Raw genomic sequence first — 57,671 nt, 5'->3', positions numbered from 1 at the left:
GAATCGGGAATGGAAGGATATACTTTCCCAGAAATCAATGAAAGTGATCTCGATTCTACTCATGCTGTTGAGGCCATGCGAGATGTTTTACTCAAAAGCGAAACGCCTATCACGCTTATTCCTATTGGCCCACTAACGAATATTGCATAATTATTAATGACTTATCCTGAAGTGAAAGCATACATTAAAGAAATTGTATTAATGGGTGGCTCAGCATCTCGAGGTAATGTAACACCATTAGCTGAATTTAATATTTATTGTGATCCTGAAGCTGCTCAAATCGTATTTAATTCTGGACTACCTATAACTATGATAGGATTAGATGTTGCTAGAAGTTCTAGTTTGACGCATGAAACAATAAATGAACTAAAATCAATCAACGAGACTGGTAAGATGTTGCATCAGTTATTCAAACATTATAGAGGAGACGATTTTGAAAAAGGTATTAATGTATACGATGCTTATACATTGCTTTATCTACTGCATCCAGAACACTTTGTTGTACGAGAAGCTGATGTGCAAATTGAAACAGATGGCAAATTAACCAAGGGTGCTTCAGTAGTTGACTTCAAATCTCAATTTCCTAATACAACCGTAGTAATGTCAGTACAAGCAAATATCTTTAAGCAGATGTTTATCGATGCTTTAAAGTATTGTAAGTAAAATTTTAATACACAAATCGCTTGACTCATCTTTTATTATTTACAATTTTTGATCATATGTATGAACTCAGATTCGTAATTAATCATATCTACGACAATCCAGTCTGCATCTTACAAAACAAAAAAGTATTTATTTTGCAGAAAAACTAACACACCTTTTCTAAGGAAATCCATGGACAAACTAATTTAGCGAGATATATCATGCATGTATTTATCTCTAATTAACATTACCGTATAAAAAGCATGCATTTTGCGAAACATGAACTATAATTTGTCCTCAAAACATAAACAACTTATTATAAAAGAAAAACCGTCAATTTCTATCGTGGTTTGATAGAAATTGACGGTTATGTTTTAATCAGTGATATTAAACACCTATCACTATTCCCTTTCAATACAACTGTTTTACTCTATTATAATGACCATCTTGATGTAATAACTTAAAGTAAATATGTTTCATTTTATATTCATTATTCATTTTGCCGTTGTCATAATTCGTTGCTAGTACAATAACATAATTATCATTAAAATATACTGTGAATATATTGCCGAAAAAAATGCCATTAATTCTATTTTTATCAGCAAAAGAATAAAAACCATATCGGTATGGTCTAGGATATTGTGTAGTCAAACTTTCATGAATAAAAGGCATGGTCGTTGTTTCGTCAAAAATTCTATTGTCTTGTAAATTTAATACCACTTTCCCCATATCATAAGGAGACATGTAAAGGTTACCTGCCCCATCATATTGATTTAATATATTAGGTTTTTGACGAATACGTCTTCCAGTTAATTTATCATTTTTATAACCAACAGCCATATATTTTTGAAAATTTAAATTACTATAACGTGCCGTATATTCTAAATTATATGGTTTCACTAATCTTTCATTTAAATTCTGCATATAAGACTTATGTGTCACCGTCTCTATTACTTTCGATAATATTAAATAATTAGCATCGTTATATTGATATTTATTATATTCTAAAGGGTTGATACCTCTCTGTTGTATTGCATGTGTTGCATCATTTAAATCTTTAAATTTTGGATTAGCTTTATATTTATATAACCCACTTTGATGTAACATTAGTTGCTTAATCGAAAGTGGATAAATTGAATCAAACCATTCTAAATAATGCTTTACTGGCGTCATCATATGAATCTCGTCTTCAATTTCTAATTGTTTTAACATGATACCTGTCAAAAATTTTTGTGCTGAGCCAATTAAAAACATCGTATTAGCATTATTTTCTTCACTCTTTTCAAAATCTTGATAACCATAGCCTTTATTCAATTTAAGTTTACCTTTTTCAAAAAGCGCAATGGTACCATTAAAATGAGTTTGTTCCAAATATTCATCTATTTTATTAATTTGTGGATGTTTGTGATCAACGACTGTTTTTAACTTTTTTTGTTTCTTAGATGATTGTTTTTCATTTTCCTTGGTTGAAATCTTTGAAGGACTAATATAATCTTTCATTTGTTTATAGTGTCTATAACCAGTAAAACTTAAAACCAAAAATATGAAAATGATTAAAACAATGATTATTTTATATTTGTTGACTTTCATGTTGTTGCCTCTTTGTTGTTATTTTATATGATTGATATATTCCTCTTTAAATTGATTTGTTAAAGCATCAATATCTTCTATATTTAATGAGAAATACAACTTGATTTTAGGTTCAGTACCAGAAGGTCTCAATGCAATGAAACCTTCATCAAAAATAAAGCGAATTAAATTGGTTTCAGGTAATGATAATGCCTCAGTACTACCCTCTCTTAAATTTTTAATGGTACCTAATTGGTAATCCTCAACTTGTGTTACTTCAAGACCACAAATCGTTGAAACATCTTTATTTCTAAATTGATCCATTATTTTAGTGATTTTTTCAATGCCTTCTGCGCCTTCAAATGTCGGTGATAGAGTTTTATCTTTATATGCACCGATATGCGCATAAATATCTTCTATTGTATCTTTAAATGTCATTCCGTTATTCGCTAATAAATTTTTATATTTGATTAATAAAGGAACCATTTGTATTGCATCTTTGTCTCTTGAAAATGGCTTTGCTAAATAGCCATGGCTTTCTTCAAAAGCAATTAGTAATTGCTTATCTTGATGAGCACTTTCTGTTTCCAATAAATTTGAAATGTATTTAAATCCTGTTAATACATTATTCACTTCTACATCTAATGCTAAGGCTAATCTTTCCGCAAGTTCACTTGTGACTATAGATTTAATCATGTATAGTTGCTTACCTTCTTCTACTAAATCTTGGAATCTTAATTTAGTAAGCAAAATACCAATTTCATTTCCATTAAAATATCTGTACGTTTGGTCATTATAACGTTCAATTATACCCAATCTATCAGCATCAGGATCAGTCGCTATAATTAATTGTGCATCTGTATCGTTTGCGAGCTTAATACCGCGTTCAAAAACAGCCTCATCTTCAGGATTAGCTATCGCTACAGTTGGAAAATTACCATCTGGGGTTGACTGTTCTTTTTCAATAACAAAGTTATCATAGTTTAATTCTGATAATATATCAGAAGCCAAAGGTAAACTCGTACCATGTAAACTCGTAAGTACGACTTTAGCTTGTTTCTCAGGAATATCCCCTACTAAATCTTTCACTTCATTTTTATAAGCTTCAGTGACTTCATTTGACATATATGTGATTTTATTATCTTCGAGTAATAAATTAAAATCATCTCTATCAATCTGTAGTGGATGCTCAATAGCGTTAATATATTGACTTAAATGTTCTGATTCATCGGGTAATAATTGTCCACCGTTTTGATCGTATATTTTAATCCCATTATAGTTTTTGGGATTATGACTAGCAGTAATCATCACACCTGCACTTGTTTTTAAATATCTCACCGCAAATGATAATTCAGGTGTGGATTTGTAATTTTCTGATAAAATCGTAGTAATATTATTTTGAGCTAAAACAGACGCCATTTCTTCTGAAAATGCTTTCGATAACAATCTTGTGTCAAAATGGATTACGATGGATGGATTATCAAATTTTGCTTTCAAATATTGCGATAAACCCAATGCAACTTTGCGGACTGTAAATGCATTCAATCGACCCGGTCCTAAACCGAAAGTACTACGTATTCCAGCAGTCCCAAATGTTAGGTTTCCGCTAAACCCTTCTTCTATTTCTTTTTCTGTTTGTGCTTCATAAAATTTTTTTACTAAACTTTCATCTAATTTATCCAACCATTCTGATTTCATGGTTATATCCTCCTTGAAACTTCAATATATTAACAATTTATTCATACGGTATTATCTTTGATTTAATTTAATAAATACCAAAAATCGCTATGACTTTAAAATCTCTGCTTAAAAACTTGCTGAAGTAAAAATATTAATATTATCAATCATTGATAACATTTAACATATGCTAATTATATCGTAAGTTTATAAATAAATCATTTTAGCCATGTCGTTTTTCTTAATAATTATTTCTTTTATTTTCATTAAGAATATTTTAATGGTCAACTGTACGCCAATTTATAATTCAAACTTTAGTAGGATAAATTCTTAGTTGATATTTTTTAATGTTAGTTATAAAATTATAAGTTATAGTACAAATTTCTCTTTACAATAATTTAATGAAATAATCAAAAACTTAACATTAGATCAATATTGTAATATATACAAAATCACATACGATGGGGAGCTTCATACATGAATAAATTTTTAAAATACCTTTTAATATTTCTATCTTTAATTCTTGTAGTTGTTCCAGTTATATTTGCCGTTTTATTACTTAAATCGTCACAAGGTGCATTTGAGCATTCATTGAATACGAGCGATACTTCTAGAGAATCAAGTATTCGTGAATCTAAAGTAAACCCGTCTAAAGATCCAATCTCTATTTTATTTTTAGGTATCGATGATAATAGTGGTCGTGAAAAGAATGGGCAAAGTGCTGAACAATCAAGAACTGATGCAATGATATTATCTACTTTTAACGCAGATAAAGAACAAATTCGAATGTTAAGTATCCCACGCGATACAATCAGTTACATTCCAGAAGTCGGCTATTATGATAAAATTACACACGCACATGCATACAACGGCCCTACAGCTTCTATGGATTCAGTAGAAGCTACATTAAATGTGCCCGTTGATTATTATGTAAGAATTAACATGGAAGCATTCGTGGATGCCGTTGATGAACTCGGTGGCATTGAATACGATGTTCCATATAATATTTCTGAACCAAATACAAACGATACAGGAAAAATAAAAGTGAAAAAAGGTCACCAAAAACTAAATGGAGATGAAGCTTTAGCAGTCGCTAGAACACGTCATCAAGATTCAGATTTAAAACGTGGCCAAAGACAGATGGATTTAATTAAAAAGCTATTTATTAAAGCTCAAAAAGCAGATTCATTCAGTAAATTAGATGATGTAATTGAAATAGTAGGTAAAAACGCGAAGCATAATTTAAGTTACAAAGAAGTAAAAGCACTAGCTACATCTTACTTAAAAGATGATGTTAAAATTAAAAGTAAACAGCTAGAAGGTCAAGATGATTATTTAAATGGTGTTTATTACTATAATCCTAATATTAAAAATATACAAGATACTGCAAATCTTTTGCGCAGCGATTTAAATTTACCTAAAATTAAAGATACAGACGATTTCTTAAATAAACGTGTCATCGACTTTTATGGTACACTCGTACCACAAACAGAAATTGATAGTAGTTTATTACGTAAAAATCAAAAAGATAGCTCTGAGGAAGATGAAGACGATTCAAATTCACAATCGGAACAAAATAATTCAAATTCACAAGATCCAAATTCTACAAATGAAAATCAACAAAATAATATGAATCAAACAGATAATAACCAAACGACAGAGCAACCGAACGATTCAAATCAACAATCTGATTACAACCAACAAATAGATCCTAACCAACAGCAGCAGGATCCAAATCAACAACAAAACACACAAGAATTACAAACAAATCTATATTAAGCTGTAGAGAGGAGATCGCGACATGTCACGAAAAACATATGAAAAATTAGCGAATATAAACGGTATGTTTAACGTTTTAGAACAACAATTAATCCATAGTAAGGATATGGCACTTTTTAGAAATGAATTTTTCTATGTTAATCACGCACATCGTGAAAACTATGAAGCTTTACGAATCTACTACAAGGATAGTGAAACCAACCCTGTTGTAGACGGTGCATGTTATATCGTAGCACTACCCGAAATTTTTGATAAAGTTGATGTTTTTGAATCAGAACTGCCTTTTTCTTGGGTTTATGACCAAAATGGTATAACGGAAACAATGAAAGAACTTAGTGTACCACTACAATATTTAATTGCAGCAGCCCTTGAAGTAACAGACGTCAATTTATTTAGGCCGTCAGGTTTTACTATGGGGATGAACAATTGGAATATTGCACAAATGAGAATTTTTTGGCAATATACTGCATTAGTACGTCAAGAAGCTCAATAATACATTAAATAACTACCCTATTACATTATAAATGTGATAGGGTAGTTTTATTATATTCAAAAGAAATGAGGTTTTATCATGTTCGAAGTGGTTACTACATCTAAAATGTTGGATGATGCATACGAAATTAGAAAAGCAGTTTTTGTTCATGAACAAGGAGTCCCGCTTGAAAATGAAATAGATCAATTTGAATCTACCGCTACTCATGTCATAGGTTATGATGAACTACACTCCCCTTTTGCAACTGGAAGGTTTAGACCCTATCAAAATGGAGCAAAAATTGAGCGCGTAGCAATTTTACCAACACATAGAAAATCAGGTCATGGCAAAGCTTTAATGCTTTTTATTGAAACAGTAGCAAAAGAACAAGGGTATAATATGTTAACGCTTAATGCCCAATGCCATGCACAACGCTTTTATGAATCTTTAGGTTATAAAGCTTCAGGTGATATTTTCTTAGAAGAAAATATTGAACATATTTTAATGAATAAAACAATTTGAACTAAATAATTTAATAAAGTTGCAGTTAATGTACATCTTTATTATGTAATATTCCAAAGAGTGTAATATTTTAATATATTTAAAATTAGGCGTATTTCCGCCTTTTCTTAAATTATTTCTACTTTTTTAGTGTCTTAATAAGATTAATTTTATATTACAAATCTATGAAATCAATTCAATTAAACTATCTTCGTATTATAATGGTATTAAATATTAATAATAAAAGGGGCAGTTAAATGACTAATAAAAAGTTGAATTATAAGGTACCTTCAATAGTTGCATTGACGTTAGCTGGTACAGCTTTGACAACCCATTATGCACATGCAGCTGATAATACACAAGATCAGAAATCAAATAAAAATGTGTTGAATGATGAAAATACCTTAAAGCAAAGCGAAGAAATAAAATCTGAAGTTAGTAATCCAACGACAAATATTTCAGGGACACAAACATACAATGATCCAAGTCAAGTGCATGAACTCAAGTCAGATGAACCTGAAAATTATGATGCACAATTAGACGAACTAAACAAAGACACATCAAGTCAAAATACATATTCTACACAAAATCAAGAAAATCAAAATAATTCTGACAGCAATAAAAATACAGATGCCCAAGCAGTAAATAATGATGTTTCTATTAGTACTGATGTGAAAACCGACAGCACTAACGTAGCAGATCAGAATGATGATAACGCTAATGTCGCTCAAGATGATGATGCTTCTAATGTTGCTGACTCTGAGGTCACTTCTGACGAATCAACTTCTGATTCTGCAAACGATAACAGTACGGCTTCCAACACTAATGAAAGTAAAGACGACAGCACTAACGTAGCAGATCAGAATGATGATAACGCTAATGTTGCTCAAGATGATAATGCTTCTGATGTTGCTGACTCTGAGGTCGCTTCTGATGAATCAATTTCTGATTCTGCAAACGATAATAGTACTACTTCCAACACTAATGAAAGTAAAGACGACAGTACTAACGTAGCAGATCAGAATGATGATAACGCTAATGTCTCTCAAAATGATAATGCTTCTGATGTTGCTGACTCTGAGGTCGCTTCTGATGAATCAACTTCTGATTCTGCAAACGATAATAGTACGGCTTCCAACACTAATGAAAGTAAAGACGACAGCACTAACGTAGCAGATCAGAATGATGATAACGCTAATGTCTCTCAAGATGATGATGATTCTAATGTTGCTGACTCTGAGGTCGCTTCTGATGAATCAACTTCTGATTCTGCAAACGATAATAGTACGGCTTCCAACACTAATGAAAGTAAAGACGACAGTACTAACGTAGCAGATCAGAATGATGATAACGCTAATGTCTCTCAAGATGATGATGCTTCTGATGTTGCTGACTCTGAGGTAACTTCTGGTGAGACAACTACAACAACTCAATCTGACAATGAAGCTCAAACTGAAAAAGTGAATACTTTAGATTCAGATATAAATACGTCACCAAAAACAGTTCAAGTCTATAAAAGTGAGGCAACACCAAAATTAAGAATGGCTAGATCAGTTAGTACACCAACTATAGCTACAAGATCAGCTGTCAGTACTAAATCTACATCTAAAAGTTCATTACCTAAATATACGCCAAAAGTAAATTCGTCAATAAATAATTATATTCGTAAAAATAACTTCAAAGCACCTAACTATGAACAAGATATCGCAAGTTATTTACCAAAATATCAGTATCGTTATGGTAAACCTGAAGGTATCGTTATGCATGATACTGCAAACGATAATTCAACAATAACTGGTGAAATAAATTACATGAAAAATAATTATAATAGCGCATTTGTACATGCTTATGTAGATGGTAATCGTATTATTGAAACAGCTAATACAGATTATTTAGCATGGGGTGCTGGTCCAGCTGCAAACGAACGCTTTATTCATGTAGAATTAGTCCATACTCATGACTATGATTCATTTGCTCGTTCTATCAATAACTATGCAGACTATGCAGCTACAAACCTACAATATTATGGACTTGCTCCTGATAGCGCTGAGTATGATGGTGTTGGGACTGTTTGGACGCATAAAGCTGTAAGTAATTATTTAGGTGGATCAGATCATATCGATCCACATGGTTATTTAGCTAATCATAATTATAGTTATGATGAACTTTATGATTTAATTTATGAAAAATATTTAATTAAAACAGGTAAAGCTGCCGCTTGGGGTTCTACGTCATCTGGAAGTACAAGTGGAAGCAAAAATGAGTCAAGTGGTTCTACTACAAAACCGTCTACTAATACTGGTAAATTAACAGTATCAACGAACAACGGTGTTGGGCGCATAAACACAAATAATGATGGATTATATACCACTGTTTATGATCAAAATGGTAGAAAAACAAGTAAAACGAATCAAACGTTAAAAGTTACAAAATCGGCGACTTTAGGAAACAAAAACTTTTACTTAGTTTCTGATTATAATAAAGGTAATTTAATTGGATGGGTACATCAAAGTGATGTAAGTTATAACTCTGCTAAGCCAGTTGCTAAAAATAATCAATCTTATAAAATCAAACCTGGTGAAGTGATTTATACTGTACCTTGGGGCACTAGTTCTCAGAAAGCAGGCACAGTTTCAGGCAGCTCTAGTCAAACATTCAAAGCATCAAAACAGCAGCAAATTGGCAAAACAAATTATATTTATGGCACAGTAAATAATTTATCCGGTTGGGTAAGCTTAAGTAAATTAACTTCAACAAGAAAAACAGCTACCTCCCCTAGTACAAGTAATAATTTAACTGTCAATACGCTTATCAATCAACAAGGTACAGTCGCTAAAACAAATCATGGTGTTTATACATCTGTATATGATCAAAAAGGTATTCAAAAATCATATGTGAATGGTAAAACTTACAAATTAAGTAAAAAAGCTACATTAGGTAAAAATTCATTTTATTTAATTACAGATAACAAAACAAATACTAACCTAGGTTGGATGCAAACAGGTGACATCACTGTTAAAGAAGCAGTTACAAAAGCTACTGCTACTCCTACAACATCTGTTAGTAAAATCGGACAATTAAACACAAATAATTCTGGTATTAAAGCAACTGTTTATGATAAAAAAGGTAAAAATGCTTCTAAATTTGCTGGTCGTACGTATACTGTAACTAAGCAACGTACTCAAGGTAATAACACTTATGTGTTAATCCAAAATACAAAACAAAATACACCAATTGATTGGGTTAATACTAAAGATATAAATACGCGTAACTTAAGCAAAACAAAAGCTAAAAATGGACAATATACTGTAAAAGCTACTAACAATGGCTTATATGCAATTCCATGGGGTACAAAAAATCAGCAATTAGATACCCAAAATAATATTAAAAACAGTAAATTTAACGCATCAAAATCTGTGTTTGTTGATAAAGACGAGTACCTATACGGAAACGTCAATAATAAAACTGGTTGGATTGCAGCTAAAGATTTGAATAAAACTCCAACACAATCAAAAATCACACCACAAAAATTCGACTATGTTATTTACAATGCCAATGGTAACTATTACCTTGATCCTAATGCTACAAAATCAGCTGGATCATTAAAAGGTTTCCATGAAAGCATATTTACTGTTTTTGAAAAACAAATCATTAATGGGGTAACTTGGTATCATGGTAAATTATCGAACGGTAAAATTGTTTGGATAAAAGAAAGCGACTTACGAAAAGAGCTTGTAAAATACTATAAATCTAATCTTACTTTAGATCAGGCAGTAGCGTTACAACATGGTTTGAAATTCAAACCTCAAATTCAACGTACACCTGGAAAATGGGAAGATGCAACAAAAAGTGAGATTAAAAATGCTATGGATAGTAGTAAGCTTGCTAAAGATCCAACTCAAAAATACCAATTCTTACGCTTAGATAAATCACAAAATATTTCTGGTACTGATTTAGATAAACTATTAGTTGGCAAAGGCATATTAGAAGGACAAGGTGAGGCATTTAGTGAAGCTGCTAAAACTTATAACATTAATGAAGTTTATTTAGTTTCTCATGCCCTACTTGAAACTGGAAATGGAACTTCTAAGCTTGCTAATGGTGGTGACGTAGTAAATAATAAAGTTGTCACTAATGGCGCTAAAAAATATTACAATATGTTTGGTATTGGAGCCGTTGATAAAGATCCTGTAAAACAAGGTTTTGCTACCGCTAAAAATAATGGCTGGGATACTGTTAAAAAAGCAATTGTTGGTGGCGCTAAATACATTGCTAATTCATACATTAACCAAGGACAAAATACTTTGTATAAAATGCGTTGGAATCCTGATAATCCAGGCGTTCATCAATATGCAACTGATGTTGCATGGGCATCTCATAATGCTACACGTATTAAAGGTTTCTATGATTCAATGAATAAATTGGGCAAATATTTTGATGTAAACACATATAAATAGCATGAAATCATAATGTGTAAGTTTTAAAACACAAATAAACCTTAGGTGAAAATTCACCTAAGGTTTATTTGTTTATATAGTGCTAACATATTAAGTATCATTATACTAAACAGTTTTGTAAACGTCATAGAAGCTTTTTAAATCTCTGTTATGACATATTGTTCTTTTCCAACATGAAAGCTTTTCCAATCATTGGATAGCTATTTATTGTTTCTATGCATTTTTGGTTCATTTGAACCCTATCATAAATTTGTATCATATCGCTGTGTTACATAATAAAATGATGCTGAAAATTTTAGCCTCCATTTATCATTTACTTGATATAATGATGATGCGTATTTAATTTATTTAATAAATAATTTAGATTTTCAATATCATTTGAAGTTAAATTTTGACACCTTGCTTCTATCAAAGCCACCCTAACTTCGTTAATTTGTTGAACAAGTGCTTTTGTTTTTTCTGTAATCATTAAATCTTTACATCTTAAGTCTTTGTTTGACTGTTTACTAGTTATATAGCCCATTTGACATAATTTTTTGATCCATCTAGACACAATAGACTGTTCTTTATTAATTTTCATTGTTAAATCATATTGTGATAACACATTATAATGATATAAAATCCTTAACATTTCTAACTGTTCTGAAGTTAAATCTGTGCGTTGGCCAAACCTTCTACTGACTAAATTTAAATCATTACTTGTAAGTGTAATTAATTGTTCTAGTTGTTTATACATGTTGTTTCATCTCCACTACTTTAATTAAAATGTTCAATAGCATTTAAATTTATTATTTTATTTTCTAATATTATAATGTTATTCCTCATAATATACAATAATAATCTACAAATCAGTCGGTTTTGTTGCATTTGTCATATGTTTTATAATAAATTAGTAACAGTGATTATAAATTTTACCTGCATATAAAAGGAGCAACCCTATGACACAGTTAAAAGAAAGAGATTATTTCTTCGACAATGCGAGAATGATATTAATTTTTCTTGTTGTATTTGGTCATTTATTACAACCATATACTGAAGAAAGTAAATATCTTTCTTCACTTTATTTAACTATATATAGTTTCCATATGCCCTGTTTTTTATTCATCTCAGGTTATTTTGCTAAAAAAGCAGGCAAAGCTGGTTATCTAGAGAAAGTTTCAAAAAAATTGTTAGTACCTTATTTTATTTTCTTTGGATTTTTCACCTTTTACTATTATTTCACAGGAAAAGAGGACAGTGTTAAATTCGATCCATTTGATCCTGTTTTTGCATTATGGTTTTTACTTACATTATTCTTTTTTCATGTCATATTAGTAATAGTAAAAGACTATAAACCTTATTTTGTATTACCAATATCTATTATTATTTCTTTATTTGCAGGTTACTCAGATAATATTGACAATTATTTAAGTTTTTCAAGAACAATCATGTTCTTCCCTATTTTTTATTTAGGTTATTTATTTACGAGTGAACATACACGTGTGTTAAGAAATAAGAAATTCATACCGGTCGCTGTTAGCATTTTACTCCTTTTTTATATCATTTATACCTTGCATCCTATAAATGCTGATTGGTTATTAGGTGATTCACCTTATATGTCACTGGAAGGTAAACAAGATTTATATAGTCCAATTAAACGTTTGCTATTATACTTTATTATTTTAATTACAATGTTTTCTTTCCTTAATTTAATACCTGAAAAAGAAAGATTTTTCACATACATTGGGCGTCGAACTATGTATGTCTATTTACTACATGGCATTGTAATTGGTATTATACGTGGTTTTAATATTTATCCATTTAAAGACCACATCTCTATACTGACTTATATATATCTACTCTTATTTACTAGTATAATTGTATATGTATTATCAACTAGATTTATATCTAAGTGGACCAATCCAATTATTAACTTGCAATCCCCTTCGAATTTTAAAGATTAAAATAATTTCCAACCGATTTGTAGTTGGTTCAAATATGTTATGATGGTAGTAATTTGATATTTTAAGCTAGTCATACTTATTTAACTACAAATCGGTATTTTTATTTTGAGGTGAAAAACAATGAAGCTATCATTAAACGACAATTCTAAATTTTTAACAGCACCAAGTATTAGGCAATTTTCAAATAAAATTAAAGATATTGATGATTGTATCAATTTAACAATCGGTCAACCAGATTTTCCTATGCCTGATGTCGTAAAAAATGCATATATTACTGCAATAAAAGAAAATCAAACAAAGTATTCTCATAACAAAGGGTTACTTGAAACACGAAATGCAGTCAGTCATTATTTTAAACAGCGCTATGGTTTCCATTATAGCTCTGATGAAATTATTATTACAAATGGCGCTAGTGAAGCGTTAGACACAGCTTTGAGAAGCATTATTAACCCAGGTGATGAAATATTAATCCCCAGCCCTATTTATGCAGGTTATATCCCTTTAATTAAAACACTTGGTGGCGTTCCTGTATATATCGACACTACAAAAACAGATTTCAAAATAACACCTGAAGCAATCAAGCAAAATATATCGTCAAAAACAAAAGCAATTCTTTTAAATTATCCGACAAATCCCACTGGTGTTATTTTGACTTATGATGAAATTCATGCACTTACAGAAATGTTAAAAAATGAAGAGATTTTTATCATTAGTGATGAAATTTATGCAGAAAATACCTTTAATCATCAACACACTTCTTTTGCTGAATTTAAATCCATCCGTGATCAGTTATTGCTCGTCAATGGATTAAGTAAATCTCACTCTGCTACTGGGATTCGCATTGGTTTTCTAATAGGTCCTGAATATTTAATTGAAAAGTTAACATTTATGCATGCCTATAATTGTATATGTGCTAATGTACCTGCTCAAATAGCTTGTATAGCAGCATTAAACGAAGGATTAGATGCACCTCACTATATGAACAAAGCATATATTGAAAGACGAGATTTTTTAATCACAAAACTACAATCTTTAGGATTTAAACTCGACGCTAAACCAGAAGGTGCTTTTTATATCTTCCCAAGTATTGAAAATTTCACAGAAAATGATTTTGATTTTTGCGTTGATGTACTCGAAAAAGCACACGTTGCAATGGTACCAGGTTCTTCATTTACAGACATTGGTAAAGGCCATGTGCGTATTTCTTATGCCTATGAACTCGATGCCTTAAAAGAGGCAATGAGAAGATTAGAACTTTATATAAAAGAACATTATGAATAACGCCTTGTTATTTTGTATTTAAAATTTATTTACCAATGATTACTACGCTAACTTCCATATTCTATGTAGGCAGTCAAAAAACTCAATTGAATATAATCAAAAAATTTTAGTGTGATTAATATCCGACATTCGATTAGTCGGTATAATGATTTAATAAATCGAGAAACTATATCAAATTGTTAATAATAGTAGGATTAATAAAGTGAATTTTTTAATGTGATTATTATGCTGAGGATTATGTGGAAAACTTACTTAGAGATAACTACGCACTTAAGCAGAGGTAATTTTCTTAAAAATATATCTGTTAAGAAGTATGACATAAAAGAGGCTCGTAAATGAATTTCTAAAAATTCATTTACGGGCTTCTTTTATATTACGCTTTATATTTCAAATATGTGCATTTTATTGATAAATATTTTTTTCAGCAAATTTTTTCATTAATTTATAATATATATCTATATCTTCTGAACTCATATTGAACTGAGTTAACACTTCATCTGAAATTTGCTCAAATTTCTCTTTTAACACACTTCCCTTTTGTGTCAATTGTACTTTAACTCTTCGTTCATCCTCTTCTGTTCTCATACGTTCAATTAGTCCTTTTTTTTCGAGTCTCTTAATAATTGGGCTTATTGTACCAGAATCTAAATATAATTGATCGCATAATGTCTTGATAAATACAGGATTTGAGTTTTCAATATATAACATCACTACATAATTTGGAAAGCTAATATCATACTGCTTTAGGTGTTTGTTAAATTTATTTACTATCTCTTTACTAGAAACATAAAACAGAAAACACATATCTTTCATAAGTTCTTTATTTTTATATTGTGTCATTCATTACTCTCCTCTGCCCTTTTTTATTATATTAATAGAAATTTTATTTTTGGTCAAATATAATAACAAAATGTTTAAAAGTTTTAACATTACTAGTATTAGTCAATAGAATATTCTGAAAACTAATTTTATCCAACTTACATGTTTTTCATTTAATTTTTAATAATAAATTTAAAACCTGGATTTTCATTTTATATTCTCATTTTTATCATTGATGAAAATGAATTTTTTAACTTTAGATTCATTCATATAACCAGTCATTATGTATCATTTTGGTAATAAGGTGTATTCGTTCGAACCATGCATTGGTCAATTTGTCACTCAGCATCAAATAATCACTAGACAACTTTAAAACAATAAAAAAACCGTTAATTTCTAAATATTCACTAGAAATTAACGGTTGTCGTTTTAGTTTTAATACCATGACTTTCATTCAAAAGCCTCTATATTTATTGACGCGTTGTTACTAAATATCTTTACTTATGGAAATTTAGGGAATTGATCAAAATCAGGATTACGTTTTTCTTTAAACGCATCTCTGCCTTCTTTAGCTTCGTCTGTTGTGTAATACAACAGCGTAGCATCGCCCGCCATTTGTTGTAATCCTGCTAATCCATCAGTGTCAGCGTTCATCGCTGCTTTTAAGAATCTTAATGCTGTCGGAGAATGTTGCATCATTTCTTCACACCATTTCACCGTTTCATCCTCTATATCAGCTAAAGGTACAACAGTATTTACTAAGCCCATGTCTAAAGCTTCTTGTGCATTGTATTGACGGCATAAATACCATATTTCACGTGCTTTTTTATGTCCTACAATGCGCGCTAAATATCCTGAACCATAACCTGCATCAAATGATCCTACTTTTGGACCTGTTTGACCAAATATTGCATTATCTGCAGCGATTGTTAAGTCACAAACAACATTTAATACATTTCCGCCACCAATTGCATATCCTCTAACCATCGCGATGACAGGTTTTGGAATAATACGTATCAATCTTTGTAAATCCAACACATTAAGACGCGGAATTTGATCTTCACCTACATAGCCACCATGGCCACGTACTTTTTGGTCTCCACCTGAACAGAATGCTTTATCACCTTCACCTGTAAGGACAATAACCGAAATACGTTGATCATCTCTAGCTCTTGTAAATGCATCTATCATTTCTTGTACCGTATTCGGCGTAAACGCATTACGAACTTCAGGTCTATTAATAGTTACTTTGGCTATGCCGTTATAAAATTCGTACTTAATCTCTTTATATTCTTTAATTGTTTCCCATTGTCTAGTCATTTTGCTCCTCCTTAAAAATAAAACCTAACACTATTTTATCAAATTCTGTCATTTCTTCCACATGTACAGTATGACCACTACCACTAACTTCATATAGACTCGTCTCTGGTATTAAGTCGCACATGTGATAACCAATTTTTATAAATTTTTCGTCGAAACTTCCTACAATTATACAAGTTGGAACTGCAATATCTGATATTTTTGGCCATAAGTTAGGCATTTGTCCAGTACCATACTCTCGTAAAGCTTTTGCTAATCTCACAGGATTTTGTTGTAATCGCATTTGACGAATCTTTCGTTTTGTTTCTGTATTTAAATTATACTGACTTTGAAATAAAGGTAATTTTTCCCAATCATTTACAAAAATTTCTAATCCAGCGATTTCTAAAACTTTTGCACGTGCTTGATCAATTTGAATTCTTTCGATGCGGTCGTCTTCATCTGCAATACCTGGTGAACTGCTTTCTAATATCAATCCATTTAAGTGGCACGTTCCATAAAGCGCATAATATAAAGCGATTCTACCACCCATAGAATAACCGTGTAAAAAAATACGATACGCCTTAAACAAAGCTAATGTATCGTCTAATAATTGGCAGATAAATTCAAAATTCCAAGTACTCGTTTCACTTGATTGATCAAAACCATGACCTGGCAAGTCAATGGTTAATACATTGATTTCATCTGTGAAGGTTTTGATATGTTCATCGAATGTCGATTGATCACTTATAAATCCATGTAATAATACGATCAAATCATTTGAGTTCTTTGTAGATTGATGAAATTTATAATGTAACATCTATAATATCACTCAATTTCAAATAAAGATTTTGGTGTTGGCTTAAGTTTTCATCACGATTTGTAATGATTTCATATATATGTGCACCAAGTTTTGATAGTTCTGCATACTTAAAAGTTTCAATTGTTTCAAAACGTCTGTAAGAAAAATCATAAAGTAATGCAGCATGTTCAAAGTTTAATCCTGTCGGTGTACCAAATAGTCTTTCAAAATAAATATCAGCAGACGACTTTTGTGGTAAAAAGGAGAAAATTCCGCCGCCATCATTATTTAAAAGTATGATATTTAAGTTAATATCATTTAATTTTGACATAAGTAAACCATTCATATCATGGTAAAATGCTAAATCACCTATTAATAATGTGACACGTTTATGTGCTGCCATTCCTATCGCTGTAGAAATAACACCATCTATGCCATTTGCACCTCTATTAGCATAAATCTCTGCTTCACAATCTATAAATAAGTTATCGACATCACGGATTGGCATACTATTGCTAACAAATAATGCATCCTCTTTCGTCAATTTATCTAATAGATTTGCTACAAAAGCTGACTCATCCGTAGCAGTTCTCAAATAATCTTTGATTTTAATATGTGCTTGCTTTTCTAGTGATTGCCATTTTTCTAACCAATTTTTTCGCTCTACAGTTGGAATTTCAGAAAGCTGTCTAAAGAAATCATTGGCCGACATTTCGTAAGATACATGCGGTACCTTTGGAAATGCATCTGGTTGATCATTATTTTGCACTAATATTTGAAAAGCTTCTGTAGCTTTTAACCATTGATTTACTTTTTTAGAAATCACTGGTTTACCTACGCGAATAATAAAATCAGCATTTATAGATAACCCCGATCTATACAGTAAATCATAAGTTGTCACTACATTAGGATGATGTTCTTTACGTAATTGACTCAAAGGGTCTGCCAAAATAGGCATGTCATGTATGGTTGCATAAGTAAGTATTTGATCTACATCTTGATGTTGCATATCACCCACAACAATGAGGCCTTTGCGTTTTTGCATAATCGTTTTGATTTCATTCAAACTTGCTGTTTTTTGATAATGAGGCAAGATCTTATTATCTGAATTTAACCATTCTACTTTTTCTAGGTTCGGTGTTAATGGCTCTCTAAATGGCAAATTCAAATGTATGGGTCCACGATGCGGACCGTAGAAATATTGGCTTGCTTTTTGTATTTGAAATTTGATAGTGTTTAACAAATAATCTTGTGATTCATCGGCATCTGCTATTGGAAAATCAAATTGGTATTGAACATAATTCTCGAACATATTTGTTTGATTTATCGCTTGAGGTGCACCTATTCCTCTTAATTCATGCGGTCTATCACTCGTCAATACGACTAATGGTAAATGACTTAAATCACTTTCTGCAATTGCAGGCGTATAATTGGCAGCTGCAGTACCAGATGTACATAAAATTGCAACTGGTCTTTCACTACCTTTCATTAACCCCATCGCAAAAAAAGCAGCGCTACGTTCATCTGGATGAATCCAAGATTTCAGTTTTGGATGTGCCTCTATAGCAATAGCTAGTGGCGTTGAACGAGAACCAGGGCTTATTACCACTTCTCTTATGCCATATGCATATAGTTCTGAGACTAATGTAAAAACTTGTTTTGTTAAAGCGTCTGTGTGATTACTCATATTTCTCTACTCCTAAAGCTTTCATCATCGGATTGAATTTAACCGCAGTTTCTTCTACTTCACTATCAGCATCAGAATTTTGTACAATACCGCAACCAGCAAATAAAGTAGCTTGATTCTTTTTAATTAACATCGATCTAATAGCTACGATGAACTCACAGTTATCATACATATCAATATATCCTACTGGTGCGCCATATAGACCTCGTGTACCAAATTCATTATTTTCAATATAAGAAATTGCTTCTTCCTTAGGATAACCACCTAATGCTGGTGTAGGATGAAGATTATCTAATAATCCAATATATGAATTTTGTAACAACCGTCCTTCAATTTTGGTATATAAATGATATAAATGATCATTTGTTAAAATTTGAGGTTTTTTATTAAATGTAATTTCTTCTACATAAGGTTTGATATCATTTAATATACTTTTAACAACAAAATGATGCTCATTTAAATTCTTGTCATCGTTTAAAAATGCATCAATATTTGCCTTATCTATGTCATCTCGATGTGTTCTTTTAATTGTACCAGCAACAGCTTTCGTCGATAACACGTCATCTTTGACTTCCATTAATTGCTCAGGGGTTTGGGAGAAAAACACACTATCTTGTGATTCAAGCACAAATAAGTAGCTATTATGTTCACCCTGCATTGCCCTATTGAGTATATATGGAATGTTAATGTTTTTATCAAACATAATAAGCCTTTTTCTTGCAAGGACAATTTTTTTATTTTCATCTAAAATATCAATTGTATCTTTAACTAACTCACGCCATTCGTCTTTATAAATATCGTCAATTCTTTTAATATCCCCTATTTCATCACTAGGTTGAACGTCCTTTTGTGTAAGTCTATCAATGATTGCTAAGAAAGTATCTATCTCAAACTTATCGGCTTCTACTGTATACGTTATAAATGATTGTCCCTGCTCCATCGTAACGAGTACTTCAGGTAAGACAAAATGATTAATACCAAACTCACGCCATTCATCACCTGATTTATGCGTTGAAAATTGGAAACCACCACAAATTTTCAAATGATGTCTTTCTGAATTTGGATGTATTAACTCAATATCATTTTTATACTTTTCCCACTCACGAAAAATAGATTGTTTATTTTCAAAATCGTTTTTAAATCTCGTGATAGCATGATAGCCAAAGAATGAAGTTTCGTTGTCATTTTTCTTGAAATAAAAACGGTCTCCCGCACAATCTTCGGTTAAATGAAATAATAATGTAGGCTCTAATTCATAATCTAATTTTGCTTCTACAGAAACCCAAGTATGGTTACTTTCGTATACCGCTTCGACAATTTCACTTTCCTTGACATCTAAAGTCATCTATTTCACTTCTTTCATTTCAATATCAGTTTACACTCATTATAATATTGTACCACTTTTCACAATCTGTGTACGTTTTTCAGCTTATTTCATGTAGACAATTTTTCCGTAAGTTGACCTTTACAACTTCTTCTATTAAAATTAATTTGATAAAAATTAATTATATTAAAAGAATTCGAGGTAAATCATTATGGCATCTCAATACCAACAATATTCAACAGTCAGAAAATACTGGCACTTAATGCGGCCACACACATTGACTGCTGCAGTAGTTCCAGTTTTAGTAGGTACTGCAACTGCAAAAATATTCCTTCTAGGTAGTGAAGATCATCTAAAGCTTAGCTTATTCATTGCTATGCTAGTGGCATGTTTACTTATCCAAGCAGCTACAAACATGTTTAATGAATACTATGATTTTAAAAAAGGCTTAGATGACCATACTTCAGTAGGTATCGGTGGCGCAATTGTACGAAATGGCATGAGTCCAAAATTAGTCATGAACTTAGCCATAACATTTTATATTATCGCAGCGATTTTAGGTATATTTATCGCTTCCCAAAGTTCATTCTGGTTACTTCCTATTGGGTTAGTATGCATGGCAGTAGGTTACCTATATACAGGTGGACCATTCCCGATTTCATGGACACCTTTTGGAGAACTATTTTCAGGAATATTTATGGGTATGATAATTATTTTAATTGCCTTCTTTATCCAAACTGGTAACATACAAAGTTTAGCGGTATGGATTAGCATTCCAATCGTAATCACAATTGGTCTTATCAACATGGGCAATAATATCAGGGATTGGGTTAAAGATAAGGCAAGTGGTCGAAAAACATTACCCATTTTATTAGGGAAAAATAATGCTGTTCGCTTTTTAGCATTGATGTATATCGTTGCTTATTTGCTCGTTATCTATATCACTTTCTTTAAACCTGGTGGTTCGATTTTCTTCTTGCTAGCTTTATTATCTTTCCCAATGCCAATCAAAGCAGTTAGAAGATTTAAAAAGAACGACACACCTGAAACAATGATGCCTGCAATGGCTGCTACTGGAAAAACAAATACATTCTTTGGTTTCCTTTATGCATTAGGTATCTATATCAGTGCTTTATTAGGTGGGATTTAATAACACTCTGTATTTAATTTATTATATATACAAAATCGTTCTTCATTCATTTGATGAACGATTTTGTATTTTTACTAGTATATGCTAAACATGTACTAAGTGATAATGCATATGTCCATATAAATCAAATTCACTTTTAATTTCAAAACCTAATTTTTCATAGACACGTAATGCTGCAGTATTATCAACATCACAATTTAAACTCCATTTTTCATCTGGGTAGTTTGAAATGACATGTTTAATCAATTTCGTTGCTACACCATTTCCACGAAAATGAGGAAATGTTGCTACAGTTTCAATGTACCATTCATCATTAGCAGCCTCTTTCATCGGCATTGGTGTGCCATAAGATTTTATATCTTCCTCTAAATCCATGTCTAGCCATGCTTGTTCAAGTTCTAATTCTTTACTGCCAGGATATGCGATCAAACAGCCTGCAACGTTACCATCAATTTCATACACCCATACATTACTAATGTGCCCTCTATATTTTACATCTACCATGCTTTGTTCCATTATATTTAGCAAACGAAATTTTTCGACTTCCTTTACCATATCGATATCTAATTGACTCCAAATGATATAACATAATTCTGCAATATCTTTTTTGTCACTAGGCTTAGCTTTTCTAATCATTTTATTTCTCCTTTATTTATTACGATTATTAATTCCATTATATCTGAATCAATTTAAAATTTCGATGTAATAACAACCATATAATTCAAATTTTGTCACATTGTTTTATTTGTTCAATTTCACTATTTAAGAGATAATTAATACAATAATCTAGAAAATGAAAGGACATTATACACATGAAAGTAAACAAAGTTATATACGTCGTACTTGCATTTCTTTTGGGTTGGTGTGGCATACATAAATTTTACTCAAACCAATTACTACAAGGTATTATACATTTAATATTTTTTTGGACTGGCATCCCTTATATTATTGCTATCATTAGCGGGATATTAACAATTTTCTTTAACAAAGCAGATGAAAATGGTCTCATTACCCTCGAAAAATAGTTTTATACTAACTTGCTAAAAAATCCCTTACATTTTCATTACACTTATAAAAAATGGGTAAAGGTATGTAAGTAGCATGTATGAGTTTCGTTTAGGAGGTAAAATTTTATGAATATTATAAAACGTGTTTTTAGAACACTGATTGTCGGTTATATTGTAAGAGGAATTAGAAACTTAATAAGTAAAAAAACAAAATAAATTAAAGCCCCACTTCTCAATTTATTGAGTTAGTGGGGCTTATGCATGAGCTAGATCAGGCAATCCCTAATACCACTTCTCTATTTATTGAATTAGCGAGCTTATGTATGAGCAATGATGCTCTAGTCACATTGCAATAACGGAAAACAAATCCATATAATAATAAATCTCTCTCTTTTCTGCACCCATCCACATCTAAATTATTCATTTAAACTTACTTTTATGTTTTACTGAAAAGCAATTACTATTTGCTAATGTTGTCGCATAATTTTTATTACGTATTTATCGAAAATTAACCGGACGTAACAAAAAAAGTTAAATCAACGTATTATTTACGTCAACTTAACGGGAATTCGGCATTACCTTTACCGTCTTTTAAATCTTCCATTTTGTTACGTTATAATGCTGCACCGACTTTGCCAGCTTCTTCATAGAATTTTAATGTTCGTCTATCTGAATTACCATTATGTAATTTTTTATCTATACTCCATTGTTCTACTTGTATTAATAATTGATCTAGTGTGTTCGTAATTTAAATATTCTTCCTTATCTATCAATATTGTTAGATTTTATATATTGCTTCAAATTTATTTTGTTAAGTGTTTTAATTGCTTTGGAGGTGATTATATTGAATCAATCTAATAAAAATCAAAATATTTTATCATCACTAAGTTATTTCAGTGTGTTTTTCGCACCAATTATATTTCCAATATTCGTTTGGATATTTGCTGAAAAACCAACTTCTACTCATGGTAGAAAAGCATTATTTAATCACATTTGGGTATATATTTTCTTATTCTTTGCAAATCTAGGTTTCATCTTTTCTCGAGAAGTTTTCGATAAACCTTTTGACAATCAAGAAGTAATATCTAATGTTTCATTCGGTATAGGCATTTTTTTATTACTCATTGCTGGCATTATATTTCTTTTCAACATCATTCGTGGTATCAAATTGCTTACGGATAAATAATATTGTCCCATCCTTAACTGGATGGCTTTTTCCATCTTTATATTCTCTCCCTTTCATCGTCTACATGCTACAATCTATCAATACTGCCGTGACATTAATTACAAATAAAGCAGCTATAAAGACTTTAAAAAAGTTCTTGTTAGAAACAATGTTGATAATTTTACATCACTTTTGATAAGACATACCCATGCATCAATATATTAAAGTAAAGAATTTTCAATGCCATATATTAGTAAAAGATTAGGTCATGCAAATATTAAAATTACTTGGTGAGTATATAATCATTTGCTTGAATAATTGAAATCACAGGAAGATGATAAGCTACTTAAAGCCTTTAATTTCTAGCTGGACAACTCAACGGACAAAAAATTTTAAAAGTGTTCAAGTCGTCCCATGTTGACCAAAATTTATAGAATTCACTTTTGTATATTTTTCATAAAATAAAAAGAACGCTGATTTAACAACGTTCTTTTGTTATCCAAAGTATTTACTTGAAATGATTTTTCTGTTTTTACGGAAACAGTTAAAGCCGAAAGCGATAAGGTTATTCAAGCGTTAGAAAGTATGGAAACTCACACCAATGCGTTGGCGTATCTTGTAAAATCTATATAACTATTGGCATTTCATCGTCTTAAAAGTTCATTTAAGACACTTAGCCAAACTTATCCAAATATAATAAAAACCCGTCAAATCAACGTTTTACTCACGTCAACTTAACGGGATTATCTAAATTACGGAAACGGAGGGATTCGAACCCTCGCGCCGCTCTCGCGACCTACACCCTTAGCAGGGGCGCCTCTTCAGCCAACTTGAGTACGTTTCCAATGGCTCCACAGGTAGGACTCGAACCTACGACCGATCGGTTAACAGCCGATAGCTCTACCACTGAGCTACTGTGGATAAATAGTATCTCTAATCAAGCACAAATATTATTATATCAATTAATAGCAAATTTTCAAGAGATATCGTAAAAAAATATGCAGAACATTTACACTAAATTAATATAATATTCCGCATATTCTACTTTTACATTAATATTTTTAATAAACTTTACTATTTACTTTCAAACAAAGAATACTTAGCAAGTGCTTCATATATATTTAATTGTGGTTTTGTATAATCTATAGGAGATTCTGGATCAAAAGTTGCAACTCTTGCCGCTCTATCCATCATATAATAATAATAAATACCATTTAAATATTGTTGTTGCATGCTATGAGCTGAAATGTTTACAACGATAGATTGATTATCAACAAAGTTCACTTTGCATTTTTTATCTTTGAGTGATTTAATACTTTGAACATAATGGATATTAATCCATGTATTTTGTGTTTTTCTATCAGAATGTGTTGGAAAAAAATAAGTGGGAAATAAAGGAGTGAATAAAATCGGGGGCTTGCTGCTAATACCTGTAATTCGAATGGTATCCTCTTTTTTAAAAACATAACTACTACCATAAAATCTACAAGAGCGGTCAATAATTTTGTGGGTACGTTCTTTTATTGTACTTTCATCTTCTTTATACCTTAGCACTCTTGTTCCTTCATATTGGCCAACGGGTAAATGGCACGGTTGCAATGACATATCACCTTTTTTAATAATATACGGTTGAATCATAGTTGTAACCTCCTTACAATTTTGGTGATACTCAAATAATATACTATCATCATTTTAAAATCAACTTATATTATAAAATATTTTCTATATATTCTACAATTAAATTTTAGTTACGAATCTTTTTCTATTTTTTAATTATTGAAAGTTTCGTTTTACACTTATTTTTTCGGAAAAGTCAGAATATTCGTTGATTTAAAAATCAAAACCTTGTATAATGTATTTTAAATATAGATAGAGGGGTTGTGTTGATAATGAAACATAATACACATGTAAAATACAATACTTTAGAGTCTTTTGTATCAACAATTAATGACTTAGGTATCGAATTAATCATTGATGAATCGTTAAGGAATGTCCGTAAGCAACAATTAGAAAATCTCATCGATCATGCACTTAAAAATAAAAACGAGAATGATTTCAAACGCTATACAGAAGAATATAAACATTTGGAGGCATATCTCGTTGGTTAATTTAGTTGTCATATATTTAAAATAAGGTCTATTCACTAATTAATTAAAGTTAGCGAATAGACCTTTTATATTGTTTATTTAAGACATTAATCTGATTAGCTCATATCTATCAATATCTCCAAAATAGTGATAGATATCATAATCTGCTAATGCTTCTTCTATACTATCAAAGTCATGCAATGTGCCTTCCAATGCATGTTCTAATTCAGTAACGTCTCCCACACCAAAGAAGTCACCGAAAATTTTAGCATGTTCAATTCTTCCTTTTTTAACATCTAATTTAATTTGAACAAATCCTTTTTCAAATTTTTCTTCTCGTTCAAAATTATATTTAGGATTTCTACCGTAATTCCATTCCCAAGTACGATATTTTTCATTACTTAATTGCTCTATATTTGCCCAATCTTCGTCTGAAAGCTTATATTCTTCAACTTGTGTAGCCTCACCAAATATTGTTTTTAAAATAATTTCTTTAAAAGTATCAATATCTAATGGTTCAGTTAAGAATTCTGAGATATTAGCAACTCTACTTCTCACAGATTTAATACCTTTCGATTTAATTTTTGCTGGATTCACACGCAAGGCATTTTGAACTTCATTTAATTCACTGTTTAACATTAAAGTACCATGGCTAAACATTCTATCTTTTACTTTGACCATGGCATTACCGGAAATTTTAGCTTTACCGATTTGAATATCGTTTCGGCCACTCATTTCTGCATCTAATCCAAGTGATTTCAATGCTTCCACTATAGGTTCAGTGAACTTTTTAAAATTATGAAAACTATTGCCATCATCATCCGTTATAAAACTAAAGTTTAGGTTGCCTGTATCATGGTACACGGCACCGCCACCTGAAATACGTCTGACTACATCTATACCATGTTCATCAATATAAGGTTGGTTCACTTCTTCAATCGTATTCTGATTTTTGCCAATAATAATTGAAGGACGATTGACATAAAACAGAAAATAACTATCGTCATTCGGCATGTGCTTTAATACATATTCTTCCATTGCCAAATTTAATGTTGGATCTGTAATATCATTATTACTAATAAATTTCATATACTGCACTCCTTTTCCTCTTAATACCCTTACCTTATTTATGCAATATTTTCATTAAAAATGCCAATCATTTAACTGATTTATACTAATTTTTCTAAAAAAAGAATGATAACTGTATATTTAAAGGTTATTTGTTTATTTGTCTGTCGTTTTTTTGTATAATACTATCTAGTTAGCATTTCTAGGGAGGATTCAATATGACTGTCGCAGAAGTCGGAAATATAGTAGAATTTTATGACGGTTTAAAAGGCCGCGTAGAAAAAATTAATGACAACTCTGTAATTGTAGATTTAACAATTATGGAAAACTTCAATGATCTAGACCTGCCTGAAAAAACTGTCATCAATCACAAGCGATATACAATCGTCGAACAAGAAGGATAGTTTATATGAATAGAATTTCAAACGCTTTAATCTGGTTTATTGTAAGCTTCATCGTATTTCACATTATTTTATATATCATGTGGGGTGAAAAGCAAGAATACTGGTACCTTTATACTGGTATCATGCTTATCGCAGGTATCAGTTATATATTTTACCAAAGAGATATTGAATCAAAAAGATTATTAACATCTCTAGGGATAGGTATTATTACGGGTATCGTACTCATTATTATACAGCTAGTTTTAGCAGCTATCTCATCAGATATTCAGTACGCATCACTGATTAAAGAGTTAACGCGAACAGGTGTATACTTTAAATGGCAAATGTTAGTTACTTTATTATTTGTGATACCGTGTCATGAACTTTATATGAGAACTGTATTACAAAAAGAACTACTCAAATTAAACATTCCAATGTGGTTAAGCGTATTAATAACAGCAATTTGTTCTGCTTCTTTATTTTTCTATCTAGATAAAATGTGGATTGTTTTCTTTGTATTCATCGTTCAAATTGTGCTTTCATTAAGTTATTATTATACGCGTAGAATTGCTACGACTGTCATAGCACAAATTGTTGCAGTAGTTATTCTATTAATTTTCCACGGATAAATTGAAATAGAAACACAAGCTTATGAATGATGTAAAAAAGATTAAGATTTTACAGCTTATACCCCACAGTTTGAAAAAGATGAGGGCATAAAAGGTCTCTGAATGAAAATAAACGCCAATTTCTATTGAAATAATATAGAAATTGGCGTTTTCTTTGGTTTTAAGAGATTTTTATAGCACATAAATTTTATCAAATAATAACATTAAATGTTTGTTTTTGTTCGATGTGGTAGTCATTATCTTTTAAATTTCTAGCAATTAATTCAACCATCGTAATTTCACCCGTTTCGTGAATGACAGCATCTTCTAAATATTGCTTATAGTTTCTATAGCAGTAATCAGTCATACTTACACGATACATGTGGTCTAATTTAATATTTTCCAATGTCACACGATGGTATGGCTCTGCATTCATATCTATTGTATAGTTAACACCTTGCCAAAACGTACATAAGGTTTCATCTACGATTGTTAAGCTCAATGCGCCGTCACTAAAAGCTATATGTGAATAGCAATACTCTAAAATATCATGAATCTGTTGACCTTTCATTGTTAAATCAACTGGGACATCTGGATGAGGATAGGCATTAAATAAATCTTCATTTGTAATGATGCCATTGAGCCCCTCTTCACCACTCATTGGTAAGTGTACACAAGATATATCATAATCATAGGCTAATCGAATACTATCATGTAATAACTGTGTGAATGGATGAGGTTTTGTTATAACATCACTCAAACCATTTACCTCTGCTGACAAAGCATTTTCGTTTATGCTTTCTTCACTCCAATTACAAACTGTTTTTCTATCATAAAAAGTCAAATCTAATAATGCTTGGTCTTCTGGATAATGATTTAAATCCACAATTTTAGAATTGACATCTTCTAATTCATACGAATTTGTGCGTTTTTTAAAGTTAATCTTCACATGTATAAGTTGTTCAGCATTTTGTCCTGCTTGTACATAAAGCGTCTGATCATCTCTACCGATAAACGTTTGATGTTGATGACCAGTAATTAATAAATCAATAACGCCTAGGGTCTGCATGATTTTTTCCGCTTCATTTACATTTTGCTCACGCTCATTAGAGGTTTTATTTAGTTGATTTAGTCCACCATGGTATATAACAATTAAAAAGTCTGGCATTTCGCTTTCATGAATAAATCGAATCCAACGTTTAGAAGAGCGTAATGTTTTTTCAATTCGTACATCATTTTCCATTTCAAAATGTTCACGCTCCATTAGCCCATCTGAAGTCAAACCCACTATTGCGATTTTGACACCTTCTATTTCTTTAATTGTATATGGTGTAGAAAAATATGGTTCTTTTGTACGTTTATATTCAATATTTGCCGATAACCATGGAAACCTAGACAATGATACTGCCCTTGAAAAGAATGACAGACCAAATTTAAATTCATTAGGACTAATACCACTTGCATCGTATTGCATAGCATTCATCAATTTTATCATTGGATGACGTTTATAAGGTGCTACAACTGCATAATAAAATGCTGCTAACGAACCTGCTAAACTACCACCACTGTCTAATAAAATAACGTGATCATTTGTTTCTCTAATACTTTTAACATAAGATCCTGCTCTATAAATATTGGAATTATTCTCACCACTTTGAAAATAACTATGCATATCAGAAGTAGTGATAATGTCTATTGCGATTTTTTCACTTTTTTTCATACGCCTCTCCCCTCATTAATATTAGTCTAACACGTTTCTAAAACAGCTTGAAATAATAATAAACATATATCATCAACAGTGAATATTTGCCAACTATACGCTTTTATCCTGAAACTAAAAGCACCAGTACATCATTTGTTAGATGTACTGGCACCATTGTTTCATAAACTATTCAGTTCAGATTTACATTTAACAATCAACCAATTTGTACGCGTTCTTTAGGATAATGAAATTTATCAGGTTCTCTACGTCCACCAATCATAATAATAAAACTGATTAAACCAACACGGCCAATTAGCATCAACACCATCAAGACACCTTTACTCATATCATTCACATCACCAGTAATACCTAATGATAATCCACAAGTTCCAAATGCCGACATAACTTCAAAAAACGCTTGTAAAAATGAAACCTTTCCATTTTCAACAACCAGTATAAAAATCATACTCGTAAAAGTTAATATGCTAGCCATGATAAAAACAGCAAATGAACGTTGAACATCAGTTATGTGAATTTCACGATTAAATGCTTTGATAGACGTTTTTTCAGGTTGGTTGCTAAAGTTTAAAAGGAATAATATTAAAATCGCAAACGTCGTAGTTCTAATCCCCCCACCGACAGAACTTGGGGATGAACCTATAAACATCAGTATACCCATAACGATATTCGTACCTTCTCCAAAACCACTTACATCAATAGTTTGAAGCCCTGCGCTCCTTGTTGTAGCTGATTGGAATAATGCATAAAATAGCGATTTGTGCCAACTCATATTCTGAAAAGCTTGGTTATGTTCGAATAAAAGGATAATTAATACGCCGAAAATAAACAAACCAAAATAAGTGACCGTGGTGATTTTTGCAAATAATGAAAATCTAAAATTAGGAATTCGATTTTTGATATATGCTTTCACTTCTATCAATACAGGAAAGCCAATTGAACCTAACATGATTAAAAACATAACAATAGTTTGCACAAAATAGTCATTTGCATATGGTATAAGTGATTGTCCAGTTATATCAAGCCCACCATTTGTTGTTGCTGATACCGATACAAATAATCCTTGCATAATTGCATATTGAATGTCGGGATTATCTCTATAGAAATAAAATGCTAATAATGATGCACCAACAAGTTCTATGATAATGATTGTTCGAACAATATCTAAAATCAATTTCACAGTACCACTCATCGTATGTTTATTATTATCAAGCATGATTAATTGGCGTTCACGCATACCAATATGTTTACCTAAGACAACCCACAGCATAGTTCCAATGGCCATAACACCAATACCACCTAAATTTAGTATCAGCATGATAACCACTTGGCCAAATGTTGTGTAAGTATCAATAATGTTAACTGGCGTTAGACCTGTTACACTGACACCTGACACAGCAACAAACAAGGAATCAATTGGATCTACAGAGACATTGGACTTATGGACAAACGGCAAGTTCAGCATTAAAAATGCCACGATAATTGCCGCGATATAATACATTACAATCCCTTGTTGAGGACTTGATTTTTTTAACAATTGGTTGAAAATGGACAACGTTTCTTCACCTCAACGTTACTTCAGTTTAATCTTAATATCCTTTTCTTTACCATCCCTATATATTTTAGCTGGTAGCGTTTTTAAATCATCTTTATGATTAAAAATAATTTGTCTGTATCTAAGATTATCTTCTAATGCTTTACCATCTAATTCTACTATGACATCATTTTTTTGCAACCCGGATTTTTCACCTAATGAATCTTTTTTAACATCACCTACTAGCACGCCTTTTTTAACATCTTCTGGTAAATTAATAGATTGTTTGGTAGCTTCATCAACCTCACTAATATTAGCAATCTTCACACCTGTATTAGGATATTTAACTTCACCTTTATCTTCTAATTGCTTGGCAATGTCTTCAGCGTCATTGACCGGTATGGCAAAGGCAATACCTTCAACATTATCCATATCTATTTTCAAGGATGCTATACCTACTAACTTACTATTTCTATCAATCACGGCTCCACCTGAGTTGCCCGGATTTACAGGTGCATCTATTTGGAAAGCACTCATTAACACATCATATTGATCGTCTTTATTGATATCCACTGGTATGTGTCTGTTCAAACCTGAAATAATACCATCAGAAATACTTCCTTTAAAATCTACACCTAGAGGGTTTCCTACGACTATAATTGGTTCACCTAGTACTAAAGTACTGGAATCGCCTATTTTAATTGGTTTCACTTTACTATCCGATTTTACTTTAGCTTTAACAACGGCGATATCTGAATACTTATCCGTGCCAACAACTTTTCCAATCGCATAGTCATCATTACCATATGTAATCTTCTGTTCTTTTTTATCTCCAACCACATGTGCGTTGGTCATAATAAAAATAGAGTCGCCCACTTTTTTGTAGACGACACCTGAACCTAATTCATTTTCTTTACCTGCTTCTTGTGTCTCTTTTTCGGCAGAAGTTCTATCATCACTTGTATCATTTTCAACAGTTACTACTGAATGAATTGCACTGTTTGCACTTTTCATTGTTGTTGTATAAGCTTTATCTTTATTTTGATTATCGTTAAACACGCTATCATTTGAAGTACCATTTTCATCAACATTTTTGAATATAGCTTGTATGAGTGTAAGTAAAACAATAACTGCAACAACAATTAAAATTTTAGCCCAATGTTCAATAAAGAAAGCCTTAACTTTATCAGAAGTATTAGCTGTGCTTTCATGCTTAGTTTCATTGTTACGATTCGAATGTTCACTGGCACTTTTTTGGTGCTTCATTTGGAAAGATGTTTGTTCATCATTACTCAAATAATCATCAACTCTAGATTGTTGTGCATTCTCTGAGTAAAAGTTTTCTTCCTGCTGTTTTTCAGCTGGGACATGTTGTTCATTTGATTGTGCACTGTTATTTTGATCCACATTCTCAACATGTGATGATTTTGAATTTATATTATTTTTTTCATCCGCTATGTTCTCGTTTTCATTGTATGGATGATTGATATTGTCCGCTGAGGTTGACTCATCGTTTTCTGTTCTCTCTGGTATATGTTTTGAGTTCCGCGCAGCAGCAATGGCTTGTTGTTGCTGAATTTCTTCTTGTGTAAGCTTTTCAATACGTGCTTTTCTTAAATTTTCTTTCACACGCTCTTCATTATTTTTAGCAAGTATTTCAGCCTTTTCTTCACGCTGTTTTCTAGCTTGACGTTCTTGTTGCACACGTTGTTCCCGTTCCTCGTTATGAAAGTACTCACGTCGTTTGCGTCCATACTTTACTTTTGGGATGACATGTTTTTTATTTTGCGTCACAATAAGCCCCCCTATTACTTTTGATTGCAATTCTATTATGACATATCAAATATAATTTTTCTGCTTTATTTTGTCATATAAAGTTAGCATACTACAGATTATAGTCTCTTTTATTAAAAAATTCTAACTTTATCTCATGAAAAATAAAACAAAGCCTGAGACATAGTTTTTTATGACTCAGACTTATTTATATTATTTATGTTCTTTTTTATTATTTTTAACAGAAGTTAACCAACCAATAATCACAAGTGCAATCATAACCGTCCAGAAAATAGATTGCCATAATACACTGTGTGGGAAGTGTTCCGGTAATATTTTAATATCTGGGTGCGCTAACACCATAATAACTAATTTAATACCTACCCAGCCGACAATTGCAAAGGCAGCACCTTCTAAACCAGGATATTTATTCAATAGATTTACAAACCAAGTGGCTGCAAAACGCATGATGATTACGCCTAGCATACCACCTAAGAACATGACTGCAAACTGTCCAAGGTCCATACCACCAAAGTGTATACCAACAGTAGGTAAAGTTACTGCAATAGCAAGTGCAGCTAACATAGAGTCAATCGCAAAGGCAATATCTGCAAATTCTACTTTTAATACTGTACCCCAAAATGCTTTTGGACTTGCATGTATTTCCTCACCTGACTCATCATAATGGTGGTCATCCGTACCATCTTCTTTTTGGTGATCTTTTTCATTAAAGAATGATATGAGATTCTTAATGGACATGTATAATAGGTAAATTGCACCCAATGCTTGAATCCACCAAAAATGTGCGATAATGCTTATTAAAAATAAAGAAATAAAACGGAAAATAAATGCACCTAACAGTCCATAAAACAATGCTTTTTTACGTTGTTCTGGAGGCAAGTGTTTAACCATGACTGCCATTACGACAGCATTATCTGCTGCTAATAATCCTTCTAAAAATACCAGTACTACTAGAACCCATAAATAAGGTAAAATTAAACTCGGATCCATTTAGGACAACTCCTTTAGTTTTTTACATAAAAATAGAGACCTAAGCTAAGTAAATGCTACACACATTTTCGATCATATACACGCCTATAGTAAATTAAACTTTTAGCTTTATATATTTTGTATGTTTGTAACATTTATAAGCAAAGGTCTCACTCGACAGTATTTTTCTGCCCATTTTACCGGAAACGTTTAACGTTTCGTAATGACGACAAAATGACTATGTTAAAAAGATATATAAAACAGACATTTCACAAAAATATTACTATCTCATATATCTCTTTAAAAACAGTTGAGTTACTCCCCTCCGACTACAAAGTCATAGGTATTCTATTAATAATATAGTATTATACACAATTAATCATATTATAACAAACTGTATAATTTAATTTCTGGAAATTTTTCTTCAAACCATCTCGTTGCAAACTCATTTTCAAATAAGAAAACGTAATTATCATAAACATCTTTAACAAGAATAGAACGAGAAGAGCTCATTTTATCTTTAATATCTTCTTCATTTTCAATCCATCTTGCAATTTTTGGACCAACTGGTTCCATGATGACATCGACATTATATTCATTTTTAAGTCTATGTTCAAATACTTCAAATTGTAACTGACCTACCGCACCAATAATAATTTGATTGGTATGCAATGCTTTATAGTATTGAATTGCGCCTTCTTGAACTAATTGTTCAATTCCTTTATGGAAATGCTTCTGCTTCATGACATTTTTGGCAGAAACTTTCATAAATAATTCTGGTGTAAACTGCGGTAATTCTTGGAAACTGAATTTTTGGTTGCCACCTACTAATGTATCTCCAATTTGGTAATTACCTGTGTCATACAAACCTATGATATCTCCAGCAACTGCGTGATTAACTGTTTCTTTATCATCAGCCATAAACGAAGTCGAACGTGTTATTTTCTGTTTCTTTTTCGTTCTTTGTAAGGTAACATCCATACCTCGTTCAAAAGCGCCACTAACTACCCTCATAAAAGCAATTCTATCTCTGTGTTTGGGATCCATATTGGCTTGAATTTTGAAAATAAAGCCTGAAAAATCCGTATCGTAAGGTGTAACTTCAATATCTTCTTTCGTTTGTCGTGCACTTGGCATAGGTGCATGATCAACATAAGCATTTAAGAAATTTTCTACACCAAAGTTCGCTAATGCTGATCCAAAGAACACTGGTGTTAAATCACCATTTCTCAAAGCTTCATTATCAAATGTTTCTCCTGCTTCTTCTACCAACATTAATTCTTCGATTGCTTGTGTAAAGGCGCTATCATTTTTAATATTATGATCTTCTTCCAGTTCATAATCATCATTTAAATGTAGTACATTTTGTTCATCTCTAAATGGCTCAATCGTATGTGTATCTCGATCAATGATACCAAAGAAATTTTGTCCCATACCCACTGGCCAATTCATAGGATACGTTTCGATTTCCAGTGTAGACTCGATTTCATCTAACAATTCAAATGGCTCTTTTCCTACTCTATCTAACTTATTGATAAACGTAAAAATAGGAATACCTCTCATTTTACAAACTTTGAATAGTTTTAAAGTCTGAGGTTCAATACCTTTTGCACAGTCTATAACCATTACAGCACTATCCACTGCCATTAATGTTCGATATGTGTCTTCGGAAAAGTCTTCATGCCCTGGCGTATCTAAAATGTTGATTTTATAATGATCATAATCAAATTGCATCACTGAACTCGTTACTGAGATACCACGTTCTTGTTCAACTTTCATCCAGTCACTTGTCGCAAACTTACCGCTCTTTTTACCTTTTACGGTCCCTGCTTCTCTTATTGCCCCACCAAATAACAGTAACTTTTCTGTTAATGTGGTTTTCCCAGCATCAGGATGTGAAATAATCGCAAAAGTTTTTCTGGATTCTACTTCTTCCTTTATACTCATTTGTTCTCTCCTTTAATTCTCAAATATCGATTGACCAATATCATCAGCAATTTGTACTGCTGTTGACTCATCAAGTAACGTAAACAAGTGTATCACAAGTTCCTCCTTGATATCATCATCATTTAACGAAGTATCAATTTCTAATGACCAATTGAGGTCTGGTATTGCCATAAGTAAGACATCAGCGTCATCATTTTTATAAATATAACTACGAACTGTTACACCATTCAGACTTATAGGCTTAATTTTCAACAGGACCACCGCCAAACTTTTTATAAGCCGCTTCTAAACCGATTAAGTCATCTCGATGCGGTACTTTTACATGACCAGGCATAATTTGATAAGGCTCACGCCCTTTTGACGCCAAGACAACTGTATCACCGGGATTAGCAATTTCAATAGCATGACGAATCCCTTCCGCACGATCTTCGAATTCAACATAATTACTATGCGTTGCGCCTTTAGCAAGTTCACTTGTTAATTTTTTTGGATCATCATTTGCTGGATTGTCAGGCGTAAAAATAACATAATCCGCTCTACAAGCGACACGACCCATTTCAGGTGTTTTCCCCATATCTCTTTCTCCAGCCATTCCACACAAGAAAATCAATTTCTGTTTTGCAAAAGGTTTCACTGCATCTATAAGTTTATCCATACCATCTGCTGTGTGTGCATAATCTATAATTAAATCAATTGGTAATTTTGGGTCTAAAACTTCAAGTCGACCCTCAACTGGTTCTAAGTTTTCTACCGCTTGAATAATTTCTTCTAAAGTAGCACCTTTTGCCCAAACAGCTATCATTGCTGCCATAATATTAGAAACATTGAAAATGCCTACATATGGTGACTTCACAGGAAATGTACCTTCAGGTGTATTAAAATCAAATGTTACACCTTGTAAAGACTCATGAATATTTTCAGCCTTAAATTGTGCATGTTCTTTGATGCCATACGTAAACACCTCGTAAGGTGTAACTGAAGCTAAATATTCTGAGAATTCATCATCTTGATTTAAAACAACATATTTTTCTTTTGATAAATCTTCACCTAACTGGCTGAATAATAATGATTTGGCATGACCATAAGCTTCCATTGTACCGTGAAAGTCTAAATGATCTTGCGTTAAATTTGAAAACACGGCAACATCAAAATTAACACCACTTAAGCGTCCTAATGATAATCCGTGACTTGATACTTCTAAAGTCATAGCTTGTGCTTGTTGTTCTACAGCCTCATGAATTTTTTTCGTCAACGCAACTGTTTCAGGAGTTGTATTTGTACCTTTAGATTTTTCTTCGTTAATTTGAAAACCATTTGTACCTAAATAAGCACTACCTTTACCTAATTTTCTATATATGTGGTGTATCATTGTTGCTATAGATGTTTTGCCATTTGTCCCGGTAACACCATATGTAGTAAGTTGTTTACTTGGATAATTAAATAATACATTTACGAGTAAACTAGCAACACGCAACGTGTCAGGAACGATAACTTGCGTTACATCACCTTTCAACAGTTGTTCATGATTTACCACAATAACTTTACAGCCTTGATTCACAACATCTTGACAAAATTTATGACTATCGACGGTATAACCTTTAGAAGCAACAAATATGCTGCCTTCTTTAGCTGTACGCGAGTCCGTTGTTATATCATTCACATTCATATCTAATGTTCCAATCACTTGTTTAACTCTAATTTTTTTAAACAACTCGTTTGCATTCAACATTAACCGCTCCTTTATTTCCAATACTTCTATTATACACATTTTCAAGTGATTTTATAGAAACTAATATTGCATTTTGCCTTTTCTCTACCATTATATATTTTTTTCGTTTTTATTTAAAAACATTATAATTACCGTAAGTATAAACTAGATTTAAAATGTTAATCATATGTAATTAATTATGTAGATTTTCTTTTTTATTTGTTTAATTTCTTTTAAGATGACTTATTTTAAAAGCATGCGTGGTATGGTATAAATATAGAACAATCTAAATTTATCATGATATAATTTTTAAAAATAAGTATGAATTATTTTCTATGCGTTTGTAAAATGATATAATCTCTATTAATTATGTTTTTTCTTTCGCATGACAACAAAATGCGTTAAACTTAGCATGAGCTAAATTTATACTATTGGAGGGTGACTCAAAATGGTTACTCGTAACAAAAAAATATTGATTATTACTGGTTCTTTTGGTAACGGACATTTACAGGTTACTCAAAGCGTAGTAAACCAATTCAACGAAATGAATCTAGACAATTTAACTGTCATTGAACATGATTTATTTTTAGAAGCTCACCCAATTTTGACTTCTATATGTAAAAAGTGGTATATCAATAGCTTTAAGTACTTCAGAAATATGTACAAGTCTTTTTACTATAGTAAACCTGACCAAATAGACAAATGTTTCTACAAATATTATGGTTTGAATAAATTAATTAATTTATTACTAAAAGAAAAGCCAGATTTAATTCTACTTACCTTCCCTACGCCAGTGATGTCTGTATTAACTGAGCAATTTGATATGAATATTCCCATTGCCACAGTTATGACAGATTATAGATTACAAAAGAATTGGGTTACACCACATTCTCAACGATATTATTTGGCAACTGAGGAATTAAAAGATGAATTTGCTGAATTAGGCATTCCAAGAAATCAATTAAAGGTTACAGGCATTCCAATTTCTGATAAATTCGAACAAGATATCGACCAATCTGCATGGTTACGTCAAAATAATTTGAATCCTGACAAACCAACAATCCTTATGTCAGCAGGTGCTTTTGGTGTTTCTAAAGGATTCGATCAAATGATTAGCGATATTTTGACTAAAAGTCCACACTCGCAAGTCGTCATGGTTTGTGGTAAAAACAAAGATTTGAAGCGCACATTATCTAGCCAATTTAAAAATTATGATAACGTACTGATTTTAGGTTATACAAAACAAATGAATGAATGGATGGCTTCAAGTCAATTGATGATAACAAAACCAGGTGGCATCACTATTTCTGAAGCACTAACGCGACAAATACCAATGATTTTCTTAGATCCTGCGCCAGGACAAGAGTTAGAAAACGCGCTCTATTTTGAAGAAAAAGGTTATGGTACAATCGCTTATTCACCCGATGAAGCTATACAACAAGTAGCCTCATTAACAAATCATCCAACTTCACTAGTGGAAATGTCTGAAGCAATGAGTGAATCGCGCATTCCATATTCAACATATAAATTATGCAAAGATTTGTTAGAACTTCTAGACCATTCGACACGTTATGAAGAAGTTTATGGAAAGGTTCCTTTATATGCAAAGCTCTTCGTTAAATAATACTAACTACAATTCAAGCACAAATTTTATTATTATGTTGATTATTTTATTTTTAATGGAGTTTGCTAGAGGTATGTATGTATTGAGTTACTTAGCCTTACTTCCAACGGCAACTTCTATTGCGGTAGGTGTTACATCTATCGCTATTTCTATTCACTTTATTGCTGATGCAACAACAAACTTTGTCATTGGTTTTTTACTTAAACGCTTAGGTACTAAACTTGTTTTAACACTTGGATTTTTATTAGCTTTTGGTAGTTTGTTTTTAGTCATTTGGTTTCCTACATCACCAATCGTATTAATCACAAGTGCGATATTACTAGGTATCGCAGTGAGTCCGATTTGGGTCATTATGCTTGCAAGTGTTGATGAAAATAACCGTGGTAAACAAATGGGATATGTCTATTTCTCTTGGCTACTAGGCTTATTAGTCGGGATGGTTGGAATGAACTTAATCTTTAAATTCCACCCAACACGCTTTGCGTTTATGATGTCATTAGTCGTATTGATTGCATGGATTTTATACTATTTCGTTAAAATCAGGCTTACTAACTACAATACAAGACCTGTAAAGCAACAATTAGGACAAATTGTAAACGTGACCAAACGTCATCTCATTCTATTTCCAGGTATTTTATTACAAGGTGCTTCAATCACCGCCTTAGTCCCAATATTACCTACATATGCGACAAAAGTTGTCGGCGTTTCAACCGTAGAATATACAATAGCAATTATCATTGGTGGTATAGGTTGTGCCATTTCTATGCTATTTTTATCTAAAATTATAGATAAAAATGGAACATTATTTATGTACAGTATCATTTTTGGTGGTTTCGTCTTATACACTATAATGATATTTGCTTTATCTATTATTACAGATATTAAACTAGTCTGGGGCTTAGCATTATTTATTGGCCTAATGTATGGTATCTTATTACCTGCATGGAATACTTTTATGGCTAGTCATATCCATATGGATGAACAAGAAGAGACTTGGGGCGTGTTCAATAGTGTTCAAGGTTTCGGGTCTATGATTGGTCCACTCGTAGGTGGTTTAATTACAGAATTCTCTAAATCTGTTAATAATACATTTTATTTTTCAGCATTAGTGTTCTTATTTTTAGCAATATTTTATGGCTTGTATTTTATTAAAAATAAAAAACAACACAATCACACTTAAGTATATGAGTACGTTTCAACATACAAAAGCGTCGCTATCATTTTAGAAATTATCTAAAAATATGATAGCGACGCTTTTAAAATTTCAATATTATCATCGATTAAAATGATAATTTTATATAAAAAAATTATGCAAAATTAAAATTCTCTAATACTTTCCATTTTTCTGCACTTTCATCATAGTAAACTAAAGAAAGTTGCTCAATTGCTTCTTTATAGTCAATACCCGCTAAGTTCAATTGACCAAAAATGTCTTCGAACTCTTGACTAGTCAAGCCTTGTGCAATTGTAAAATGTGGTACAAATGGATGTTCTGGACGACCATAAAAATCACCACTATTGAATTGATTAAATAATTTTTCTAAATTGTCCGTTTTGGCAACTTTAAAATAAATTACATTTGTAATTGGCGCAAAGTTTGATGCCTTTGTCGCGTGTACTTCAATCGGTGGTATCCCCTCGATTCTTGATTTGATTGTCTCTTTGACAGCGTCAAGATCACCTTCGTTTATTTTAAAATGCTCTTTAATCGTAATGTGTGGCATAATCGTTGCATAGTGAGCATCATAACGTTTACGGTATGCATTTACTTCATCTTGAAACGCTTTTGACGGAATTAATGCTAATCCTAAAATCATTTAAATTCCTCCTTTGTTTAACATAACTACATTATATCAAATTTCACAAAAATTCGTTACTTTTAACTAAATTTCCTACAGATAATTAAAAAGAAATATTATCTGATAAAAAATATTTTAATAAATCATCTAGTAAATGTCTCCAAGATTTCCATCTATGTCCCCCGTCAAACTCTGCATAGTGATAAGTAATATCACTATTTTCGATAATCGATTTCAACTGGCGATTAGGTGTTAAAAAATCCGCTTGCTTTCCGGTCGTTGGTAAAGCAAAGTCTTTTTCTTCTAATCCAACTGTATGCCAAATCGTCAATTGTTCTTGAAATTGACATCGTTCAATTAATGTTTGTATTACCTCATCATGTTGAGGACTCAATAGACCTACTTGGCTAAAAATTCTTGGATAGGATAAGGCTGTGATCAAAGCTGCACTCCCTGCTAAACTATCACCTAAAATAACTCTGCCATTTCCTACTTTATATGTTGGGAATTGAGCGTCTATAAACGGTAAAATTTCATTCGCCATACATTTTACAGTTAGTGCTGTTTTTGCTCCTTGAGGATGAAATTCTGCTCTTCTTTTTTCAACATCTTCATAATGAAAACCCACAAAGATTGCTCTTTCTACTTCATTTGCTTCCCATAATTTTTCATACGTTCTGTGTATTCTACCAAAGCTAAAAAAATCCAAACCATCAAAACAAAAGACGACCTTGTATTTAAATAATTCTGTGAAATCTTTAGGTAAATAAATAGAAAGTGTGATGTCTCTATCTAATATGTCGCTTGAAAAATTAATTTTATTAATTCGTCCTGCTTGAAAATTGTCCATAAAATAATGCGCCCCCTCATAGTCTTAATGACATTGTATCAAGAGACGCAATATTTTAAAATAACTCCTTTTTATTTAGCAAAGTAAGATACTATTTTTTAATCGTTAATATTCTCTTTTTTAAGGCGTTCAGGATAATCTTTTAGCCAAAAAACAGCATTGGGTACTCTTTCTGGGTCTGGTTTATAAATCGCTTTTCTACCAGATCCTAAACGCTTTTTCTGCAATTCATAATCTTTCAATGCGTTTATAGCTGGTTTGTGTAATAGCCAAATCGCTATGATATTAAGCCATGCCATCATGCCTACACCTAAATCTCCCATTAACCATGCTATATCTGCCGTTTTCACTGCGCCATAAACTGTTGCTAATATCAATACAATACGAGTTATATTGATAAATATAAAGGAAGTTCTATAATTTGCAGATCTCGTTAAGTATGCAATATTGGTTTCTGCAATATAGTAATAAGCCAATATAGTAGTAAAAGCAAAGAAAAATAATGCAATTGCTATAAAGTAAGATCCGAATCCAGAGAATGATGGATCAAAATGATAACTTCCGCCTTGTAAAGCCTTATCTATACCTGCTTGCGCATACATTGCTGTACCAGAATAATCTTTATCTCCATTTGACATTTCAACAAAGATACCATTATCTTTAATCAAACTCGCTTTATCACTAGGTGTATTGCCACCATCCGTTACATTATATGTACCAGAAAGCAAGATGATTAGTGCGGTTGCAGTACAGACAAATAAAGTATCAACGTAAACTGAAAACGCTTGCACCAAACCTTGTTTTGCTGGATGTGACACCTCTGCTGCCGCGGCTGCATGTGGCCCAGTACCTTGACCAGCCTCATTTGAATAAAGACCTCTTTTGACTCCTATTTCAATCATTGCACCTACAATCCCACCAAATGCTGCTTGCATGCCAAATGCAGATTTGAAAATTAATGCAAACAATGCAGGAACCGCTTCAATATTAAGTATAATGATAATAACAGCCATTAATATATAAAACACTGCCATAAATGGTACAACTGCTGTCGCTGCATTAGCAATCCATTTGATTCCCCCAAAAATAATTAATCCGATAATGATTGCTAAAAATATGGCTACAACCCATGGATTTAATTGAAACGCATTTTTCATAGAACTGGATATAGCATTGGATTGAACACCTGGCAATAATAATCCGACTGAAATTACAGTGACAATTGCAAAGATCAATCCATATACTTTGCCCAGTTTCCCCTTTATACCATATTCAATATAAAATGCTGGTCCACCTCTATATTGTCCCTTCTCTTCTCGTTTATATATTTGTCCTAGTGTCGATTCTATAAAGGCGCTACTTGCTCCTAAAAATGCTGTAGCCCACATCCAAAATACGGCGCCTGGTCCACCAATAAATATTGCTGTCGATACACCTACAATATTACCAGTACCTACACGACCTGCTAACGATAAGGCGATTGCTTGAAAACTTGAAATACCAGTTGGTGACTTTTCCCCTTGAAACATAAGTCGAATCATTTCTTTAAAGTGTCTGACTTGGAAAAATTTCATAAATAGTGAGAACAATATACCAGTGATTAACAAACCATAAACTAATGGTTTGCTCCATACTATGTCATAAAGCCAAGTTAAAAAACCTTCTATCATAACGTATCCCCCTTGTTATACCATTAAAGAAAATGATATTTTTTAATATTATACACATATGTTATGTTCCGCGCAACGCATTATATAAGTTATTATTTTAACAATTTATATAATGTGTTATGAATTTTTTATATAAATAACATTAATATATTTAATACTTATATTATCTTATAACGTACTACTTATTATTAAGTAACAATTGTTACTTACCTGAAATTGCAGTCAACCACACGGTGCGACTAAGTACATACTTTCACAAATTTACCTTTTGTTCTATCTTTTTTTAAGATATACTGAATTATAAATTCAAATAAAGTTTTATAGGAGGAACCATTCTATGCTTAACAAAGTATGGTTTAGAACAGGTATCGCTTTATTAATCCTGTTTTTACTAATCAAATTGATTATGGAAGTACATAGTATTTTCACACCATTCATTATTATCCTTCAATCTGTGTTACTGCCATTATTATTGAGCGGCTTTTTGTTTTACATTTGTTTGCCTTTTCAAAAAATACTTGAAAAGAATCATGTGCCACGCTGGGGTAGCATTACTCTAATCTTTATAGGCTTAATCATAATTATTAGTATTGTTATTGGGGTATTAGCTCCGTTAATTGCAGAACAAATTGAAAACTTAGTAACTCAAATACCTGCATTACAACATGAAGTTCAAAACATCATTAATTTTGCTCTAGATCAAATGGAAAGATTACCTAATGATGTAACAGATCGCATTAATAAAATGGTACAATCTATCAGCGACAGTACTGCTGACATTTTATCTAACTCTTTAGGTTACTTAACATCATTTATTTCAACACTTTTCTTACTGATAATGGTTCCGTTCTTTTTAATTTATATGTTAAAAGATCATGAACGTTTTATCCCTTTCATCGCAAGACTATTTAAAGGAGACAGAAAAGTTTTCACTGTAGAATTATTGAAAGATTTAAATGAAACTGTTAAATCCTATATTCAAGGCCAAGTTACAGTAAGTATCATTCTTGGTATTATCTTATACATTGGTTATTCAATTGTAGGACTTAACTACACATTATTACTCGTTATGTTTGCATGTGTAGCAAATATGATACCGTTCTTAGGTCCTTGGATGGCATTTGCACCCGCTGCAGTCATTGCAATTATTCAAAGCCCTACAACATTTATATGGGTATGTATTATCACGCTGATTGCACAACAATTAGAAGGTAATGTGATTACACCTAACGTAATGGGTAAATCACTTAGTATTCATCCTTTAACAATTATTGTAGTGATATTAGCTGCAGGTAATCTTGGCGGTTTCGGTCTAATCTTAATAGCTGTTCCATTATATGCTGTCATTAAAACCGTTGTCAGAAACGTATTCCGTTATAGACAAGAAATTATTGCAAAAGCCAATAGTGACGTCAAAGAATGAAATAATGATATAAAACAAAAAGACTATTCGTTTCAGTTGTTGAAACGAATAGTCTTTTTATATGTTAATAATTAAAGATATTTAATTATTTAACGATATGATAACCACTGTCTACATGGATATTTTCGCCTGTAACTCCACTTGAAAAATCACTCAATAAGTAAGCTGCAGTTTTACCTACTTCTTCTTGGTCTACATTACGTTTTAATGGCGCACGTTCTTCAATTTCTTTCATGATTGTGTTAAAACCACCAACACCTTTAGCGCTAAGTGTACGAATTGGACCAGCTGAAATCGCATTGACACGGATATTATCTTCACCCAAATCTAATGCTAAATAACGTACATTTGCTTCTAAACTCGCTTTAGCTACACCCATCACATTGTAATTTTGCACAGCATACTCGCCACCTAAATAAGTAGTAGCAACAATACTACCACCCTCAGGCATGATTTTTTTTGCTTCTCTAGCAACAATTGTTAATGAATATGAACTAATGTCTTGTGCCAATAAGAAGCCATCACGAGATGTATCTGAAAAACGACCTCTTAAATCTTCCATGTTAGCAAAAGCAATCGAATGATAAACACCGTCAATGTTACCTACTTCTTCTCCAATTTTTGCAAAACCATTGATAACATCTTCGTCTTTTTGTACGTCTATTTGATACATTCTAATTGTTTGTTGATCTAACTGTTCAACAAGTTTTTCCATTTCTTTTTTACTACGTTCTTTACGATATGTAAAAACTAAATTCGCACCTAATTTGTCTAATACTTTAGCTACACCAAAACCGATACTACGTTTATTAGCAATACCCATAATGACGAATGTTTTATTTTCTAAATTTAACATGAAAATAACTCCTTTTTTAAATTTTCATTGTAAATTGGTTCGAGATGTTATAATCATACTTCCTATCACTTCGCTCGATGCCAATTCTAACAAACTTTATTTTAACATTGGTTTCATTGTTTAAACAATTCATTTTACATTCTATAAACGAATTCATCGTTTTTTGCTTTCTTTCGAGTTGAAATTTTGACCAACGCTTCATTCAATTAATCAGTACTAACAGCTTAAAGTAACTTGCATATTGTTCTTTCACTACCTATTAATACATATTTTAGGACTTCAATACTATCCCAGATATAGATGTTAATAATAAAATTCTAATTCACGTTTTAACTCATCAACATACTCTTTAGATCCCGTTACAATGACACGGTCTTTATAGCGTAATTGAGTATCACCATGTGGTACAATCGATTCATTATTTCTAATGATTCTCACAAATATGATATCCCCATCAAACGGGAAATTACGTAATTGAATTTGATCATATTTATGATTTAGCATTGCAATTTCATATAAAGATGTTTCCACATTACTTAAAAGATTAAGCATATTTGGTGTTTCTATTAAACCTTTCAAGAGTATCTTATTACTCATAAAGCCACTAAATACTTCTATACCTTCACTTTGTAAACCTTCATCACCAGTACTCGCTTCTAACCTACATATAACTCGATTTACACCATGGCTTTTGGCCATTAAAGCCACTTTTCTATTAATATCGTCATCATTTGTAGAACAAACAACAATATCTCTTTCAAATAAACCTAAGCGCTCTAATAATGGTTCTTCATAATCTGCAATTTCAATCATCGAAATTGCATCTGATAATTTACGTTTATCACTTAAATCATTTCTATAATATAACGAAACTTGATAAAGTTGTGATGTTAAATTCTGAGCAATTGGTATGGTTAATTGGTTTTTACCTATTAAACTCACTTCAATCTGTCTTGTTGCTTCATCTGGCATCGGGAACATTTTCTTAAATATAATTGGTACAAAAACACATGTAATAACTGCACTTAATATTAAAATACCTGATATTTCAGATGATATTGTTCCAAGTTTTTCAGCAATTTTTGCAGAAGCAATAACCAACGATAAAGTTGACGTTAGCAAGAAAGCTGAAGAAATTGTTGTTTTCATATCAAACCATCGACGTATATAAAATACTGGTATTAATTTAGATATTAAAAAGGCCAATATTAAAAATGGAATGATAAGTAATAATGAAGGCTCTTTTATTAACATTGGTATATTTAAATCTACACCAACCATGATAAAGAATATTGGAATAAAGAATCCGTAACCAAAGGAATCTAATTTCTCTACCATATCCTCATCAGGACCCAGTAAAGAAACAATCACGCCGGCTAAGAAAGCGCCTAGAATATTTTCTGCACCAACGCCTTCCGCCAAAGCAACTAGCATGATAATTAACGCAAATACCGCACGTATACCAATTTGTGTTGTACCATCCATCAGTTTTTGCAAGAATTGTGCTTTCTTAAATAATCCACCTAGGAAATAAAAAACAAGCGCAAATACTACTAAACTCCCTATTAACCAAAGTGATGTGCCACCTGAAGCGTGTAGTGTTCCGTACGCAGTTAATAATATCATTGTCACTAAGTCAGCTAATACTGCTACTAATAATATGAATTGTCCGATAGTTGTACGCATAATATTCATTTCTTTTAGTGTAGGTACCACAACGCCTAATGAAATTGTAGAAATAATAATAATCATTAATAAAACATCATCAATTAAACCAAACCATTTAAATGCATATGCAAATACAATTGAAATAACCATTATAAATAAAAATACAGTAAGTGCTAATTGTAAATGACCAGGTTCTTTACTTTTATCATTATCTTCCAATGCGCCTTTGTCTTTTTTAAATGCTTTAAAATCAATTTCTAAACCACTCAAAAACATTAAGAATATAAAGCCTAATGTAGATAAAATATTTAACATAGCATCACGTTCTACTATGTTTAAAAAAGAGTGCCCAATAAGAATACCCATTAATATTTCTGCTACAACAACAGGCAAGAATGTAATTCGCAATCTATTGATTAGTATCGGTGTAAGGAATGCTGCCATTACAACGACAACAAGTGATAAAAATTCCATGTAACCCCCTATAATAAGTAAGACATGAATGAAGTTGCTAATCCAAAGTAAATCAACATACTCACAATATCATTGATTGTAGTTATAAATGGACCACTAGCAACTGCAGGGTCAATTTTTAGTTTATTCATAACTAATGGAATCATTGATCCCACTAATGTACCTACTGTCATGGCAATTGTTAAACTGCTTGCCACGATCGTAGCTAAAATTGGCTGTCCATAAAGCACCATTATAATAATAAACAGCAATATAGCACAAATCAAACCACTTAAAAAACCGCTACCTGCTTCTCTCAATGCGACTTTAAAATTACTTTGTTCGTCAATTTCACCAGTTGAAATATTACGTACTGATACGGCAAGTGATTGTGTCCCAGAATTACCAGACATACCACTGATAATTGGAATAAACGCTGCCAATAATGACACTTGTGCTAAAGTATCCTCAAATGATCCAAGTATCGTGGCTGTGATCATTCCTAAAAACGTTAAAATAATTAGCCATGGCAAACGTTTCTTAGCAGTTTTAATGACTGAATCATTGGTTGCATCAACATCAGATACCCCGGCTAAACGAGAGTAGTCTTCACTCGCTTCTTCATCCATAACATCTAAGATATCATCGATTGTAATAATACCTAATAAGTGATCTTGATAATCGACAACTGGCATAGCGATAAAATCATAATCACGCATTTTCTGAGCAACATCTTCTTGGTCATCAGCAGCATTAGCACTGATCACACGTTCGCTCATTATGTCTTCTATATAAGCATCATTTTCTGCTACGATTAAATCTCTTAGTGATAAAACCCCAGCTAATTGTTTATGCTCATTCACTGCAAATATGACATAAATTGTCTCAGCATCTGGCGCTTGTTCTTTAACATGCATTAAAGCTTCTTTCACTGGCATTGTTGATTTTAAAGAAATATATTCCGTCGTCATGATACCGCCAGCAGTATCCTCTTCGTAATGTAATAATGCTTTAATTTCTTTTGCATCTTCACGGTTCATCAGTGTCAACAAGCTAACAATTTTCTGCTTAGATAATTGATTCATAATGTCTACTGCGTTATCGTATGACATATTTTCTAACACTTTGCTAGCATATGTAGCATCCATAGTATCGAACAGCGCTTCATACGCTTCTTCATCAATTTCTAATTGTTCAAAGAAATCTGCTACTTCTTCAGGGGACAATACTTCAAACATTTTTTGTCTAATATCTTCATCGCTGTCTTCAAAGTATTCACTTTGTTCATATGTGTGCATCGCTAAGAATTCTTCTCTAAATTCACCAATATGATTTTCATGCAGTAATTTATCTAGCATTTCTTGATCATATACTTGCTCATCTTCTAAAACGATTTGGTCTTTTTCATTTGCCAAAAGTCCCACCTCCATAGTTACTCAAATTATATCATATTAAATATGTTTTCTATTGCATCATATTTATCTTGTATTTCAATCTTTTGATCATAGATTGGATGTATAAAAGATATTTTAAAACATCGTAACAACTGATGTTTAAAATACGAATGTTCTCCTCCATATAAATCATCACCCACAATAGGATGTCCTATATGCTGAAGATGGACGCGAATTTGATGTGTCCGGCCTGTTAATAAAGTAACTTCACATAAACTGTAATTATTTTTATGGTCTAAGCATCTATATTTTGTTTTTGCTTGTTTACCATTTGAATTGACTTGTCTTGTAATAATACTAGCAGGATCTCTAGCAATAGGTGCATCTATGATTCCTTGTGATTGCAATTCACCATAGCATACGCATAAATAGGTTTTATCAATGTGTATGTTTGACATCAGATGATGTAAAAAACCATGTTTAGCAATCACAACAATACCTGAAGTATTTCGGTCAATCCTAGTGACAATATGCGGTACGATGTTTTGTCCTGATTGTTTAAAATAACCTAGAACTTGTTCAGCTAAACTAAAATGTTTATGTTCTCTTGATGGTGCGCAGTTTTGAAAAGCTTTTTTAGAAACGATTAATAAGTATGCATCTTCATATAAAATATTTAAAGACTTATTGAATGGGATTAAATTATTACTAGCTGTCTCGTAACCTAAATGTACCTCCACTATATCGCCGTTCTGTAATTGCTTACGTACAGTTTCTGCTTGTCCATTAACAATTAAAGCGCCATTATGCTTAATGGCGCTAATTGTATTCTTAGAATACCCTTGCTCCTGTAAAAAAGTTCTTAGCATTTGAGGGTCTCTAATCATATACGTAAATTGCATTATTCATCGTCTCCACTTGAAATAAAGGAATCATGTACTCTTTTCCAAAATGGAAATGGTCTAAACCTAGCAAATCTAATTTTTTCATTTGCCACTCTAAATTGAATTGCATTAACATTTTTATGTTTTATGCTGACGTGATCTATGGTTGTTAAAATCTTATCATGATTCACTGGTGTAATCAGACATGTATGATGTTTGGGCAATACTAATGGTGACCCAACCGTTCTGAATACTCTATTATTAATAGAAGCGATTTCGGCGATTTGCATCGCTTCCAAAGAAGGATGTATTAACGCACCACCCAACGCCTTATTATATGCAGTAGAACCTGATGGTGTTGACACACACAGTCCATCTCCTCTAAAGCGTTCAAATTGGTTTCCTCTAATATTCACATCCACAACAAGTGTAGAACCATTTTCAGTTTTCATCGTCGCCTCATTTAATGCTAAGTATCTCGTCTCATATCCATTATCGTTATAACGCACTATAATTTCTAATAGTGGATATTCTATAACTTGGAATTCTGAATTATTAATTTCAATAATCAATTTCTCTACTTCATGTGGCAACCAATCTGCATAGAACCCTAAATGTCCAGTATGTATCCCTACAAATGCGCACCTCGATAACATGTGACTATACTGATGGAAAGCCTGTAATAAAGTACCATCTCCACCAACTGATATGACTATTTCAGGATTTTCCGTATCTTCAACCATTTCAAAATCTTTCATGTGATTAATCATCTTATGTTTTAAAGCGTTCGACTTAGAATCACCTTTAGATAAAATTGTATAGCGCATGATTGCACCTCCTAGTCATTATCATGCTTTTTAGCACGTTTTTTGGAATAGTATTTTTGAGCTTCTTGAATTTCCTCTTTAATTTCTGACATTTCTTCATCAAGTAAAAACGCTGCTTCAGCCGCACGTTCTAGTCGGTGCTGAATTTCTGGCGGATAATCTCCATCATATTTATACCGCAAAGTATGCTCGATTGTTGCCCAAAAATTCATGGCTAATGTTCTGATTTGAATTTCTGCTAAAATTGACTTTTCACCTTTAAGTGTTTCGATTGGATATTCAATAATTACATGATATGAACGATATCCACTTTGTTTTGTATTACTAATATAATCGCGTTCTTCTACTACTTTGAAATCTTGACGTTGTCTCAAGAGATTGACCACAATATCGATATCATCGACGAATTGACACATTAATCTCAAACCTGCTATATCATACATTTCTTCATGTAATCGATCAAATGAGATTTGTCTTTTATTTGCTTTATCAATAATGCTAGTCATAGGTTTAACACGACCCGTCACAAATTCAATCGGTGAAGCATTATCTTCTACATCATATTGTTTTCTAAGCCCTTTTAATTTTACTTTTAATTCATCAACTGCTTGTCTATATGGAGATAAAAACTGATCCCATTGATTCATTGTGCTTCACTCCGCTTCACTCTAATTCGAAAGTATCTTCCACAACAGAAACAAACTCCTTACCATAGTTTGAATTACCTTGAATATTTTCTAATATATAATTAAATTCTCTATCGAATTGTTTTAGTTCTAAATGATCATTAACGATAATCTTTTTATTTTTATTTTCATGTAGCATCGACCAAGTTTCTTGAACAAAAATCAAATATGAATACGACTGGCCGTCATCTAAGATATATGCAAAGCTATAATTATCACTATCAACAAGCATTTGTCCTGCTTCTTGTAAGCCTTCTGTAGATTGTTCTGTATAACACTTTAAACTATCTTCTGTTACTTTAATTTCATTCACATAAATACGCATGCTTGTTCCTCCTTATTCTTCATTATTTTAACATAATTAAGACGTACATAACACGTTACATGACTATTATTATGTCATCAATTGACTTAACGTAAATATAATAATTTTCAGCGTATAATGCAATCTAATTTAAATTAACTTACAAGTCCTTTAAAATGAATTATCATATATTTTTAAGGAGTGTAACGCGTGGCAACTAATAATGAAATTGAATTTAAACAGTTATTGTCTGAAGACGATTATCAAGCTATATACAACACCTATTTTTTAAATATCAAACCATTTAGTCAAACTAATTATTACATCGACACATTAAATTTCGATTTAAAATCTCATCAATCAGCTTTGAGAATTCGCGTTAAAGATGATGCATACGAAATGACGTTAAAAGTACCAGCTGAAATTGGTTTGATGGAGTATAATTTCGATACAATCGTTGAACCAAAACTAAACAAGCACATCAAAAGTCAGGATCTGCCCCAAGATATTTTAAACCAACTCCTAAAAATGGACGTAGATATTGATGCATTAATCGTATTAGGAGACCTAACTACCGAACGTATAGAAAAAGAAATTAACGGAAATCTACTTGTTTTAGATAAAAATTATTACTTGGATTTCCAGGACTTTGAACTTGAATATGAAGTAAATGATTATAATGAAGGATTAGTTCAATTTAAATCGATTCTTAATCAATTTAATATCAATCATGAAATTCCAAACAATAAAGTCCAAAGATTTTTCAATCGCAAACGTAAATTAAACAACAGTTAATTGCGCACAATATTAAGAAGTCGAATTACTTCCAAATGTAAAAATTCATGTTATATTAGTATTATATTAATAGGATATGGTGATACTATGACTCAAACAGTTTACGAGGTTATCGGACAAGACGCCTTATTTAAAATGATTGACCATTTTTATGATATGGTTAAACGTGATGATAGAATCAATCATTTGTTTCCTGGAGATTTTGAAGAAACAAGCAGAAAACAAAAACAATTCTTAACACAATTTTTAGGCGGACCTCAACTGTATACAGAAGAACATGGTCATCCTATGTTAAAAAAAAGACACTTGGAATTTGTAATAACAACATACGAACGTGACGCATGGCTTGAAAATATGTATAAAGCTATTCAACAAGCAGATTTTTCTGCAGGCGTCGGGGATTATTTATATGAACGATTACGTTTAACAGCGAATCACATGGTTAATTCCGAAAATTAATTGTAGGTGAAAAAACATGGCTGAAGAATTAAAATTGATAAATGCTAATAGTCGTGAAGATGCAAATCTTTCACCTTTGAGTAAGATTGAAATTTATTCCTTTTTCGATCCATTCAGTAAAGAGTGCTTTAAATTGTCTGCGATACTTTCAAAATTACGACTTGAGTATAAACAATATATAAGTATTAGACATATTTTAAACCCTTCTTTACGTGTATTAACAAAATGCCAAGCACAAAGTACATCAAATTTAGATAATATTGCACTTGCCTATAAGGCCGCCGAACTCCAAGGTCGATTACGGGCGGAGCGTTTTATCCATCTTGTTCAAAATGAGATAATACCAAAACGAGATATTATCACTGAAGAGATGGTCAATAATTGTATAAGTAATGCTGGCCTTGATTATGAAGTCTTTAAAGAAGACTTACATAAAAGTGCTTTAAGGGAAAGCTTACAAGTTGACTTGCATATCGCTCGAGAAATGGAAATTGAAGAAGCACCCTCTCTTGTATTCTTTAATGAAGATATTCATGAAGAAGGTTTAAAAGTCGAAGGCTTGTACCCTTATCACATATATACGTACATCATAAACGAACTGATTGGTTCACCGATTGAAAAAGAACTCCCACCAAGTTTGGAAACTTACATCTATCAACAACAATTAGTAACCAAAGAAGAATTACTGACTATTTATGAATGGCCTGAAAAATTATTGAATAAAGAGCTGAAAAAATTAGCATTACAGCAAAAAATAGAAAAACTTAGCTCACCAGAAGGTAAATTTTGGAAGTCAAAAGTTTGAAATATTAATTTTGTTCATATCTATATCAATATACTGCACCATAAAACGTAGTATATTTTATGGTTAAAAACTTGTGACATACAACATGCTTACTTTCCGAATCAAAAGCTAAAAGCATAAGTCAAAATAAAATGACTTTAAAAGATTTTATATAGGTTAATGATTTATCTAGAAAATGTTTCATAAACTTATAAAAGTTAAATAAACATTTTGAATATACGCTAATATCATAGTAGATAGAATTACAAAATTTCATAAAAGTAAAGAAATGCCAACTTCTATATGAGTATTAAAGAAGTTGGCATTTTTATTTATCATTCCTAGTTATGATCACTCAATCACTTTTTTGTATAATATATACTTGCAATTACTTGCTTAGTAGTTGCTAATTGTTAATCATTATTTTCAATATACATTCATGTTTTATATAAAATTCCAGTCAAAATATATGCTGAAATATCTGAATAGTTATTCAATTTCTTATACATATAAAAGTCTTTAAAAATGAACATAAAAAAAACGCCGTGTCTGATTACACGGCGCTAAACAAAGGGGATGGGAGAAATTTTTCACTTCAAACAAAGGGGTATGTTTGTTATGTGATTAATTTCATGTATATAATATAACACGGTGTTATATACCTTTCAACCTTTAAAATTAAATAAATCTCCTTTGTCACAAACTTGTCATATTGTAAACGAATACATTCATACTAAGCTTTCATTAACTTTTCAAAAGCGTCTAATTTTTGTTCGAACACTTGGCAAGCTTGTTCAATTGGTTCTGGAGTTGTCATATCTACACCTGCATTTTTTAAGATTTCAATAGGATAATTTGAACTACCTTTTTTCAAGAATTCATTGATATATCGCTCAACAGCAGGTTTACCTTCTGTTAAAATTTGATGACTTAAACTTTGAGCTGCACTGTATCCGGTTGCATATTGATACACATAATAATTCATATAAAAGTGTGGTATTCTAGACCATTCTTTACTAATATTTTCATCTGTTTCAACAGAATCTCCAAAATATTTTCTGTTGAGCGCTGCGTATTCTTCATTCATACGGTTAGCTGTTAATGGTTCTCCTGCTTCTTCTATTTGATGGATTTTATGTTCAAACTCTGCGAACATTGTTTGTCTAAATAGTGTTGCACGGAAACGTTCAAGTTCTTGGTTTAATAGTAATAATCTGCGCTTGTCATCTAAATGTTTATCCATATAATCACTTAATAGTGCTTCATTACAAGTCGATGCAACTTCTGCAACGAAAATAGTGTAATCACTTAAATTAGATGGTTGATTTTGACGACTAAAGTAGCTATGTGCTGAATGACCAAATTCATGTACTAAAGTATACAAATCAGAAACAGTATTTGACCAATTTAGTAAAATAAACGGATTTGTTAAGTGTGCACCTGATGAATAACCTCCAGAACGTTTACCTTTATTTTCAAAGACATCTACCCATCGATGATTCAATCCTTCTTCTACAACTTTCATATATTCTTCACCCATAGGTTGTAATGCTTTCAACATCCAATCTTTAGCCTCTTCGTACGGCATTTCAAATTTAATATCTTTAACAAGTGGTGTGTAAACATCATACATTTTCATGTCATCTAAGCCCAATAGTTCTTTGCGCAATTTAGTATAGCGATGAAGTAAAGGTAAGTATTTATGAACTGTTTTCACTAAATTATCATATACAGCTTCTGGAATGTGATTATTACTTAACGCTGCTTCTCTTGCTGTTTTATAGTTATGTGTTCTAGCGTTAAAAACATTTTTCTTAACTTCTCCAGCGAGCGTCGCACTTAGTGTATTATTATAAGCACCGTATGCTTTATATAAATTTTCATAAGCAGATTGACGTAATACGCGATCATCTGATTCCAGACATTTAATGAATGTTCCTTGTGTTAATGAATGTCGTTGGCCTTCACTATCTATCGCATCTTCAAATTCTAAATCCGCATTACTAAACATGCCATACACATTGTCAGGTGTAGACAATGCATCTTGTGCTTCAGTTAGTAATCTTTCTTTATCTGCACTCAATACATGCGGTCTTTTTTCATTAATTAATTTTAAATCAAATTTGTAACGTTCCAAATCATCATTTTCATCAATAAATTTTTGTATCGTTGCTTCATCTATTTGTAGAATTTCTGGCACTAAGAAACTCCATGCTGAGCTGAATTTTATAATTAATTGATGTGCTCTAGATTCATAACCTGTGTATTTATCATTCGCTGTATCTTGATCTTGTTTTAAATGTGCATATACATATACTTTTTCTAACTTAGAACCTAATTCATCTTCTAGTGCTAATGCATTATATAGTGTAGATGAGCTATCAGCTAAGTGACCGACATATTGTTGTTCTTTGCCGATATTATTTTCTACTTCTTTAAATGCATCTTCAAAAGCATTGTCAGATTCAAAAATGGTAGATAAATCCCAAGTATATTCTGGATATTTACGTTCTTGCTCTTCTCTTGTTAATTGTTGTGTCATAATATCTAGTAAACCTCCTATAAAGTCTATTAGTATAATTTTCTCATGTCATGATTATTTTTGCACGCTATAACACCCATGATTATGATAGAATTGTTTGAACTTTTGAACAACGCTATGGGTTATTTGCGTTTTATCTATTTCAACATTATAAAAATGATTTAATTCTATCAGTTGTTTAAATCGTGTCATGTTAAAAGTGTGTGTACGCCACAAATATATAAGTTGTAATTGCCAATACACAGGATGTGACTTAATATAAATTTGTTCTGGGTAAATTATACCTATATATTTATTTACCCATGCATCCGTTAATTTTAAATTATACATCACACTTAAACTTGGTTCTAAAACTGAGTGTGTTTTACGGCAGTTTCTCAAATAAGTGCTTATAGCAATTTTGGATAATTTTAAGGGCTGTGTTGGCGCATGATAAACACGCTCTATTTGAATTTGATTAATTAATTGTGCAAATGTCATACAATGCCTTTTGGCAATAAATTGTTGCCCTCCTAAAAAATTAATCACTTTATAACCAAAAAGAATTTTATGTGTTGTATCCCACGATAATAATAATCTATTATGAATGTTAATAAAATTTCTTTCGTATTTTGATAAATACAAAACACTATTACTTTTATTATATTTAACTTTTTTTGTTATCCAATACACTTTATACCCAGCATTTTGTAAAGTTTTACTGCGTTTTGAAATACATGCTGTCGTTACTTTTGAAAATTGTATTTCTAATACAATTTCATCATCAATGATTAAATCAGGATATTGGTAACTTTGTGGTACATAAGGTTCGATGTTAACTTTGTGATTTAAGCCTTTTAACTCACGAGCAATATGGTATTTTAAATTAAAATGTTCTTGTGATTCATTTTTATGACAGTATGAACGATTATTACGGATATGCGCAAAATGAGGTGTATTGTATGTTCCTTTTTTTAATATCACTTTGCATTTACAAAATGGGCAACGATAATGCTTATTTTTTATCGCATCTTTTGCCCAAACGGCCTGATTTCGATTATTGTTCGCGTATAACATTTCTTCACCTCATTTAATTACACGTGAGAAGCCAACAAATTACTATACTTTATTTAGAAATCACCTTGTTATTACATAAAGAATCTGAGACATAAATCCTAGAATCAAAACCACCCGTATAACGGGTGATTTGTTCTTCGGCTATAAGCCTTTGTTACTGACCAGCCCTGATAAGGGCTCTGAAAAGATCAGCCATATGTACTAC

General features: G+C 31.7%; 50 protein-coding genes, 2 tRNA genes and 2 pseudogenes (1 of these 54 running past the window's edge). 20 read left to right on the top strand and 34 right to left on the bottom strand.

Annotated features, from left to right (window positions below; all coding sequences use genetic code 11):
- Nucleotides 1-663 (top strand): annotated as a pseudogene (gene rihC, locus KA833_RS04870) (ribonucleoside hydrolase RihC); it begins 246 nt to the left of the window's first position.
- A 390-nt stretch (nt 664-1,053) separates the two neighbouring features.
- On the opposite strand, the gene KA833_RS04865 reads toward rihC, so the two are convergent.
- Together KA833_RS04865 and KA833_RS04860 are read right to left on the bottom strand one after the other, a co-directional pair.
- Nucleotides 1,054-2,232 (bottom strand): serine hydrolase domain-containing protein, encoded by a 1,179-nt coding sequence (locus KA833_RS04865; protein WP_046207906.1) that lies wholly within the window; start codon nt 2,230-2,232, stop codon nt 1,054-1,056.
- A gap of 18 nt (nt 2,233-2,250) precedes the next feature.
- On the bottom strand, nt 2,251-3,909 hold the full coding sequence (locus tag KA833_RS04860; protein ID WP_210128064.1) for a phospho-sugar mutase: 1,659 nt from the start codon (nt 3,907-3,909) through the stop codon (nt 2,251-2,253).
- A gap of 456 nt (nt 3,910-4,365) precedes the next feature.
- Here KA833_RS04860 and KA833_RS04855 point away from each other — a divergent pair, with 456 nt between their 5' ends.
- From KA833_RS04855 to KA833_RS04840, 4 genes are all read left to right on the top strand, one after another.
- On the top strand, nt 4,366-5,667 hold the full coding sequence (locus KA833_RS04855) for an LCP family protein (protein WP_046207908.1): 1,302 nt from the start codon (nt 4,366-4,368) through the stop codon (nt 5,665-5,667).
- 22 nt (nt 5,668-5,689) lie between these two features.
- The gene (locus KA833_RS04850; protein ID WP_019468155.1) at nt 5,690-6,160 is read left to right on the top strand and encodes a DUF2538 family protein; all 471 of its coding nucleotides are present in this window, start codon (nt 5,690-5,692) and stop codon (nt 6,158-6,160) included.
- 78 nt (nt 6,161-6,238) lie between these two features.
- Entirely contained in the window at nt 6,239-6,661 is a 423-nt protein-coding gene (locus KA833_RS04845; RefSeq protein ID WP_046207909.1) for a GNAT family N-acetyltransferase, read from the top strand.
- 236 nt (nt 6,662-6,897) lie between these two features.
- Nucleotides 6,898-11,097 carry a GW dipeptide domain-containing protein gene (locus KA833_RS04840; protein ID WP_210139532.1) on the top strand — a complete coding sequence of 1,400 codons (4,200 nt, stop codon included), beginning with the start codon at nt 6,898-6,900 and terminating at the stop codon, nt 11,095-11,097.
- 313 nt (nt 11,098-11,410) lie between these two features.
- Here the strand turns inward: KA833_RS04840 and KA833_RS04835 are convergent, their stop codons facing one another.
- Entirely contained in the window at nt 11,411-11,833 is a 423-nt protein-coding gene (locus KA833_RS04835; protein WP_046207911.1) for a MarR family transcriptional regulator, read from the bottom strand.
- 202 nt (nt 11,834-12,035) lie between these two features.
- Here KA833_RS04835 and KA833_RS04830 point away from each other — a divergent pair, with 202 nt between their 5' ends.
- Nucleotides 12,036-13,040 carry an acyltransferase family protein gene (locus KA833_RS04830; RefSeq protein WP_064209410.1) on the top strand — a complete coding sequence of 335 codons (1,005 nt, stop codon included), beginning with the start codon at nt 12,036-12,038 and terminating at the stop codon, nt 13,038-13,040.
- A 120-nt stretch (nt 13,041-13,160) separates the two neighbouring features.
- Nucleotides 13,161-14,321, top strand: a complete 1,161-nt coding sequence (locus KA833_RS04825) for an aminotransferase class I/II-fold pyridoxal phosphate-dependent enzyme (RefSeq protein ID WP_070038056.1) — start codon at nt 13,161-13,163, stop codon at nt 14,319-14,321.
- Nucleotides 14,322-14,723: 402 nt separating this feature from the next.
- Here the strand turns inward: KA833_RS04825 and KA833_RS04820 are convergent, their stop codons facing one another.
- The 6 genes from KA833_RS04820 to KA833_RS04795 form a co-directional block, all read right to left on the bottom strand.
- Nucleotides 14,724-15,161 carry a MarR family winged helix-turn-helix transcriptional regulator gene (locus KA833_RS04820; RefSeq protein WP_064209412.1) on the bottom strand — a complete coding sequence of 146 codons (438 nt, stop codon included), beginning with the start codon at nt 15,159-15,161 and terminating at the stop codon, nt 14,724-14,726.
- A 241-nt stretch (nt 15,162-15,402) separates the two neighbouring features.
- On the bottom strand, nt 15,403-15,594 hold the full coding sequence (locus KA833_RS04815; protein WP_046208092.1) for a hypothetical protein: 192 nt from the start codon (nt 15,592-15,594) through the stop codon (nt 15,403-15,405).
- 47 nt (nt 15,595-15,641) lie between these two features.
- Complete coding sequence (gene menB / locus KA833_RS04810; protein ID WP_046208091.1) at nt 15,642-16,460, bottom strand: 1,4-dihydroxy-2-naphthoyl-CoA synthase; 819 nt, start codon at nt 16,458-16,460, stop codon at nt 15,642-15,644.
- The gene (gene menH / locus KA833_RS04805) at nt 16,453-17,259 is read right to left on the bottom strand and encodes a 2-succinyl-6-hydroxy-2,4-cyclohexadiene-1-carboxylate synthase (RefSeq protein ID WP_064209414.1); all 807 of its coding nucleotides are present in this window, start codon (nt 17,257-17,259) and stop codon (nt 16,453-16,455) included. Before menH ends, menB begins: the two co-directional genes overlap by 8 nt.
- Nucleotides 17,246-18,928 carry a 2-succinyl-5-enolpyruvyl-6-hydroxy-3-cyclohexene-1-carboxylic-acid synthase gene (menD, locus tag KA833_RS04800; protein ID WP_070657728.1) on the bottom strand — a complete coding sequence of 561 codons (1,683 nt, stop codon included), beginning with the start codon at nt 18,926-18,928 and terminating at the stop codon, nt 17,246-17,248. Before menD ends, menH begins: the two co-directional genes overlap by 14 nt.
- Complete coding sequence (locus KA833_RS04795) at nt 18,921-20,273, bottom strand: isochorismate synthase (RefSeq protein ID WP_046208088.1); 1,353 nt, start codon at nt 20,271-20,273, stop codon at nt 18,921-18,923. The genes menD and KA833_RS04795 overlap by 8 nt, the downstream gene beginning before the upstream one ends.
- 190 nt (nt 20,274-20,463) lie before the next feature.
- Here KA833_RS04795 and KA833_RS04790 point away from each other — a divergent pair, with 190 nt between their 5' ends.
- Nucleotides 20,464-21,402 (top strand): 1,4-dihydroxy-2-naphthoate polyprenyltransferase, encoded by a 939-nt coding sequence (locus tag KA833_RS04790; RefSeq protein WP_064209416.1) that lies wholly within the window; start codon nt 20,464-20,466, stop codon nt 21,400-21,402.
- 84 nt (nt 21,403-21,486) lie between these two features.
- On the opposite strand, the gene KA833_RS04785 is transcribed toward KA833_RS04790, so the two are convergent.
- Nucleotides 21,487-22,038 (bottom strand): GNAT family N-acetyltransferase, encoded by a 552-nt coding sequence (locus tag KA833_RS04785; RefSeq protein ID WP_046208086.1) that lies wholly within the window; start codon nt 22,036-22,038, stop codon nt 21,487-21,489.
- Between the two features lie 176 nt (nt 22,039-22,214).
- Between KA833_RS04785 and KA833_RS04780 the strand changes: the two genes are divergently transcribed.
- Complete coding sequence (locus KA833_RS04780; RefSeq protein ID WP_046208085.1) at nt 22,215-22,427, top strand: TM2 domain-containing protein; 213 nt, start codon at nt 22,215-22,217, stop codon at nt 22,425-22,427.
- Nucleotides 22,428-22,535: 108 nt separating this feature from the next.
- Nucleotides 22,536-22,625 (top strand): SAR1012 family small protein, encoded by a 90-nt coding sequence (locus tag KA833_RS14070; protein ID WP_019469096.1) that lies wholly within the window; start codon nt 22,536-22,538, stop codon nt 22,623-22,625.
- Nucleotides 22,626-23,025: 400 nt separating this feature from the next.
- On the opposite strand, the pseudogene KA833_RS14065 reads toward KA833_RS14070, so the two are convergent.
- Nucleotides 23,026-23,157 (bottom strand): annotated as a pseudogene (locus KA833_RS14065) (nucleoside triphosphate pyrophosphohydrolase family protein); the annotation flags it as partial.
- A gap of 96 nt (nt 23,158-23,253) precedes the next feature.
- Between KA833_RS14065 and KA833_RS04775 the strand changes: the two are divergent.
- Entirely contained in the window at nt 23,254-23,595 is a 342-nt protein-coding gene (locus KA833_RS04775) for a magnetosome magnetite crystal formation protein family (protein ID WP_080937822.1), read from the top strand.
- A gap of 734 nt (nt 23,596-24,329) precedes the next feature.
- Here the strand turns inward: KA833_RS04775 and KA833_RS04770 are convergent.
- From KA833_RS04770 to KA833_RS04760, 3 genes are all read right to left on the bottom strand, one after another.
- A tRNA-Ser gene (locus KA833_RS04770) sits at nt 24,330-24,418 on the bottom strand.
- Nucleotides 24,419-24,420: 2 nt separating this feature from the next.
- Nucleotides 24,421-24,495 (bottom strand) — tRNA-Asn (locus KA833_RS04765).
- Between the two features lie 153 nt (nt 24,496-24,648).
- Nucleotides 24,649-25,212: a competence protein ComK gene (locus tag KA833_RS04760; protein ID WP_210128695.1), complete on the bottom strand. Its 564-nt coding sequence runs from the start codon at nt 25,210-25,212 to the stop codon at nt 24,649-24,651.
- Nucleotides 25,213-25,463: 251 nt separating this feature from the next.
- On the opposite strand from KA833_RS04760, the gene KA833_RS04755 reads away from it, so the two are divergent.
- The gene (locus KA833_RS04755; RefSeq protein ID WP_046208082.1) at nt 25,464-25,682 is read left to right on the top strand and encodes an IDEAL domain-containing protein; all 219 of its coding nucleotides are present in this window, start codon (nt 25,464-25,466) and stop codon (nt 25,680-25,682) included.
- Nucleotides 25,683-25,760: 78 nt separating this feature from the next.
- Here KA833_RS04755 and lplA read toward each other — a convergent pair whose 3' ends face one another.
- Nucleotides 25,761-26,750 (bottom strand): lipoate--protein ligase, encoded by a 990-nt coding sequence (gene lplA, locus KA833_RS04750; protein WP_046208081.1) that lies wholly within the window; start codon nt 26,748-26,750, stop codon nt 25,761-25,763.
- Nucleotides 26,751-26,947: 197 nt separating this feature from the next.
- Here lplA and KA833_RS04745 point away from each other — a divergent pair, with 197 nt between their 5' ends.
- Nucleotides 26,948-27,133, top strand: a complete 186-nt coding sequence (locus tag KA833_RS04745) for a YkvS family protein (RefSeq protein WP_002508073.1) — start codon at nt 26,948-26,950, stop codon at nt 27,131-27,133.
- Nucleotides 27,134-27,138: 5 nt separating this feature from the next.
- A complete protein-coding gene (locus tag KA833_RS04740) occupies nt 27,139-27,741 on the top strand; it encodes a CPBP family glutamic-type intramembrane protease (RefSeq protein WP_046208080.1) in 603 nt (200 codons plus the stop codon).
- Between the two features lie 190 nt (nt 27,742-27,931).
- Here the strand turns inward: KA833_RS04740 and KA833_RS04735 are convergent, their stop codons facing one another.
- From KA833_RS04735 to KA833_RS04705, 7 genes are all read right to left on the bottom strand, one after another.
- Nucleotides 27,932-29,440 (bottom strand): bifunctional metallophosphatase/5'-nucleotidase, encoded by a 1,509-nt coding sequence (locus tag KA833_RS04735; RefSeq protein WP_107360345.1) that lies wholly within the window; start codon nt 29,438-29,440, stop codon nt 27,932-27,934.
- Between the two features lie 196 nt (nt 29,441-29,636).
- Nucleotides 29,637-30,995, bottom strand: coding sequence for a TrkH family potassium uptake protein (locus tag KA833_RS04730; RefSeq protein WP_046208078.1), 1,359 nt, complete (start codon nt 30,993-30,995; stop codon nt 29,637-29,639).
- An 18-nt stretch (nt 30,996-31,013) separates the two neighbouring features.
- Entirely contained in the window at nt 31,014-32,768 is a 1,755-nt protein-coding gene (locus KA833_RS04725; RefSeq protein ID WP_210128696.1) for a S1C family serine protease, read from the bottom strand.
- Nucleotides 32,769-32,960: 192 nt separating this feature from the next.
- Nucleotides 32,961-33,758, bottom strand: a complete 798-nt coding sequence (locus tag KA833_RS04720; protein ID WP_046208076.1) for a TerC family protein — start codon at nt 33,756-33,758, stop codon at nt 32,961-32,963.
- Between the two features lie 363 nt (nt 33,759-34,121).
- Nucleotides 34,122-35,684: a peptide chain release factor 3 gene (locus KA833_RS04715; RefSeq protein ID WP_046208075.1), complete on the bottom strand. Its 1,563-nt coding sequence runs from the start codon at nt 35,682-35,684 to the stop codon at nt 34,122-34,124.
- Nucleotides 35,685-35,696: 12 nt separating this feature from the next.
- On the bottom strand, nt 35,697-35,945 hold the full coding sequence (locus KA833_RS04710; protein ID WP_261789502.1) for a YueH family protein: 249 nt from the start codon (nt 35,943-35,945) through the stop codon (nt 35,697-35,699).
- Nucleotides 35,926-37,410, bottom strand: coding sequence for a UDP-N-acetylmuramoyl-L-alanyl-D-glutamate--L-lysine ligase (locus KA833_RS04705; RefSeq protein WP_046208351.1), 1,485 nt, complete (start codon nt 37,408-37,410; stop codon nt 35,926-35,928). The genes KA833_RS04710 and KA833_RS04705 overlap by 20 nt, the downstream gene beginning before the upstream one ends.
- Before the next feature lie 430 nt (nt 37,411-37,840).
- Between KA833_RS04705 and KA833_RS04700 the strand changes: the two genes are divergently transcribed.
- Nucleotides 37,841-39,016 (top strand): diglucosyl diacylglycerol synthase, encoded by a 1,176-nt coding sequence (locus KA833_RS04700; protein WP_046208073.1) that lies wholly within the window; start codon nt 37,841-37,843, stop codon nt 39,014-39,016.
- Nucleotides 38,994-40,196 (top strand): lipoteichoic acid biosynthesis MFS flippase LtaA, encoded by a 1,203-nt coding sequence (gene ltaA, locus KA833_RS04695; RefSeq protein WP_064209420.1) that lies wholly within the window; start codon nt 38,994-38,996, stop codon nt 40,194-40,196. The genes KA833_RS04700 and ltaA overlap by 23 nt, the downstream gene beginning before the upstream one ends.
- 127 nt (nt 40,197-40,323) lie before the next feature.
- Here ltaA and KA833_RS04690 read toward each other — a convergent pair whose 3' ends face one another.
- From KA833_RS04690 to KA833_RS04680, 3 genes are all read right to left on the bottom strand, one after another.
- Complete coding sequence (locus KA833_RS04690) at nt 40,324-40,833, bottom strand: YjcG family protein (RefSeq protein WP_019469079.1); 510 nt, start codon at nt 40,831-40,833, stop codon at nt 40,324-40,326.
- Between the two features lie 85 nt (nt 40,834-40,918).
- On the bottom strand, nt 40,919-41,665 hold the full coding sequence (locus KA833_RS04685) for an esterase family protein (protein WP_210128697.1): 747 nt from the start codon (nt 41,663-41,665) through the stop codon (nt 40,919-40,921).
- A gap of 98 nt (nt 41,666-41,763) precedes the next feature.
- Nucleotides 41,764-43,335 (bottom strand): alanine/glycine:cation symporter family protein, encoded by a 1,572-nt coding sequence (locus KA833_RS04680; protein WP_210128698.1) that lies wholly within the window; start codon nt 43,333-43,335, stop codon nt 41,764-41,766.
- Between the two features lie 337 nt (nt 43,336-43,672).
- Here KA833_RS04680 and cozEa point away from each other — a divergent pair, with 337 nt between their 5' ends.
- Nucleotides 43,673-44,758: a lipoteichoic acid biosynthesis protein CozEa gene (gene cozEa / locus KA833_RS04675; protein ID WP_064209421.1), complete on the top strand. Its 1,086-nt coding sequence runs from the start codon at nt 43,673-43,675 to the stop codon at nt 44,756-44,758.
- 85 nt (nt 44,759-44,843) lie between these two features.
- Here cozEa and fabI read toward each other — a convergent pair whose 3' ends face one another.
- The 7 genes from fabI to KA833_RS04640 all read right to left on the bottom strand — a co-directional run bounded on the left by fabI (nt 44,844) and on the right by KA833_RS04640 (nt 51,851).
- The gene (gene fabI / locus KA833_RS04670; RefSeq protein WP_046208068.1) at nt 44,844-45,614 is read right to left on the bottom strand and encodes an enoyl-ACP reductase FabI; all 771 of its coding nucleotides are present in this window, start codon (nt 45,612-45,614) and stop codon (nt 44,844-44,846) included.
- Nucleotides 45,615-45,917: 303 nt separating this feature from the next.
- A complete protein-coding gene (locus KA833_RS04665; RefSeq protein WP_046208067.1) occupies nt 45,918-47,756 on the bottom strand; it encodes a monovalent cation:proton antiporter family protein in 1,839 nt (612 codons plus the stop codon).
- An 8-nt stretch (nt 47,757-47,764) separates the two neighbouring features.
- Nucleotides 47,765-49,165 (bottom strand): magnesium transporter, encoded by a 1,401-nt coding sequence (gene mgtE / locus KA833_RS04660; RefSeq protein ID WP_103161403.1) that lies wholly within the window; start codon nt 49,163-49,165, stop codon nt 47,765-47,767.
- Nucleotides 49,166-49,176: 11 nt separating this feature from the next.
- Entirely contained in the window at nt 49,177-50,031 is an 855-nt protein-coding gene (locus KA833_RS04655; protein ID WP_064209423.1) for an RluA family pseudouridine synthase, read from the bottom strand.
- Nucleotides 50,031-50,840 carry an NAD kinase gene (locus KA833_RS04650; protein ID WP_019469071.1) on the bottom strand — a complete coding sequence of 270 codons (810 nt, stop codon included), beginning with the start codon at nt 50,838-50,840 and terminating at the stop codon, nt 50,031-50,033. Before KA833_RS04650 ends, KA833_RS04655 begins: the two co-directional genes overlap by 1 nt.
- An 11-nt stretch (nt 50,841-50,851) precedes the next feature.
- The gene (gene yjbM, locus KA833_RS04645; protein WP_046208064.1) at nt 50,852-51,487 is read right to left on the bottom strand and encodes a GTP diphosphokinase; all 636 of its coding nucleotides are present in this window, start codon (nt 51,485-51,487) and stop codon (nt 50,852-50,854) included.
- Between the two features lie 16 nt (nt 51,488-51,503).
- Nucleotides 51,504-51,851, bottom strand: coding sequence for a UPF0738 family protein (locus tag KA833_RS04640; protein WP_046208063.1), 348 nt, complete (start codon nt 51,849-51,851; stop codon nt 51,504-51,506).
- A 189-nt stretch (nt 51,852-52,040) separates the two neighbouring features.
- Here KA833_RS04640 and KA833_RS04635 point away from each other — a divergent pair, with 189 nt between their 5' ends.
- The 3 genes from KA833_RS04635 (at nt 52,041) to yjbH (ending at nt 53,889) form a co-directional block, all read left to right on the top strand.
- Nucleotides 52,041-52,625 (top strand): CYTH domain-containing protein, encoded by a 585-nt coding sequence (locus KA833_RS04635; protein WP_046208062.1) that lies wholly within the window; start codon nt 52,041-52,043, stop codon nt 52,623-52,625.
- An 87-nt stretch (nt 52,626-52,712) separates the two neighbouring features.
- Nucleotides 52,713-53,084, top strand: coding sequence for a globin domain-containing protein (locus KA833_RS04630; protein ID WP_210128699.1), 372 nt, complete (start codon nt 52,713-52,715; stop codon nt 53,082-53,084).
- A gap of 16 nt (nt 53,085-53,100) precedes the next feature.
- A complete protein-coding gene (yjbH, locus tag KA833_RS04625) occupies nt 53,101-53,889 on the top strand; it encodes a protease adaptor protein YjbH (protein WP_046208060.1) in 789 nt (262 codons plus the stop codon).
- Nucleotides 53,890-54,601: 712 nt separating this feature from the next.
- On the opposite strand, the gene pepF is transcribed toward yjbH, so the two are convergent.
- Together pepF and KA833_RS04615 are read right to left on the bottom strand one after the other, a co-directional pair.
- A complete protein-coding gene (gene pepF, locus KA833_RS04620; protein WP_064209426.1) occupies nt 54,602-56,410 on the bottom strand; it encodes an oligoendopeptidase F in 1,809 nt (602 codons plus the stop codon).
- Between the two features lie 54 nt (nt 56,411-56,464).
- A complete protein-coding gene (locus KA833_RS04615; protein WP_192946120.1) occupies nt 56,465-57,466 on the bottom strand; it encodes a competence protein CoiA in 1,002 nt (333 codons plus the stop codon).
- Between the last annotated feature and the right edge of the window lie 205 nt (nt 57,467-57,671).

The organism is Staphylococcus sp. GDY8P67P (genome assembly GCF_017892545.1).
Taxonomy (GTDB): Bacteria; Bacillota; Bacilli; order Staphylococcales; family Staphylococcaceae; genus Staphylococcus; species Staphylococcus ureilyticus.
Note: the sequence above shows the minus strand (reverse complement) of the source record. Positions and strands in the feature narration are given on the sequence as shown.

What these genes read in the sequence shown, in the direction of transcription:
- KA833_RS04865 (WP_046207906.1), bottom strand. Translation starts at nt 2,232, where the DNA reads ATGAAAGTCAACAAATATAAAATAATCATTGTTTTAATCATTTTCATA.
- KA833_RS04860 (WP_210128064.1), bottom strand. Translation starts at nt 3,909, where the DNA reads ATGAAATCAGAATGGTTGGATAAATTAGATGAAAGTTTAGTAAAAAAA.
- KA833_RS04855 (WP_046207908.1), top strand. Translation starts at nt 4,366, where the DNA reads ATGAATAAATTTTTAAAATACCTTTTAATATTTCTATCTTTAATTCTT.
- KA833_RS04850 (WP_019468155.1), top strand. Translation starts at nt 5,690, where the DNA reads ATGTCACGAAAAACATATGAAAAATTAGCGAATATAAACGGTATGTTT.
- KA833_RS04845 (WP_046207909.1), top strand. Translation starts at nt 6,239, where the DNA reads ATGTTCGAAGTGGTTACTACATCTAAAATGTTGGATGATGCATACGAA.
- KA833_RS04840 (WP_210139532.1), top strand. Translation starts at nt 6,898, where the DNA reads ATGACTAATAAAAAGTTGAATTATAAGGTACCTTCAATAGTTGCATTG.
- KA833_RS04835 (WP_046207911.1), bottom strand. Translation starts at nt 11,833, where the DNA reads ATGTATAAACAACTAGAACAATTAATTACACTTACAAGTAATGATTTA.
- KA833_RS04830 (WP_064209410.1), top strand. Translation starts at nt 12,036, where the DNA reads ATGACACAGTTAAAAGAAAGAGATTATTTCTTCGACAATGCGAGAATG.
- KA833_RS04825 (WP_070038056.1), top strand. Translation starts at nt 13,161, where the DNA reads ATGAAGCTATCATTAAACGACAATTCTAAATTTTTAACAGCACCAAGT.
- KA833_RS04820 (WP_064209412.1), bottom strand. Translation starts at nt 15,161, where the DNA reads ATGACACAATATAAAAATAAAGAACTTATGAAAGATATGTGTTTTCTG.
- KA833_RS04815 (WP_046208092.1), bottom strand. Translation starts at nt 15,594, where the DNA reads ATGAAAGTCATGGTATTAAAACTAAAACGACAACCGTTAATTTCTAGT.
- menB (WP_046208091.1), bottom strand. Translation starts at nt 16,460, where the DNA reads ATGACTAGACAATGGGAAACAATTAAAGAATATAAAGAGATTAAGTAC.
- menH (WP_064209414.1), bottom strand. Translation starts at nt 17,259, where the DNA reads ATGTTACATTATAAATTTCATCAATCTACAAAGAACTCAAATGATTTG.
- menD (WP_070657728.1), bottom strand. Translation starts at nt 18,928, where the DNA reads ATGAGTAATCACACAGACGCTTTAACAAAACAAGTTTTTACATTAGTC.
- KA833_RS04795 (WP_046208088.1), bottom strand. Translation starts at nt 20,273, where the DNA reads ATGACTTTAGATGTCAAGGAAAGTGAAATTGTCGAAGCGGTATACGAA.
- KA833_RS04790 (WP_064209416.1), top strand. Translation starts at nt 20,464, where the DNA reads ATGGCATCTCAATACCAACAATATTCAACAGTCAGAAAATACTGGCAC.
- KA833_RS04785 (WP_046208086.1), bottom strand. Translation starts at nt 22,038, where the DNA reads ATGATTAGAAAAGCTAAGCCTAGTGACAAAAAAGATATTGCAGAATTA.
- KA833_RS04780 (WP_046208085.1), top strand. Translation starts at nt 22,215, where the DNA reads ATGAAAGTAAACAAAGTTATATACGTCGTACTTGCATTTCTTTTGGGT.
- KA833_RS14070 (WP_019469096.1), top strand. Translation starts at nt 22,536, where the DNA reads ATGAATATTATAAAACGTGTTTTTAGAACACTGATTGTCGGTTATATT.
- KA833_RS04760 (WP_210128695.1), bottom strand. Translation starts at nt 25,212, where the DNA reads ATGATTCAACCGTATATTATTAAAAAAGGTGATATGTCATTGCAACCG.
- KA833_RS04755 (WP_046208082.1), top strand. Translation starts at nt 25,464, where the DNA reads ATGAAACATAATACACATGTAAAATACAATACTTTAGAGTCTTTTGTA.
- lplA (WP_046208081.1), bottom strand. Translation starts at nt 26,750, where the DNA reads ATGAAATTTATTAGTAATAATGATATTACAGATCCAACATTAAATTTG.
- KA833_RS04745 (WP_002508073.1), top strand. Translation starts at nt 26,948, where the DNA reads ATGACTGTCGCAGAAGTCGGAAATATAGTAGAATTTTATGACGGTTTA.
- KA833_RS04740 (WP_046208080.1), top strand. Translation starts at nt 27,139, where the DNA reads ATGAATAGAATTTCAAACGCTTTAATCTGGTTTATTGTAAGCTTCATC.
- KA833_RS04735 (WP_107360345.1), bottom strand. Translation starts at nt 29,440, where the DNA reads ATGAAAAAAAGTGAAAAAATCGCAATAGACATTATCACTACTTCTGAT.
- KA833_RS04720 (WP_046208076.1), bottom strand. Translation starts at nt 33,758, where the DNA reads ATGGATCCGAGTTTAATTTTACCTTATTTATGGGTTCTAGTAGTACTG.
- KA833_RS04715 (WP_046208075.1), bottom strand. Translation starts at nt 35,684, where the DNA reads ATGAGTATAAAGGAAGAAGTAGAATCCAGAAAAACTTTTGCGATTATT.
- KA833_RS04700 (WP_046208073.1), top strand. Translation starts at nt 37,841, where the DNA reads ATGGTTACTCGTAACAAAAAAATATTGATTATTACTGGTTCTTTTGGT.
- ltaA (WP_064209420.1), top strand. Translation starts at nt 38,994, where the DNA reads ATGCAAAGCTCTTCGTTAAATAATACTAACTACAATTCAAGCACAAAT.
- KA833_RS04690 (WP_019469079.1), bottom strand. Translation starts at nt 40,833, where the DNA reads ATGATTTTAGGATTAGCATTAATTCCGTCAAAAGCGTTTCAAGATGAA.
- KA833_RS04685 (WP_210128697.1), bottom strand. Translation starts at nt 41,665, where the DNA reads ATGGACAATTTTCAAGCAGGACGAATTAATAAAATTAATTTTTCAAGC.
- KA833_RS04680 (WP_210128698.1), bottom strand. Translation starts at nt 43,335, where the DNA reads ATGATAGAAGGTTTTTTAACTTGGCTTTATGACATAGTATGGAGCAAA.
- cozEa (WP_064209421.1), top strand. Translation starts at nt 43,673, where the DNA reads ATGCTTAACAAAGTATGGTTTAGAACAGGTATCGCTTTATTAATCCTG.
- fabI (WP_046208068.1), bottom strand. Translation starts at nt 45,614, where the DNA reads ATGTTAAATTTAGAAAATAAAACATTCGTCATTATGGGTATTGCTAAT.
- KA833_RS04665 (WP_046208067.1), bottom strand. Translation starts at nt 47,756, where the DNA reads ATGGAATTTTTATCACTTGTTGTCGTTGTAATGGCAGCATTCCTTACA.
- mgtE (WP_103161403.1), bottom strand. Translation starts at nt 49,165, where the DNA reads ATGGAGGTGGGACTTTTGGCAAATGAAAAAGACCAAATCGTTTTAGAA.
- KA833_RS04655 (WP_064209423.1), bottom strand. Translation starts at nt 50,031, where the DNA reads ATGCAATTTACGTATATGATTAGAGACCCTCAAATGCTAAGAACTTTT.
- KA833_RS04650 (WP_019469071.1), bottom strand. Translation starts at nt 50,840, where the DNA reads ATGCGCTATACAATTTTATCTAAAGGTGATTCTAAGTCGAACGCTTTA.
- yjbM (WP_046208064.1), bottom strand. Translation starts at nt 51,487, where the DNA reads ATGAATCAATGGGATCAGTTTTTATCTCCATATAGACAAGCAGTTGAT.
- KA833_RS04640 (WP_046208063.1), bottom strand. Translation starts at nt 51,851, where the DNA reads ATGCGTATTTATGTGAATGAAATTAAAGTAACAGAAGATAGTTTAAAG.
- KA833_RS04630 (WP_210128699.1), top strand. Translation starts at nt 52,713, where the DNA reads ATGACTCAAACAGTTTACGAGGTTATCGGACAAGACGCCTTATTTAAA.
- yjbH (WP_046208060.1), top strand. Translation starts at nt 53,101, where the DNA reads ATGGCTGAAGAATTAAAATTGATAAATGCTAATAGTCGTGAAGATGCA.
- pepF (WP_064209426.1), bottom strand. Translation starts at nt 56,410, where the DNA reads ATGACACAACAATTAACAAGAGAAGAGCAAGAACGTAAATATCCAGAA.
- KA833_RS04615 (WP_192946120.1), bottom strand. Translation starts at nt 57,466, where the DNA reads ATGTTATACGCGAACAATAATCGAAATCAGGCCGTTTGGGCAAAAGAT.